The organism is Paractinoplanes deccanensis (assembly GCF_016862115.1).
GTDB lineage: Bacteria > Actinomycetota > Actinomycetes > Mycobacteriales > Micromonosporaceae > Actinoplanes > Actinoplanes deccanensis.
Genome location: NZ_BOMI01000061.1, coordinates 1 through 44024 on the forward strand (window position 1 = coordinate 1; position 44024 = coordinate 44024).

Genomic DNA, 44024 nt, shown 5'->3' on the forward strand with positions numbered 1-44024 from the left:
GGGCGTGGGCGTGGGCGTGGGCGTGGGCGTGGGCGTGGGCGTGGGCGTGGGCGTGGGCGTGGGCGTGGGCGTGGGCGTGGGCGTGGGCCGGGTCTGCGGCTAGTGCTTCGCCAAGCGCGGCAGAGCGGAATATTCCGTTCCGCTGTGACGCCGTCGTTCACCGTGGGGCCGATCTCGCATCCGACGAACGAGATCAACGGCGAGGCGATGGAGGAGGCGCTGCGCTTCTGGAACGAAGGGCCGGCCGCCACGATGGTGCTGCGCTGCGCTGCGCTGCGCTGCGCCGAGCAGGTGCGGGGCTCTTCGGCGGGCTCAAGATGATCGAGCCGGGCGTGGTGAGCCGCTCGAGGTGGCGGCCGGACGGGCAAGCGGAGCCGGTCCCGCACCTCGGCGGTGTGGCCCGTAAGCCCTGACTACTCTGGCGGGATGCGCGAGAACTGGCTGGCCGACGCGGTGCTCTACGAGGTCTACCCGCAATCGTTCGCCGACTCGGACGGGGACGGGATCGGGGACCTGCGCGGGGTGATCGGGCGGCTCGACCACATCGCGTCGCTCGGGGTGGACGCGATCTGGTTCAACCCGTGTTTCGCGTCGCCGTTCGTGGACGCGGGCTACGACGTGGCCGACTACCTGCGGATCGCGCCGCGCTACGGCACCAACGACGACATGGTCGAGCTCATCGAGGAGGCGCGGAAGAGGAACATCCGGGTGATCCTCGACCTCGTCGCGGGGCATACGTCGATCGAGCATCCGTGGTTCCAGCGCGAGCTGCACGCGGACGGCCCCGACCCGGCGGGCGACCGGTACATCTGGCGCACCGAGCCGCCGGCCGAGGGCTGGAGCGTGGACATTCCGGGCACGCCGGCCTGGGTGCCGTCGCCCGGTCCGCGCCCCGGCTGGTACCTGAAGAACTTCTACGACGAGCAGCCGGCCCTGAACTTCGGCTGGATCAAGAGGGGAGGGAAGGAACTCGAGGGCGTCGGTGGGGGCAGCGGCGTCGTGGGAAGTGCAGGCAGCGCGGAGGGAGACCCCGTCGACGGGCCCGGGCCGCTGCGCAATCGGCGGGCGTTGCGGGACGTCATCGACTTCTGGCTGGGCAAGGGGGTGGCCGGGTTCCGGGTGGACATGGCGTTCTCGCTCGTCAAGGACTACGGCATCGCGGACGGCGTCGAAGCGTCGGCCGGCATCTGGCGCGAGATCCGGGAGTGGATGGCCGGCGCCTATCCGGACGCGGTGCTGATCCCGGAGGGCACGGAACCCCGTACCGGCAAGGGCTTGGCCTTTGACGCTGATTTCGCGTTGGTGATCCATGGGGCGCATGCCAGCCTCTTCGACAATCACGCCGCCGGGATCCTGCCTTTTCAGGAGCCCGGCGAGCCGTTCTTCGACGCGGAGGGCAAGGGCAGCACGCGCCCCTTTCTCGCCGAGTGGAGCAGGATGAGGGAGGCCGATCCGGAGCGGCCGATCATCATGGGCACGGCCGACCACGACTTCGACCGGCTCTGTTGTGGTCCTCGCACGGCGCAGCAGCTGGGTGCCGCGTTCACGTTTCTGTTCACCTGGGGCAATGTGCCCTGCATCTACTACGGCGACGAGATCGGCATGCGCTATCTGCCGGGCATGCCCGATGTGGAGGGTGCCGTCTGCAATCCGCTTTACAACCGGGCCGGCTGCCGCACCCCGATGCAGTGGGACGACGGGCCGAACGCCGGGTTCTCCACCGCCGACCCGTCCAAGCTCTACCTGCCCATCGACCCTGAACCCGGGCGGCCCACCGTCGCCGCTCAGGAGAACGATCCCGGTTCCGTCCTCACGCTGGTGCGCGAGCTCTCCGCGCTGCGGCGCGCCACCCCGGCGCTGCGCTACCGCGCCACGGCCGAGGTGCTCAGCGAGGGCTATCCGTTCGCGTACGTGCGCGGCGGCACCCACCTGGTCGTGGTGAACCCGCGCCGGGAGGCCGCACCGTTCTCGTTGCCGCCCGCCACGCTGCTCTGGGGCCAGGGCGTCGAGGAACACGAGGTCCGGGGCTTCGGTTACGGGATCTTCGAGCTCGTCAGGTAGCGCTGAAGGGTCGAGTGCCGGAACTCGTAGACGGCGCCCGCCTTGCGCAGCACCCCGCGCCCGTACGCGTCCTCGAGGAACGTCACCAGCCGCAGCGGGAGCTGACGGCGCAGGGCCCGCGCGAGGCGGTAGCGCACGAAGGCGGGCCAGCGGGCCCACCCCGAGAAGTAGAGGTAGAGGAACGCCGTCACCAGCCCGATGACCGGGCCGAACACCAGCGCGGCCGGCGGGCCGAACGCGAGGCCGCTGAGCAGGGCGGCGACGGCGCCCGGTGCCACCGCCGCCCACAGGGTGACGCGGCGGTCGTCGCGCAGTGACGTGCGGGTGTCGGTGATCTCGTCGTCGCTCAGCGGCGTGCGGAAGCCGAGGATCGAGGCGAAGCACAGGCCGAGGCCGGCGCCGTAGACGACGCCGGCGGCCAGCGCCTGGGCGGGGGAGCCGACCGGCCGGCCGTTGATCAGCTGGACGAGAGGCAGGACGACCGGCGTCGCGACCGTCGCGATCGTCAGGGTCACCAGGACGGACAGCGGCCGGAAACCGAGCCGGGTGGGTCTCGGCGACGGGGTGAGCAAGGTGCCCTCGTCCGGCCGGTCCAGGAGCCACCAGGCGATGCCCGTCGCGTTGCGGTCGGTCAGGAGGCGGGCGAGATACCGCAGCCATCGCTCTGCCTGGGCCGCCGTGTAGGGACGCGGCCCGCGGTAGACCGCGGGCAGATAGCTGGCCAGCAGATGGGTGGTCAGGGCCGCGCCGTCCGGGAAGCGCAGCAGGTCGCCGGGGTCGGTCGTGGGCGATGTGTACGCCGTGCGCGCCAGAGAGGACATCAGCGGCGTCGACAGCGTGGTGGCCAGCGGGCCGTCCGGCTCGGCGGCCAGCCGCGAGAGCACGGGCTGCCAGCGCCGCTCGCCGTCGATCTGGCCGGCGGGCAGATAGCGGGCCACCTGGGCGGCCGCCACCGGGTCGAGCTCGACGACCGCCGCGGCCGCCAGCGGGGTGCCGCTGGTGCCGATCGTGTCGGCGTACTCCCGCGCTCGGCACGTCACGACGAGCGGCCGCTCGCCGATCGTCGCGGTGAGCCGCTCGACGGCGCGGACCCGCAGCGATGCCGGGATCTCGTCGAGGCCGTCCAGCACCGGGATCACGCTGCCGCGGTCCACGAGATCGCGCGCCTCGTCGCGCAGGAACGGGTACGCGGCCACGAGTCCTCGTACCAGCCAGGGGTCGAAGTCGTCGGACGGGCGCCAGCCGGCGAGCGGCAGCAGCACCGGGACCGGATCGCCGGCGCGCCGGTCGCGCGCGAGATCGCGCACCAGGCGTACGGCCAGGGAGGTCTTGCCCGCGCCCGGAGCGCCGATGATCACCAGCTGCCGGCGGGGAAGCCGCCGGAAGGCCGAGGCGATCGTCGCGGCGTCGCCGTGCAGCCTGAGCCGGGTGACCCGGCCCGCCGGCGACGGCACCACCTCGCCGGGCGCCGGCGCCACGGCTCGCTCGGTGCTGCGCCACCGGACGTCGAGCGGGCCGGAGGTGAACAGGCCGCGCGCCGTGCCTTCGCGGGTCCACTGCCGGTCGACGGCCTCGGCGAGCCGGTCGAGGGGGCCCGCCGGTGGGGAAGCCTGCTGGCGGGTCGCCACCACCAGGGAAGCGACGCTCACCGGCAGGCCGAGCAGGGCCGTCGTGCCGCCGACGATGCTGGCCACCTGGTCGCCGGTCTCCAACGGGGCGTCCGACCCGGCCACCAGCAGCGCCAGCGAGCCCAGGACGGTGAGGGCGAGGCCGCCGGCCGCGAACCACCCGGCATGGCGGCGCCACCATCTCAGCATCGGACCATCTTGCCCGACGGCGGCCCGTCAGTCGGCGCCCCTGCGGCGGTATTCCGCGACCACCAGGTCGGTCAGCTCCTCGAGGGACGTCTCGGTCGCACGTTTGTCGAACGTGATGCGGCCGTGCTGGAGCAGGTTGACGCGGTCGCAGACGTCGAGGACCTGGGCGTAGTTGTGCGCGATGATGATCACCGAGACGTTCCCGCGGCGCTTGAGGTCGCGGATCAGGTCGAGGATCATCGTGCCCTCCTTGGCGCCCATGGCGGCCAGCGGCTCGTCGAGCAGCAGCACCTTGGCGTCGGAGTAGACCGAGCGGGCGACGGCGATGGCCTGGCGCTGCCCGCCGGAGAGCTTGGCCACCTCGACCGTGACGTCGGGCAGGTTCACGCCCATGTCCTTCAGGTGCTCCTCGGCGCGGCGGCGCATGGCCCGGTTGCTCAACAGCGGCCAGCGCACGATCTCGCGGTTGAGGAACATGTTGTGATAGACCGACAGCTCGTTGACCAGCGCCAGGTCCTGGTACACCGTGTCGATGCCCAGGGAGCGGGCGTGATCGACGCTCTTGAGGGTGACCTCGGAGCCGTCGACGAGGATCGTGCCGGCGTCGGGGCGGTGGAAGCCGCAGAGAATCTTGATGAGGGTGGACTTGCCGGCGCCGTTGTCGCCGATCAGGCCGAGCACCTCGCCCCTGCCGACGTGCAGGTTGACGTCGGCGAGCGCGGTGAGGGCGCCGAACCGTTTGGCGATGCCGATGACTTCCAGCGGATGGGTGGTCATGTTCTCCCCGCTCGCCGCAGCCGGGACAGGTACTGGTTGGCGATCATCGAGACCAGGATGGCCAGGCCGAGGATCAGGTAGATCGTGTTCGCGCTGTAGCCGATCAGGTTGAAGCCGTTCTGCAGCTCGGCGAGCACCAGCGCGCCGAGCAGCGCCCCGACGATGGTGCCGGAGCCGCCGGCGAGGGCGGTGCCGCCGATGACCGCCGCCGAGATGGCGTAGAAGGTCAGGGTCGTGCCGCCGCCGATGTTCGGGTCGATCGTGTTGATCCGCGCGGCCTCCATGATGCCGACGAGCCCGCCGAGCGCGCTCGTGATCATGAAGTTTCCGATCTTGATGCGCGAGGCGCGGATGCCGGCCTCGGTCGCGCCCACCGGGTTGCCGCCGACCGAGATCGTGTGCAGGCCCCAGCGCATGCGGGTCAGCACGATGTGGAAGATCGCCACGATGATCAGCGCCCACGTGATCGACGCCCACGGGCCGGCCCCGATCCAGGTCTGGAACCGCCCGCGCATCTCTTCGGGGATCGGTACGGGGTACGCGTGCGACGTGATCAGCAGCAGCCCCTGCACCGCGAAGAACGTGCCGAGCGTGGTCACGAACGACGCCACGTGCAACTTCGTGACGATCAGCCCGTTCAGCAGGCCGATCGCCGCCGCGATCAGCAGCGCCAGCGGGAACGCCAGCAGCACCGGGACGCCGTAGAAGTCGATCGCGAAGTGCAGCAGGAACGGCGCGAACGCGGCCACGATGCCGACCGACAGGTCGATCTCGCCGCTGACCAGCAGCAGGACGATGCCCACCGCGACGATCGCGGTGGGCGCCGTCGCCTGCGCGATGTTGATGAGGTTCTCGCGCGTGAGGAAGACGGGGCTGGCCGCCCGGAAATAGACCATGAGGCCCAGGGCGACCAGCAGCACGCTCGCCTCCCGGCGGCGGAGGAAGCCGTCGGTGAAGGTTCGCAGCGCCTTACCCATGCGCGATCGGCCCGGATCGGGGCACCAGCACCTTGTCGGTCGTCGACCCCTCGTACCGCGACTTGGTGTTCTGGTAGGGCGCCACGTTGTCCTTCGTGACGAACAGCAGGCCGGTGTTGGTCTCGCTGGGCGCCATCAGCCCGCCGGAGATCTTGAAGAAGTACAGGTACAGCACCGGCAGGAAGCCCTGCAGGTACGGCTGCTGGTCGATCGTGTAGTCGAGGTTGCCCTCCTGGATGCCGGTGAGCGTCTCCGGGATGAGGTCGAAGCCGCCGGCGACCTTGAGGCTCTTCGAGCGCATCGTGTACTTCTTCACCACCTGGCCGACGGCCGAGGTCGAGCCCGCGTCGACGGCGAGCATGCCGCTCAGGTTCGCGTGCCCCACGGCGTACGCGTCGATGATCGAAAGGCCCCGCGTCACGTCGGCGTTGGTGGCGACCGCGGTGAACGTGACGGGTTTGCCGGAGTCCTTGAAGGCCTGCTGCGCCCCGTCGATGCGCGGCTGGATGTTGAGCGCGCCGGGCGTGGCGATGAAACCGGCGACCTCACCCGACTGGAGCGTCTCGAGCGCCCGCTGGCCGAGCGCATAACCCGATTCATAAAGACCCTGGCCGATGTACGCCAACCGGTTCGTTCCCGGGTCACCGCGCGCCCCGTCGGCGTTGTACGACACCACCGGAATGCCCGCGTCGAGCGCCTGATCGACCGGTTGCCGGAACGCGTCCTTGTCCACCACCGCGATCGCCAGGCCGTCCACCTTGGCGCTGACCGCGGTGTTCGTGGCGTTCACCATCTCGGCCACGATCGAGTTCTGCGACCCGGTCCACTGCGGCTTCTCGAGGCCGAGCAGCGTCGCCGCGTCCTCCATGCCGTACTGCGTGGGGGTGAAGAACGGATTGGTGGTGACGTGGTTGACGAAGCTGAACTTCCATTTCGGAGTCTCGGGGAAATTGCCGGCGGCGCCCGAGGCCGACGGGCCGCCGTCGTCGTCGCTGCACGCGCTCAGCAGCGCACCGGCGGCGAGCGACGCGCTGAACAGCCCGGAGCCCTTGAGCAGGCGGCGGCGCGTCGTCGCGGTGAGCTCGAGAGTCTCGACGGCCTCCTCGACCTTCGGATGGATCTTGGACATGTCTAGCCCTCCAGGGCCGTGCCCGGCAGCCGGGCACGGCCCGATGAGAAGTCAGCGACTGGCGCCGAATTGATAGATGGTTGTCGACTTCAAGGTCTGGCCGGGGCGCAGGACCGTCGACGGGAAATTCGGGTGGTTGGGCGAGTCCGGGAAGTGCTGCGTCTCCAGGGCGAGACCATCACCCTGGCGGTACGCGCGGCCGCTGGTGCCGTAGAGCGTGCCGTCGAGGAAGTTGCCGCCGTAGAACTGGATGCCCGGCTCGGTGGTCGAGATCGTCAGCGTGCGCCCGCTCGCCGAGTCGGTGACCTTGGCGGCGCGTTCGAGCTTGCGGTACGAGGTGTCGCGGCGGTCGAGCACCCAGTTGTGGTCGTAGCCGCGCCCGTACACGATCTGCTGGAAGTTGCTGCGGTTGCGCGCGCCGATCGCGGTGGGCTCGCGGAAGTCCATCGGCGTGCCGGCCACCGGGTCGAGCCGTCCGTTCGGGATCAGCGTGGCGTCCACCGGTGTGTAGCGCGACGCGTTCAGCTGGAGCTTGTGGTCGTCGATCGTGCCGGTGCCCTCGCCCCCGAGGTTCCAGTACGCATGGTTGGTCAGGTTGACGACCGTCGCCTTGTCCGTGGTGGCCTGGTAGTCGATCCGGATGCCCTTGTCCCGTGTGATCGTGTACGTCACCGTGGTGCGCAGCGTGCCGGGGTAGTTCTCCTCGCCGTCCGGGCTCACGTAGGTCAGCCGCAGGGCGGGGTCGCCGCCGTTCGTGACCGGCGTGGCGCTCCACACGCGCTTGTCGAAGCCGACGTCGCCGCCGTGCAGGCTGTTCGGATCGTTGTTGATCGCCAGCTGGTACGTGCGGCCGTCGAGGGTGAACCTGCCGTTCGCGATCCGGTTGCCGTACCGGCCGATCAGGGCGCCGAAGTACGCCGGGTTGCCCGAGGTCACGTACTCGTTCAGGGTCTTGAACCCGAGCGTGACGTTGGTCAGCCTGCCGTGCCGGTCCGGCGTCTCGACGGTCTGGAGGATCCCGCCGTACGTGAGAACGCGCACCCGGAAGTTGCCGTTGGTGATCGTGTAGCGGTCGACGGCCTTGCCCCCGACGCTGCCGAAGGGCTCCTTGGTGATCGTGGGCTTGCCGCCGGCCTGCGACGAGGAGGCCCCGGCCAGGCCGAGGCCGGCGCCGAGGAGCAGAGCGGCCCCGGCGCGGACGAGCATGGTGACGGTGGATGTCATGGTGCCTCGTTTCCTCATGGCGTGACGCCACGCCGCCACGGCGTGGCGGTGCGAAGCCTTTGCCGACGCCGAGGACGGCCGGCCGTCGGCCCAGACGGGACCGGCCCGGGGACCGAGCACGATCCGGAATACGAGTACGCTGCGGACCGTAAGCAGGTCGATAGATCGACACCAATCGTCCGATCGGCCGAATGGTTAACGTGCACATGGATCGTTTGACGGGGGCGGCCCTTCTCGGCGGGGTGCGGCAGCGGGCGTGGTCACTGCTGATCACGTCGGCCTTCGCCGTGCTCGGCGCCGCCGGAGCGGCCGGGACGATGTTCGCCGAGGCGTCCGACAACGCCGCCTTCCAAGCCGGGCGCGACGCGGTGCCCGCGACGGCGCGGCAGACCGACGCGGCCGTCGTGCGCATCTCGGCGCCGGTGGGCCGGCGCAGCGCCGACCATCAGGCCGTGCTCGACGCTCTGCGCCGGATTCCCCACCTGACCGATCCCGACCTGACCGGCGAGTCGATCGGGGCGGAGCTCATAGCGCCGACGTTCTGGGGTTCGACAGCCTCCTTCGGTGGCAAGCGCGAGCGCGGCCGCCTCTTCGCGGTCACGTCACCGGCGGAGGAGTTGCAGGGCACCGCCCGGGGGACCGGCGGCCTCTGGATCCCGCGGCCGATGGCCGAGGCACTCGGCGCGAAGGCGGGCGACACGATCACCGTCGCGATCACCGTGGGCACCGCCGGCCGCACGAGGAGCGCGACCGTGCCGGTGAACGGGGTCTACGAGGTGGACGCCGGCGGCCGGCTGCCGGCGGGCCCGGCCTGGACGCTGCGCGCCGGCGACACCCCACCCGACACCGAGTACCAGACCCTGCCGTCGTACCTGCTCGTTGGCGACGTCGCCACGGTGGAGAGGCTGGCGCTCCAGCTCGACGACGAGATCTTCTGGGCGGCCGAGGCGGCGCTCGTCCCCGGCGTGACGCTGGCCGAGGCGCAGCACACGGCCAACGAGATCGAGTACCTGCGCCGGGGGTACGCCGGCGGGCTCGAGTTCGGCCAGGACAGCCCGCGCAGCATGCGGTTCGCGAGCGGCATCAGCCAGATCACCACGAACGCGCGGGCCACCTCCGCCATCGTGGAGCAGCGCATCCGGCCCGTCGAGTGGGCGGCGATCGGCGTCGGGCTGGCCTCCGTGCTCGCGGTGGCGCTGCTGAGCGCCCGCCGCCGCGACCGCGAGATCCGCCACGCCGTCGCGGTCGGCATCGCCCCGATGCGGGTCGGCGCGCTGTGGCTGCTCGAACACCTGCTGCCCGCGGCGATCGGGGTGGCGCTCGGGTGGGTGGTCGCATGGCAGCTGGTGGTCCGGTTCGGGCCGCCCGGCGTGGTGTCGTCGTCGCCGCTCCCGGCGGGCTCCGCCGCCGCCGTCGCGGGACTGGCCGGCGTGGTGACGGTCGCGGGCGTCGGCGCGGCGGCGGCGGCCCGGCGGGTGCGGCCGGCGCCGCCGGTCACCGTACGGCGGAAGCTGCCCTGGACGACGATGCTGGTGCTGGTGGCGCTGACGGCCGCGGCCGGGCTGGCCGGCGCGGGCGGCCCGGCGGGTGGGGTGGACCTGCTGGTGCCGCTGCTCGTGCTCGTGGCGGCCGGCGCGGTCGCGGGCTGGCTGCCCGGCCTGCTCGCCCGGCTGCCGGTGTCGGCGCGTCCCGGCGTGCTGTGGCTCGCCCGGCGGCGCCTGGGCGAGGCCGGTGCCGAGCGCCGGCTCGCCGTCCTCACGATGACCGCCGGCCTGGGCATGCTGCTCTTCGCTCTCTCCGCCGTCCACTCGTCGCGGGTGTCCGCCGACGACCGGGTGGCGGTGGCGGCAGGGGCCGAGGCGGTCGCCACGTTCGGGGCCTCGTGGGAGATCGACCCGACCGCCGTCCTGGTGCCGCCCGAGCCGGAACCACCGCAGCCGCCGCCGCAGGGTCCCGTCCCGGGCGTGCACACCCCGCCGATGCCGCCGGGCAGCACCGTGGTGTGGCGCACCGACGTCGAGACGCCGTTCGACTCCAGCCAGAAGGACCTGCTGGTCGTCGACCCCGCGCGTTTCCGGGAGGTGGCCGCCTGGGGCAGCGGTCCCGACCTGGCGGCGGCCCGCGCGGCGCTGGCGACGCTCGCGTCCAAACCGGCCGACGAGAGCGGGCATCCCCGGGCGATCGCGGTGGGCGACCCGGCGACCGATCAGATCGACTCGGTGCGGATCAACCTCGGTTTCGCCGTCGCCGACCTGACGATCGCGGCGCGGGTGCCCGCGTTCCCCGGCATGCAGGGCAGGCCGATGTACGTCGTCGCGAACGACCCGCTGCTCGGCGGCCTCGGCGTGGACGACCCGCGCCTCAAGCCCCGGACCCGCCAGCCGAACTCGCTGTTCACCCAGGTGTTCCTGTACGCGACGAGCGCAGAGCACATCCAGCGGGTGACGGCGCCGGTCAACGCCCAGCCCGCGCGCATCGACGGCGCTCCCGCGTTACGCAAGGAGGCGGTGTACGTCGCCACGGCGCGAGCCCGCGGCTATCAGGTCGCGGTGGCCGGCTACCTGGCGTTGCTGGCCGTGCTGACGCTGTGCGTCTACGCGCAGCGGACGGCCACCATCCGCCGCCCGGCCGACCTGATGCTCGCCCGCGTCGGCCTCGGCGCCGGCCGGGTCAGCCGCGCCCGCGCGGTGGAGTTCGCGCTGCTGACGCTGGTCGCCCTGGGCGCCGCGGTGGCCGGCGTCGCCGGGCTGGCGGCGCTCGGCGGGCGGTTGCTCGACGACCAGCCCGGGCTGCTGCCGCGGTTCGCCTTCCAGATCCCGCCGGCGGCGGTCCTGATCACGGTCGGCGCGGCTGTGGTGGCTTGTGTCCTGGCCGTCCTGGTCAGTGGCGGCCGCTCGGCGCGCGCGGAGGAGGACGCCTACCGTGACGACTGAACCGTCCCCTGCCACCCCTGCCACCTCGGCCGCCCCCGCTGGCGTGTCGCTCTTGGAGGGCCGGGAGCTGCTGCAACTCTATGCGGCACCGACCGGGTCGACGCAGGCACTGCGCGGCGTCGACGTGACCGTGACCGGCGGCCGGATCAGCGCCATCACCGGCCCGTCCGGCAGCGGCAAGTCCACCCTGCTCGCCGTCCTCGCGCTGCGCGAGCGCCCCGCCGGCGGCGAGCTGCGGCACCGCGGCCGCCTCGTCTCCGGCCTGTCCCGCCGCGACCTGCACCGGTTGCGCCGCCGCGAGATCGGCTGGGTCGCCCAGCGCCCCACCCACAGCCTCTTCCCGCAGCTCGACGCCCGCGGCCAGATCGCCCAGATGGCCCGGCTGCGCGGCGTGCGCGCCGACGTGGACGCCGCCCTGGCCGAGGTCGCCCTCACCAGCCGCGCCACCGCGTCACCCGCGGTGATGTCCGGCGGCGAACAGCAACGCCTGGCCGTGGCCGCCGCCGGCGTGGGCCCACCCGCCCTCCTGATCGCCGACGAGCCCACCGCCGAGCTCGACGACGAGTCCGCCGGCCTGGTCCTGAGCCTGCTGCGCACCCGAGCCGCCCAGGGCGCCGCCGTCGTGATCGCCACCCACGACGCCAGGGCGATAGCCGCCGCCGACACGGTCCTGCGCCTGCGCCACGGCGTCCTCTCCGGCGAACAGGGCGCCGGCGAGGACCACACCGCCACGATCGACGGCCTGGGCCGCCTCCAGCTGCCCGAGGAGGCCCTGCCCCTGTTCCCCACCGGCCGCGTGGTCGTCACCCTGGTCGACGGGCACGTGGAGCTGCACCCCTTCGGAGGGCCCTGACATGGCACTGGTGGAGGTGCACGACGTCAGCCACACCCGAGCCGGCACGCGAGTGCTGGACGACGTCACCCTGACCCTGGACCAGGCGACAACGGCCGTCCTGGCCGGCCGCTCGGGCTCGGGCAAGTCGACCCTGTGCCACCTGATAGCCGGCGTGATGACCCCTTCGAGTGGCCGAGTGCTGGTGGCCGGCCGCCCCGCACACCCGGCCCCCGACTGGGCCGTCGTCTCGCTGCTGCCGCAGCGGTTGGCGCTCGACCCCACCCTGACGGTGGCGGAGAACATCGAGCTGCCGGCCCGCCTGCGCAACGCCGTCCCCGGCCCCCGTGTGCGGGAGCGCTCGGGTTCGTCCACGGTGGCCGACGCTGAGGTGCCGGGCCGCTCGGGTCCGTCCGCCGTCGCCGAGCTTGACCTGCGGGAGTGCCTGGGCCTGGCCGCCATCGCCGACCGCCCCGCCCGGGACACGTCCCTGGGCGAGCAGCAGCGCACCGCCCTGGCCCGCGCCCTGATCCTGAGCCCAGCCGTGGCGGTGCTCGACGAGCCCACCGCCCACCAGGACGACGAACATGTCCACCTCGTGCTGGACGCCCTGACCGCGGCCACCACCGCAGGCACCCTGGTCCTGGTGGCCACCCACGACCAGCGCGTGATCGACATAGCCGACACCGTGATCCGCCTCCACTCAGGACGCCTGGAGTCCGCCTGAAGCACCCGGTGCTCCAATGCCCGCGACAACCACCTTCCTTCCACATGCCGAAGCCGCCGAAGCGCCATTCTCGGGGCGAGTTCCAGCAACCAGCGATGCCATTCACTTCACCCTTTCCGCGGCGCTGAAAGGCACTTTCGCCGCAGCCGAATGGCCGGGTAATGCGGTAATTCTGGGGTGGCGCGGCGATGCGGTGCGCGGTGGCCGGCCGCTCGGTGTAGACGTCCCGGAGAAGCTGGGCGTGGAGCGCCTGTGGCAATCACTTGTCGTACAGCGATCTTCGCAGCTCCGTCACCCGCGCCGGCTTGGTGATCTGGACCGGCTTGCCGATGTTGCGGAAGCTCGTCGTCGTGCTGACGCCCGTGTTCTTCGCGGTGTCGAAGACCGTTCTGATCGTCGCGACGTCGCCCCTGGCGTCGGTGGTGAGCGTGTAGCTCACCCACAGGCCGCCGCGCTCGAAGCGGAAGTACGGCGCACCCACGGGCACGTAGGTGAGCAGGCCGGCGGTGACTTCGAGGCGGGCCTCACCCTCGTATTTGCCCGGGCCGAGACGGCGCGCCGAGTGCAGGGCGGCCATCAAGCGTGCCACGCCACCGCTGTCCTTCGGGTCGGCCAAGTAGTAGTCGCTGGTCGGCTTCAAGCGGGTCAGGTCGGCGTGTACCCAGCGGCCCGAGCCGGTGCAGTTCTCGTACGTGTCGTCGCCGATCACGATCAGCTTGCACGTTCCCGCTTCCTCGCCGCCGGAGATGACGACCGTGCGGCTGTCCTTGCCGGCCGGGGAGTCGTGGGTGCCGGAGGCGTGGTACTTCTGGCCGTACCAATAGTCGCCGGTCACCGTGTAGCTGTAGGTCGAGGTCGTGAGACGCTGCAGGGCCGCCTTCACCGCGTCCGTGGGCGGCAGTTCGGTCGGCGAAGGCGCGGCGACCGCCGGGGAGGATGCCGGCGCGGCGGCCGGGACTTCCTGGCCGCCGCATCCAGTGAGAAGAAGCATGCCGAGGAACGCCGCAGCGCTCAGACGTCGATGATCATGGAAGGACACGCGGACACAGTAGATGATCAGAAGCGGGCGCGGTTCGCCTCGGCCCAGGCCCGGTAGGTGCCGGGCTTGCGGCCCAGCACGCGCTCGGCGTCGTCCGTGACGACGGCATTGCCGCCGCGGCGTACCAGGTGGGCGCCGGCCAGGGCCACGTCGGCTATCTCGGGCGGGAAGTGCTCGCGGCGCGGTTCCACGTCGACCGTCGTGAGTTGCCGTCCCAGCGCCTCGCCCAGCTGGGCCACCTGGTCCGGAACCGTCAGCAACTCCGGGCCGGTCAGCGTGTACGTGCGCCCGTGGTGGCCCGCCGTCGTCAGGGCTTCGGCGGCCACCTCGGCGATGTCGGCCGGGTCCACGATGCCCTGCGCGCCGTCGCCGAAGATGTTCGTTATCGGGCGGCCCGCGCGGATGTCCTCGGCCCACACCAGCGAGTTGGTGGCGAAGGTCGTCGGGCGCAGGATCGTCCACTCCAGACCGCTCGTGCGTACCGCCTCCTCGCCGGGCTGGTGCCACGCGCCGAGCTCTTCCGCGGCGGCCGGACGCGACGGCGTACCGATGGCGGAAAGCTTGACGACGCGCCGGATGCCGGCGTCGATCGCCGCGCGCAGCGTCGTCAGGTCGTGCTCGGGAATGGCCGGGCCGGCGGGGGAGAGCAGATACAGCGCGTCCGCCGGCCCGATCGACGTGGTGACGGTCAGGCCGGGGCGTGGCGTGACGCGGCGCGGGTCGCGGGTGACCGCGGTGACCGGGAGGCCGCGGGCGAGCAGGGTGTCGACGAGCGCGGAGCCGGTGGTGCCGGTGGCGCCGGTAACCAGAATCATGCGGACGAGACTGGCCGGGGCCGAGCGCGGGCGTCTTGGAGATTTCGGCACTGCCGCGCGCGGGCGGGCCTCGCTAGGGTCGGATCGTGCAGACCGTCGTCCAGGAGCCCGAGGTCGCCACCGCGGTCGTCCTTCGCGTGACGGGCGAGGGCGAGAGGGACCTCATCGTGACCGGGCCGCGCACCCGGGGCCGCTACCACCCGGCCCGGCCGTCGACCGTGTGTGTGCGGGTGCCGCTGCTGCCCGGTCAGGCGCGGGCCGTGCTCGGGGTGTCCGCCTCCGACCTGGTCGACCGTGCCGTACGGCTGACCGATCTTTGGGGTGAGGCCGGGCGACGGCTCACCGGGGACGTGGCGGCGGCGGGTGATCCGGGGGCGGTGCTGGCGGCCGCGCTGGCCGGGCCCGGCGGCGACCCGGCCCTGACCGTCGCGATGCGGGCGCTCGCCGAGTCGGCGCCGATCGACGAGGCGGCCGGCCGGGCGGGGGTGAGCGAGCGCTATCTGCGGACCCTGTTCGCCCGCGAGGTCGGGTTGTCGCCGAAGCACTTCGCGCGGATCAGCCGGGTGCGGCGAGTGCTGGCCATGGCCGGCCGGGAACGGTGGGCGACCGTCGCCGCGCGGGCCGGCTACTTCGACCAGGCCCACATGATCGGCGACTTCCGGCGGCTGATGGGAGTCACGCCCGGCGCGTACCTGTCCGGCCGCCTGCCGCCCGTGACTCCCTGCCTCAGTCTCCGGGGCCCGGCGGGGTGATGATCGGCGGGAAGCCGGGGAGCGTGGGCCTCGGGCCGGGCTGCCCGGCGCCCTTGCCGTTGCTCACCTCGATCACCACGATGCCGCCCTTGACCGTGCGGCCGCTCGGGCTCGTGCCGGCCGCGGTGCCGGGCGGGCACGACGAGTCGGTGTCGCGGCCGATGTAGACCCGGAAGCCCAGGTCTTCGATGCGGTCGCGGGCCGAGTCGAGCGGGTCGCAGGTCACGTCCGGGATGCGCCGCTGGTCGCCGTACGCGATCTTGCGGCTCTCGGGGCGTTTGAACTGCACGGACGGCTTGCCCTCCATGTAGTCGCCCAACGTGCGATAGACGGCGGGGTTGACCTGGGCGTGCCTGAGCCTGTCGCGGTGGTTCTGGTAGTCGGGGTTGACCAGGTAGCCGGCCACCACCAGCGACGTGGTGCCGGCGATCAGCGAGGCCGTGCGGTCGCGGTCGGTCGTGCCGGTCTTGCCGAAGACCGGGTGGCCGACCACGTCGCGCGTCTGCGGGGCCGTCGCGCCGTTGCAGCTGCCCAGCCGGGCCGAGTCGCCCACCGGGCAGCGGGTCGCGTCGAGCGCCGCCCGCGCCACGTCCGCGCTGGTCGCGCGGTTGCACTGCGGCTTGCCGATGTCGAGCTTCTGGCCGTCCTTGGTGACGATCTGCTCGATCGGCGTCGGCTCGCAGTGCATGCCGTCGCCGGCGAGGGTCGCGTACGCGTTCGCCATGTCGAGCGGTGTCGTCGCCGAGACGCCCAGCGTGAACGCGCCCCACTGGTGGCTGTAACCCGGCGAGGCCAGCTTCGCGTCGCTCGGCGCGCGGAACTTGATGCCGAACCGCTTGGCGACGTCGACCACCTTGTCGGCGCCGACCTGCTCCTCCAGCGGCACGAAGTAGGTGTTGATGGACTTGCCGAAGGCGGTCCACATGTTGAAGACGCCCTCACCGCCGCCGCCCGAGTTGCCCGGGCACCAGAAGTGGGTGCCCTCGCAGGCCGAGTCGTTGCGCGAGCTGATGATGTAGCCCGACTTGTACCGTTTCTCGGTCTTGATGGGGTACGCGAGCGGGAAGCCCTTCTCGAGCGCGGCCACCATCGTGAACATCTTCATGACCGAGCCGGCCTGATATCCGGTGATGTCGCCGCCCCCGGTGAGCAGCGGGTTCGTCGTGTTCGGATAGGTGCCGCGGATGCCGCGCTTGCGCTTGGACGGGTCGGAGTTCATGGAGTTCTTCGACTCGTCGAGCTTGTAGCGGCGGTTCGCGGCGAGCAGGCGCACCTTGCCGGTGCCCGGCTGTACGGCCGCGAGCAGCAGCGCGTTCTCGTCCCGCTCCGAGATCAGCTCGGCGATGCGCAGGCGCGCCTGCCGCTGCGCCTTGACGTCGATCGTCGTGGTGATGCGGTAGCCGCCGCTCTTGAGGCGGCGCTCCCGGTCGTACGCCGTCGCGCCGAACTCCTCACGCTCCATCCACCACCGGTAGAAGAAGTCGCAGAAGAAACCCCACTCGTTGCGCGCCACCGACACACAGCCGTTGCCGAGCGGCCTGACCGTGCGCGGGATCGCCTCCTTGATCGCCTTGTCGGCCTGCGCCTGGGTGATCGCGCCCATCTCGACCATGCCGGGGATCACGTACGCGTCGCGCCGCTGCTTGATCGCCTTGTAGCCCTCGGGATTCGTCGGATCGTACGCGGAAGGGGCCTTGACGACCGCGGCGAGCAGCGCGGCCTGGCCGATCGTGAGGTCCTTGGGCCGCTTGTTGAAGTAGACCTGGCTGGCCGCGAAGATCCCGTACGTCTGCTTGCCGAACGGCGCGATGTTCAGGTAGCGCTCGAGGATCTCGTCCTTGGTCAGCTCCTTCTCGACCTGCATCGCGTACTTCATCTCGGTGACCTTGCGCTTCGGCGTGTCCTCGGTGGCGTCGACGACCTCCTGCGGGCTGGTCGCCGAGTAGGCGAGCGACATCCGCACCCATTGCATCGTGATCGTCGAGGCGCCCTGCTTGGACTTGCCGTTGTTGTTGTTCACCAGCGCGCGGGCCACGCCCTTGAGATCGACGCCGTTGTGGTTGTAGAACTCGCGGTCCTCGGCGGCCACCATGGCGTCGCGCATGAATTTCGAGATGTCGCGGAGCCGTACGTCGCTGCGGAACTCGTCGTAGAACTGCGCGAGCACGGTCTTGTTGTCGGACGCGTAGGCACGGGTGATCTGGGGTGAGCTGAACGCCTTGAGCTCGCTGGGCAGGCTCGCGAAGGTCTCGCCGCCCGCCTTGGCGGCCAGCCCCGACATGGCCACGACCGGGAAGGCGGCCGCCGCGACGACGACCCCGGCGAGCAGACCGCAGAGCAGGAACGCGAACCCGTTGAAGAAAATATTGTGATCGCGCCGCCGCATCCAGGAACTCACAGAACCACCACCCGTGACTAGGCGTCGAGCCGCGTCAATCAAACCTCATTTTGTCAAGCTGCGCTTCCCCCGAAAAGGAGCAATTCGGCCCGCGTACGGATGCGCGAGCGCCTCCCGGAAAGTCGGGCACTCCGCGTGGCTCGGCGCCGTGCAGGCAGCGGTGTGCTCCAGGGCGTCGCGCAGGGCGGTCAGCTCGCCGATGGTCCGGGTGAGCTCGCCGGCCTTGGCGGCGAGCATGCCCCGGTCGAGCCCCGGCGCATCGTCCGGATCGGACGGAATGAGGCGCGCGATCTCGTCGAGCGAGAACCCGGCGGAGCGCCCCAGCGTGATCAGCGCCAGCCGTTGCAGCACGCCGGAATCGAACTGGCGCCGCAGCCCGCGCCGCCCGGTGGGGCTGATCAGGCCCTTCTCCTCGTAGTAACGCAGCGCGGAGACGGACACGCCGGAACGGCGGGCCACCTCGCCGATGTCCAGATCTGCCATCGCGGGTCCTCCTCGGCCGGCCTCCTTGACCTCAAGGGGGCTTGAGGTGGAACGGTGGCACCGATGACGCCGGAGGGCAAGGACGGGAGAGAATCGTGGATCGTGCGCAGGAGCAGGTGGCCCGCTGGAACGGGCCGAGCGGCCGCGCCTGGGTCGACTCGCAGGCCACGCTGGACGCGCTGTTCAAACAGCTGGAGAACGCTCTCGTCGAAACGGTCCCGCCGGGCCGGGTGCTCGACGTCGGCTGCGGCACCGGAGGCACGACGGCGGCGGTGGCCGAACGCCTCGGCCCGCATGGCAGCGCGGTCGGCGTGGACATCTCGGCCCCGATGATCGAGGCGGCCCGCAACCGGGGCGTTGCCCGGACGAGCTTCATCGAGGCCGACGCGCAGGAGTACGCGTTCGAGCCCGCCTCGTTCGACACGGTGATCTCGCGCTTCGGCGTCATGTTCTTCGCGGACCCCGTGCGAGCGTTCACCAACCTGCGCCGCGCGACAAAGGCCGGGGGAGGGGCCCGCCTGATCGTCTGGCGCGCCCTGGAGGACAACCCGTTCATGACGACGGCCGAACGAGCAGCCGCCCCGCTGCTGCCCGAGTTGCCGCCCCGGGTGGCCGACGCACCGGGCCAGTTCGCCTTGGCCGACCCGGACCGCGTCCGCGGCATCCTGACCGACGCCGGCTGGACGAAGGTGAGTCTCGACCCGCTGGACGCCGACTGCACGATGCCCGAATCCGAACTGATCGGCTACTTCACCCGGCTGGGCCCGGTCAGCCAGCTCCTCCCGGCGATCCCCGAGCCGAGACGTTCCGAGATCGTCAGAACCGTCCGGGCCGCCTTCGAACCCTTCGTGCACGGTTCCGAGGTCCGCTTCACCGCGGCTTGCTGGCTGATCACCGCCGAGGCGCGATAGCGCCGCGCCGCACCTCACCCGCGGCCCGGAGCTGTCGCTTCCGCAGGACTCGGAACGGAATCTTGAAGTGCTGTGCCTTGGTGGCTCATCCGCGGCTATCCCGCGGAATGGAATGTTCCGTTCCCTCCGGGCGCTCCGTGAGCCGGTCGTGTCAGCGGAACGGATTGTTCCGTTCCGTCGTCAACGCGAGGAGGCCGTAATTGCCGGTGACGGGGTCGGGCGCGCCGTGGCCGTGGCTGCTGGTGGCGGGGCCGACGCGCTTACGGCTGTGGCTGCCGAGGCGAGCCCCACTCGCTCCGGCCGTGGCTGCCGGACGCGCTTCAGCTCTGCCGCTCGCGGAGTCGCGACGGTAGCCTTGCAAACGTTCCCGCAAATTTCGAGGACGGCGGCTGTCGATGGATGTCCTGCTGCTTCACCCGGATGACGATGTCGCCGTGACGCTGCGGGCGACGGCTGAGGTGCCGCAGGGGCACAAGGTCGCGGTGCGCGACATCGGCGCCGGGGCGGAGGTGCGCAAGTACGGGCAGGTCATCGGGCGCGCCACGCGGGCGATCCGGCCGGACGAGCACGTGCACACCCACAACCTGGCGTACGAGGCGGTCGAGCACGCGTACGAGTTCGGGACCGCCCGGGTGAGCATCCCGGCCGCGGCCGAGACGCGGACGTTCGAGGGCTATCACCGGGCCGACGGGCGGGTCGGCACGCGGAACTACGTCGGCGTTCTCACCTCCGTGAACTGCTCGGCCTCGACCGCTCGCATGATCGCCGACCAGTTCCGCGGGGCGGTGATGGACGCCTACGCGAACGTCGACGGGGTCGTGGCGCTCACCCACGACTCGGGCTGCGGGCTGGTGCCGGCCAGCGAGGGCGGCCGGATCCTCCAGCGCACGCTGCGCGGCTACGCGGCCCACCCGAACGTCGGCGCGCTGCTCGTGGTGGGGCTCGGCTGCGAGATGATCGCGGCGGACAGCCTGCTGCCCGGGTCGGAGGACACCCTGGTCGAGCGCCTGATCATCCAGGAGCAGGGCGGCATTCGCGCGACCGTGCGGGCGGGCGTCACCGCCGTACGGCATCTGATCGAGGAACTCGACCAGCGCAAGCGGCGGACGGCCCCGGCCTCGAAGCTGATCCTCGGCCTCAACTGCGGTGGCTCCGACGGCTATTCGGGCATCACCGCCAACCCGGCGCTCGGGTACGCCTCCGACCTGCTCGTCGCCCAGGGCGCCACGACGGTTCTCGCCGAGACGCCGGAGGTCTTCGGCGCCGAGCATCTGCTCACCCGCCGCGCGGTCAGCCCCGAGGTGGGCCGGCGCCTGATCGACCGGATCGGCTGGTGGCACGACTACATGCGGGCCGGCGGGGGCACCCTCGACAACAACCCGTCGCCCGGCAACAAGCAGGGCGGTCTCACCACGATCCTGGAGAAGTCGCTCGGCGCCGTCGCGAAAGGAGGCACGGCCGAGCTCAGCGCCGTCTACGAGTACGCCGAACAGGTCACCGCGCGCGGCTTCACCTTCATGGACACGCCCGGCTACGACCCCGTCTCGGTGACCGGCCTGGTCGCCGGCGGCGCGACGGTCGTCTGCTTCACCACCGGGCGCGGCTCCGTGCTCGGCACCAAGCCCGTCCCGACGATCAAGATCGCCACCAACACCGAGATGTACGAGCGCATGCGCGAGGACATGGATCTCGACGCCGGGGCGATCGCGTCGGGAGCGGCCACCGTGGAAGGGATCGGTGAGCGGATCTTCGAGCTGGTCCTCGACGTCGCGTCCGGCCGCGCGACCGTCAGCGAGGAGCTCGACCTCGGCCGCGACGAATTTGTCCCGTGGCAGTTGGGAGCCGTCACCTGAGAGCCACCCGTGAGCCGCCGGCTGTCCGTGAGCTGCCGGCCGCCGTCAGCTCGAGGAGTGCGGCCCGGCAGAGGACTGCGGCCCGGCAGAGGACTGCGGCCCGGCAGCGGAGTGCGGCCCGGCAGAGGAGAGCGGCCCGGTAGAGGCGCGCACCACCAGCCCGGTAGGCAGGGTCACCTCGGGATCGCGGATCTCCGCGGGCGGCCGCCCCGGCGCGCCGATGCGGCGCAGCAGCAGCTCCAGCGCGACCTCGCCGGCGCGGTCCTTCGGCACGGCGACCGTGGTCAGCGGCGGATGGCTCATCGCCGCCAGGCTGATGTCGTCGTAGCCGGCCACGCTCATCCGCTCCGGCACGGCCACGCCCCGGGTCGCGAGCCGGTGCAGCAGGCCGATCGCCACCAGGTCGTTGTAGGCGAGCACCGCCGTCACCGGCTCGGCCAGCACGAGGTCGCCCGCCGCCACGCCGCCGTCGAAGGTGGGCGCCACCGCGCCGATGCGCAGCACGTCCGCGGGCAGGCCGGCGAGGCGCTGCCGGGAGGCCCACGAGTCGTCCGGCCCGGCGAGGAACGCGACGCGCCGGTGGCCGAGAGCCGTCAGGTGGCCGATCGCCTGCCGGGCGCCGCCGGCGATGTCGGCGGCCACCGAGAGCAGGCCCGGCACCCGGCGGTGCACCAGCACCGTGGAGCTCGGGTCGGCCACCTCCAGGAGCTCCGCGTCGGTCGTGCGCGGCGAGCAGAGCAGCAGCCCGTCGGTGGTGCGCCCGAGCGAGGCGATCGCCTCCAGCTCGGCGGCAGGGTCCTCGTCGGTGTCGGTGATGAAGACGCCGCAGTCCGCGGCCCGCGCCCGCGCGGTCACGCCCTTGGCCACGTCGGCGAAGAACGGGTTGCGCAGGTCCGGAACGATCAGGCCGAGGTTGCCGGTGCGGCCGGTGATGAGGCCGCGCGCCGTGCGGTTGGGGCGGTAGCCGAGCCGTTCGGCCGCTGCCATGACGGTCTCGCGGGTGGCCGGGCTGACGCTGCCGCCGGTGAGGGCACGCGAGACCGTCGAGACCGACACCCCGGCTGCCTCGGCGACATCGTGGACGGTCGTACGCACGCGCCGAGCATAGAGGGACCGGCTCAGCTCGCCGAGGTGCTGCGCGGCGAGGTCACCCGCTTCGTGTCGTCGGCGCGCGGCTCGTACGGGTGCGGCACGGTGACCAGGAACGCGGCGCCGCGCGGCCGGTTGGGCTGGTACGAGACGTCCAGGCCGCCGGCCTGGGCGAGCTGGCGCACCAGGTAGAGCCCGAGCCCCGTACCGCTGGTCGTGGTGGCGACGCCGCTCTCGGCGCGGGCGAAGCGGTCGAACAGGTGCTCCACGAACGCCTCCGGCACACCCTCGCCCTCGTCGGCGACCTTGATCTCGACGTGCCGGCGCCGGTTGGTGACGGTCACCGTGACCGGCGGCTCGCCGTACTTGGTCGCGTTGGCCAGCAGATTGCCCAGGATGAGCTGGAGGTGCTTCGGATCGGCGAACCCGTAGATCTCGTCGGGCGCCACCACGGCCACCTGCTCGCCGGCGGCCGCGGCGCGCACCAGGTGCGCCAGGTCGACCCGGACCGGGCGGGCCGCCAGCGCGCCGGCGTCCACCTGAGCGAGGGTGAGGATGTCGGTGACCAGCTCGCTGGCGCTGTGGCCGGCCGCGGTCATCCGCCGTACGTCATGGAGCTTGTCCTCGGCCGGCGACTCGTCCCAGTCGTCGAGCAGCAGCTCACCCAGGCCGATGATCCGGCTCAGCGGCTGGCGCACGTCGTGGCTGAGCATCGCCATCACGTCGCCGAGGTGCGCGTTCACCCGTTGCAGCTGCTCGGCGCGCTCGGCCAGCTCCGCCTCGTCGGCGCGCCGGGCCTCCTCCATCGCGCGGCGCTCGGTCGTGTCGACGATCTGCATGGCGAAGTACTGCGGATGGCCCTCGTTGTCGCGCAGCAGCGCGGCGGTGACCGAGGCGTCGATGGTGCGGCCGTCCGCGTGCACGTACCGCTTCTCCACGTCGAACCCGTCGATGCGGCCGGCCAGGCAGTCGCGGATGAGCCCGGCCGCGCGCCCCCGGTCGTCCGGATGGGTGATCTCGTCGGTGCGGCGGCCGATCAGGTCCTGCTCGTCGCGGCCGAAGAGCTGGCAGGCGGCCGGGTTGACGCGCACGTACCGGCCCTCGGTGTCGGTCAGCGTCATGCCGATCCGGGAACCGTCGAAGACCTTGCGGAAGCGGTCCTCGCTGAGCCGCAGGTCCTGGCGGCTGCGCCGGGCCCGGCCCGCGGCGGCCACCACCAGCAGGCCCACGACGGCCGCGCCGACCAGCGCCGCTCGGCCGGCGATCTCGTTGCCCGCCAGCGACGCGAAGAGCACCTCCTCGCGCACCGCCGCCGACAGCCGCCACGGCGTGCCCTCGATCGGGGTGGAGGAGTAGCGCCACCACTTCCCGCCGGCCTCGTAGCGGCCGCTCTCGTGCTGCCGCAGCGCCGCCGCGAGCGGCTCGTTCTCGCCGGCCAGCGTCGGCACCTCGCCGTTGAGCTGGCGATTGGCGGCGACGAGGCTGCCGTTGCCGTCGACGAGCTGCACCTGGGCGTCCTGATACGTCAGGGTGCTGGACAGGTACGACGAGAGCGGGCTGTCCCGGATCTCCACGGCGCCGGAGAAGACACGCCGCCCGGACGTGGTCTGGTACGGCACGGCGAACGCGACCACCGGCACCCCGCGCACGGCCGACCGCACCACCGGCGACACCGCCGGGCGGTTCTCGTTGAGCGCCGTCCACAGGTGGCCGTACCGGCCGGACAGGTCCTTGCCGATGACCGTCGGGTCGTGCGGCGCCGTCTGGATCGCCCGGCCCTTGGCGTCGAGCAGGACGGCGGCCGGATAGCCGAAGCCGGCGACCGCCCTGGCGAAGTCGCGCTGATCCACTGTCGCATCGCTGAGCGACGCGCGCGCCTGCACCCGTTCCCGGTCGATCAGATCGGCGGTGTACGTGGTGACGAAGTCGCCGATGAGCCCGACGCGCAGGGTGAAGCGCTGCGCCATCGACTGACGGCTGTCGTACTGCTGCCAGAACAGCACCGTGGTCCCCACCGCCACCAGCACCAGCCAGATCAGCAGCGGGATCAGCGCGGGCCTGATCCTGCGTGCGAACCTCACGCTGTCTGATCGGCCGATTCGCCGGCTTGCTGAGCGCCTATTTGCGGTGCACCGCGAGCACCGCGATGTCGTCGGTGGGCTGGTCGGGACCGACGCTGGTCATCACCTCGGAGCAGACGATCTCGGGGGCGGCGGGCCGGACCACCTCGATGAGCGCCTCGATGCCGGCGTCGATGATCCGGTCACGGCGCTCGATCAGCCCGTCCGTGTAGCACAGCACGAGCGCCTTCGGCGGCAGCTCGATCGAGGTGCAGCGGCGCTCCCGCACGCCGGCGACGCCCAGCGGCGCGTCCACGGGCATGTCCACCAGCCCGGTGGCGCGGCCCGGCACGGCGATGACCGGCCGCAGATGCCCCGCGGAGGACAGCCGGATCGTCGCCTGGCCGGGCGCGATCGTCGCGTACAGGGCGGTGGTGAGGCTGCCCGCCTCGAAGTGCCGGACCTTGCGGTCCAGCAGGGTGAGGACCTCGGCGGGATCGTCGCTCATCAGCGTGTACGCCCGCAGGGCCGACCGCACGCGCCCCATCACCACCGCGGAGGCCAGCCCGTGGCCGGAGACGTCGCCGATGACCAGCCCCAGGCTCCCCGAGGGCAGGCGGAACACGTCGTACCAGTCGCCGCCCAGCCCGAACTCGTGGCCGGGCACGTAGCGGGCCGCGAGCGAGAGGCCGGGCAGCTCGGGCAGGACTGGGGGCAGCAGGCTGCGCTGGAGGGCGAGCGCCGCGGCCTGGTCGAGCTTGCGGGCCCGGATCTGCCCGGCGGCGCCGGCCCGGTCGGCCGCCACCTCGAGCAGCCGCACGTCGTCCGGGGTGAACTGCCGGGGCGTGCACGTGCCCACGTGCAACACTCCGATGATCTCGCCGGCGGCCAGCATCGGCACGCCGAGCAGTGATCGGACGCCTTTCTCGATGAGCACCGGGCTGACCACGTCGTCCGCCGTCACGTCCTGAAGCACCAGGGGCCGGCGCCCCTGGGCGACCCGCCCGGCGAACCCCCGGCCCATCGGCACCCGGATGCCCTGGCGAATCTCCTGCTCCAGCCCCTTGGCGGCGGTGGCCACGAGCTGCTGAGCATGCGAGTCGAGCAACATGATGGCCGCGGTGTCGGCCTCGAGCAGATCACGCACCCGGTCGAGCAACTCGTCGAGCAGATCGGAGACGTCGAGCCGTGACAGGGCGGCGTCGGTGACCGCTTCCAGGCGGCGCAGCCGCTCGTCGTCACGCATCGCCCCCACGGGCCAACCCTAGTGGCAGGCACCCCCGGAAGCGGAGCCGGGAAGTGTGAACCGCGCCCAGACGTGTTTCCCGCCCACCGCCGGATACCACCCGACGTCCTGCGCCAGATTCTCCGCCAGCCGCAGCCCCAGCCCACCCGTGCGCCGCGGCCGCCGCACATCCACCGAGGGCCGCCCGTCCGGGTCCCGGTCCGCCACGTCGACGATGACGGACCCGTCGTCGCGCATCAGCTTCACCACGGCCTGCGACCGAGCGTGCCGCAGCGCGTTCGACGCCAGCTCGGTCGCCACGACCAGCACGGTCTCGTCCCCCGGCACGACGGCGACCCGCCGCAGCTCGGCCCGCAGAACCCGCAACTCCACCGGTTCCCCGACCGTCCACCGGCCGACCTCCTCGGCCACCACCGGCTCACTGATCCGCCACCCCGTCATGCACAGGTAGTGCCCATTCGCAGGGCGGACGAAGCGCTTCACCCCCTGCTCGCACTGGTCACGGCCGTCACATCACCCGTACGGGTGGCCGCCCGGCCGCCGCGTGGCTTCAGAGAGCCGGCGGCTCCGGTGGCCGGGGATTGGTCAAGCCGAACACCTCCTGGACCTGCCCGGCCTCGACGGCGAACTGCCGTTCCATGCCGGTGCGGCGCACGCCGTCCAGCCAGCTCATGGCCTCCGAGTCGGTGAGGCCGGCCATCACGAGCGCGTCGAGAAGGAGTTGGTACTCCTCCGGGAGACGACTGTCGAAAACGAGGGGATCGTCGGAGCCCACCGTGATCGCGAGGGGCGGCAGGTCCGCTCTCGGACGAGGCGGGCGCAGTCGCCACAGCGGGTGACGCACCAGATCGCCGAGGTCCCCGATCAGCAGGTTCGAGGTGGGGTTGATCTCGATGGCGAGTGATCGGCCGGCTACCTCCGCGCGGACTCCCTCCTGCAGCCGGGCGGCGGCCTCCACCTCCTCAGCCGCCTCGACCCAGATGGCGGTGCGTCCACGGCGGAAGAGCTGACTGTCTTGCAGATAGCGCACGAGGCGGCCTTGCCCGTCAGCGCGGGGTGCCGGTGCGCTGCTGTTCGGAAACCCCGCTGCGCGCAGTTTGTCCTCGTCGGCGAGGTCCGCCTGAAGATGCAGGACGTCCAGCGGCCCCAGGGTTTCGGCGAACCACCGATGAGTGAGGTCCTTGACCTGACGTTCGATGTAAGCCAGCCGGGCAGCATCGCATCCGCTGCCACGCCGGGTCCACCATCCCCATTCCCACGCCAGATCGAGCACGCGGTCCTCTACCGGCATGGCGATCCGCCCGGCTTTGGCAGCCCACACCGCGGGGTCGACGCCGAGCGCGACCGCATGCCCGAGACGATCCCCCTCCCCGAGGTCCAGCAGCTGAACCGCGTCATCGATGTTCCGCAGGCCCGTGAGCAGGTGGGTGAAGTCCTCGCCCACATGAACGGTCGTCTGCAGCGGCGGAGGCTCGGCCTCGCCGCGATAGCGGAGATAACGGCTCCCGTCCCCGGCCGCCTGCCGGACGTGCCGCACCAGAGGGCGCAGCACCCATGTCGGCACGGCGAGCTCGTCCGAGCAGATGTCCAGGGCGCGGACCACGAACTGGGTCCGTGGCCAGCGTTGCAGGACCTTGGCGAGGCTCATGGCCGTAGCCTGCTGGCCGGTGAAGAACCGTCCGTACCGGCGGCCCGTCGGGTTGCCCGCCGGATCGGCTTCGCCGCCCGCTCCCAGGGCTGCCGGACGTCCCTTCTCGGCGCCTCCGCCGCGATACTTGACGAAGTGGAACACCAGAGCGAGTTTCGGCTCCGGGTCACGGGCGGCGCGTTCGGTGACCGCCTTGATCCAGGAGCGGATCTCGTCGACGTCCCTTTCCGGGCTGGTGCGCATCTCCAGTGACGCCAGCCCCAGATCCGTGCCGGAAGTGTCCCGAGCCGCAGCGACCATGAGCCGTGGGTCCACGGATCCGCGGACGGCCGACATGCGTGAGTAGAACCTGATGAACCACGCGAGCCCGGGGGTGAGGGGCCGCTGGGTCAGATGACGGTAGAACTGCGTTCGGACTCGTACCGTCTGCCAGAAGAGACGTGCCGCCAGGTCGTCCGGCTGTCCGCCGCGTGCGCGGAGGTCGAGATAGCGGCACATCTCGCCGACGAACCGTTGTTCCGCGGTCCCGCCGGACCCGCGAGGCAGCCAGGACTCGACCGGATCGAGGTCGTGCACGGCGGCGAGATCCAGTGGCCGGCTTCGGGCAGGCGGACCGGAAAGCGCCGACAGAGCCGCGCGCAGCGGTGCGATCGCGGCCTCGGCGAAGACGCCCGAAGCCAGTTCCTGCAGCGCCGTGAGGATGAGCGAGAACGTCGTCGCGCCGGCGGCCCGCATGATCCTGCCCCGGAATCTTTCCCCGTGAAGGTAGTCCGCGAGGGACCCCCGCTCCCCGCAGGCACGAAAGCCGCTCAGCACCGTCCGGCCCAGGGCGGCCCGCACCAGACGTCCCATGAGGTCCTGGCCCTCGGACGCCACCGCTCCCGGAGCGCGGAGATCCCGTATCTCCGCCGCCGGGTCGGCGACCCGTGCCATGGTCATCGCCCACACGGCCGGGAAGCTGAGCGAAGCCCCGACGTGCAGGTGTGTCTCGGCGAATCCGGCACGCAGGAGGTGGCGGACGGAGGGACTGAAGAAGTCGAGGTGGGGCAGCCAGTCGGCCGTTCCCACCACGGCGAGGAGCAGGTCGGTCGGCAGGGCCAGGCTGCGCCATCGCCAGGACTGCCGGTGGTGCCCGTTGCCCGGGCTGATCGAGTAGGGACTGGTCGGCGGCGCCGGGCGGTGCAGCCGGACGCCGCCCCCCGACGCGGTCAGGAGCTCGTTGGTGGTCGCGCGCAACTGGTCCTGCAGCGACAACACCCCGTTGCCGCCGCCGCCGAACCAGCAGAGATCGCGCATGGCGATCAGCTCGTCGAGGGAGATGCCGGGCGCCGATGACAGCAGGTCGGACTCGGCGGACCGCCACAAGGACGCCGTGGGGGCCGACATGCTCGGATCGAGATGCGTCACCGGGTTCGTGAAGGCCGCCTCGGAGGCCAGCGGATAGGCGATGAGTTCCGAGAGCAGGTGGTCGAAAGGCAGTTGCGAGGCCCGGTGAAGGGCCATCAGGAATCGCGTCCTCGTGGATAGGGGCGAACAGTCCACTCGCGCAGGCTTTCCTGGCGGTGCTCCGGGTGGAGGGCTATGTTGTCCTCCCGCCGTTGCTGGATGGCCGACAGCAGCTGAACGGGAACGAGGTGGGGGTGTGCGTCATGCAGGCCCATCTCCGGCGTACACAGCCAACCGACAGCGACCAACCATTCGTCCACAAGAGGTGTGGGCGGCAGATCGTGCAGCATCTCGCCGAGCGGCTCCCAACCGGAAGGGACTCGAGGAAGCCGGTTGGGGGTGACTCGTTCCTCGAACACCGCCTCCTGCAGCAGTGCTGTCATCGCGGCGACCCACGCTCCGTGCTCCGGCGCCGGAAATTTCCGCCAGGTCCGCTCGGCCGCCGCGAGGACCTGTGCAGCCCGCTGGTAGCCCCACAACGTGGTGTGGGTGAGCATCGGCCAGTCGATGCGAACGGTCTGACGAGGGTCGTCGCCGAGGGCGCTGCCCGGGCCCGCGTTCGCGGCGATTTCGGTTTGCCGCAGCGACGGCACGCTGAAGTGAACGCCGCGATCGAAGACGGATTGCGGGCCCGCGCCGATCAGGTCGATGCCGGCCATGACCAGGGCGGAACTTTCCCTATCCATCGGCCGTTCGCTCTGGTCGAGCACCCGCCAGTCCCGGATCGTGGCCGATCGGGTGGACATTCGATCTACGCGCCTGGATGAGGACCAGGACAGATCGGGAATGACGATCGGCGAACCGGTATGGGAAGGATCCCTCATCGCCGGGTTGCGGAGTCGCTGCTGCACCACTGAGCGAAGGCCGTTGCCGGCTTGCCCGCGGCCCTCCTTCGCGGCCTGGTGAAGGTCGACAAGTTCGCGAACAGTGACCCTCAGGAAGCTCGGCCAGCCTCCGATCTGCGGTTTGTCCGCATCAAGACGCGGCAGGAGCAGCTCCGGGCCGCGCAGGGTGACCGTGGGCTCCGTCGACAGCCCGAGCTCGTCGCGTGCCACGACCACTTCACCGAGCACCGCGCGCAGGGGAGGAGCATCCGGGTCGCCCAGGGGCCGGAAATTGAGCGCTTCCTCCGGTTCGACGCGGCTGAGCTGCACACGCTGCTGGAGCGGTAGGTGCTTGCGCATCGCGTTCTCGGCGAGCGACACCGTCTGCCAGATCTCCGGCTCGGTGAGAGAGGTGGGGCTCGCCAGGCCGGCGAGATCGCTGCGGTACTTCAGCTCCAGGATCATCTGGACCAGGTCCTGATCCGCGATCAGCAGCACGCAAAGGTGCGGCGACTGAGCGGCCCGGAGCAGCTCGAGCATCGGAACGCAGGCCGACGGGTTCAGGTCGAGGTCGTCAACGGGCAGCACGAACAGCGGTGCCGTGTAGTTGGTCATCGCGGCCAGCAGGTCGCTGACCCTGGCGAGGACGCGGACGAAGCGTTCGTTGAAGCCGACCCGTTCCCGTTCGGCGCGATGCACCTCTGCGGCAAAGGTGTCCGGGTCGAGGCTGCTCGCCCGCCGCGAGAGGTCGCTGTCGAAGGTCAGCGCGACCGTGGTCTGCAACCGGCGCAGCTCGTCCATCGCCGAGTGGAAGTCGTAGCTCGGGCTGAGCAGGCCGGGCGTCGCTCCGGACGGCGGCGATCCGATGAGCTCGGACACCACTGCCTCGACGCGGGCCAGCACACTGCCGAGGAGGCTGGTGGAGGCGGGAAGCGGCTCCATGTCGACCGTGTCGAGCCAGATCAATCGCCGGCGCAGTTCGGTCAGGCGGCCGGCGGTCTCCGCCGGCATGTCCACGGAGATCTGCGATGCCGGCGGCTCGGTCAGCGCTCGTGCCAGCGACAGCATCAGGGTGGTCTTGCCGGTGCCGCGCTGGCCGCTGACCAGGACGGTGCGGCTGGTCCTGTTCAACTCCAGGAACGGGCGCACGCGTCCCGGATGTACCCCGCCGAGTTCGCTCGTCGCCCCGGTGGCACCCGTGCCCTGGGCCGCCGCGGCGAGGATGTCGACGACGCGCCGGAAACCCTCCTGCTGCCGGCTGTCCAACTCGGTGTAGAGCGCGGGGCGAGCCTCCGGGCGAAGGGAGGGACGCTGTGGTTCCATGCGGATGGCTACCTTCGGTATCGGCGCTGATACGACCACGCACCGTATCAGGGGCCCACGTGATCAGGCCCTCGGCGGCTCAGGTGCGGCGCAGGACGGACACGACCTTGCCGAGGATGACGGCGCGGTCGCCGTCGATGGTGTCGTAGGCCGGGTTGCGGGGCTCGAGGATCACATGGCCGGCGCGGCGGCGGTAGACCTTGACGGTGGCCTCGTCGTCGATCATGGCGGCCACGATGTCGCCGTTGTAGGCCTCCTGCTGGTGTTTGACGATGACCAGGTCGCCGTCGCAGATGGCGGCGTCGATCATGGAGTCGCCGCGGACGCGGAGGCCGAAGAGGGTGCCGCGGCCGACCAGGTCGCGGGGGAGCGGGATCACCTCGTCGGAGTTCTGCTCGGCGAGGATCGGGGTGCCGGCGGCGATGTCGCCGAGGACCGGCACGCCCACCGTCGTCGTCTCGGTGCGCTGGTGCGGGGCGGGCCGCAGGAACATGCGGACGTCGACCGGGCGGGTGGCTCGGCCGCGGCGCAGGAAGCCGTACTCCTCCAGGACGCGCAGGTGGCGGCTGACCGTCGAGGTGGAGGCCAGGCCGATCGCGTCGGCGATCTCGCGGGTCGACGGGGAGTAGCCGTGCCGCAGCGCCCACTTCTGGATCACGGAGAGGATCTGGCGTTGCCGCTCGTTCAATGTCGACGTGTCGAGGCCCTCATCCGCTAGCACCCCGTGATCTTGCCTTATCGCCGTCGCCGCCGCGAGGCGGCTCGCCGGGACGGTGCGGGTAGCGGCGCAGCAGCCACGCCTGCCGGGCGAGCGTGCCGGAACAAGAGCACGGTAGCGCCGCCGGGCAACCGCTACCGGTTAGCCGGTAGCGCGGGAGTCGGGCTGGCCTCGATGCGCGGATCCGCCGGTTTGCCGAGGATGTTGACATGATGCTGGTCAAAACGGGCGGGCCCGAGCTGCGGGGCCGTCAGCGGGAGCAGCGCGAGCTCGATCGTCTGCTGCGGGAGGTGCGCGACGGGCACAGCCGGGCGCTGGTGCTGCGCGGCGAGGCCGGCGCGGGCAAGACGGCGCTGCTGCACCACCTGGCCGGGTCGGCCGACGGCGTGCGGGTGCTGCGCGCGTCCGGCGTGGAATGCGAGTCGGAGATCGCCTGCTCGGCCCTCCAGCAGCTGTGCGCGCCGCTGCTCGGCGACCTCGACCGGCTGCCGGAGCCGCAGCGGGCGGCGCTGAGCGTGGCCTTCGGGCAGCGCGCGGGGGAGACGCCCGAGCTGCTCGTGCTCGGCATGGCGACGCTCGGGCTGCTGGCCGGGGCCGCCCGCCGGCAGCCCGTGGTGTGCCTGGTCGACGATGTGCAGTGGCTCGACCGGCTGTCGGGCCTGATCCTGGCGTTCGTCGCGCGCCGGCTGGAGAGCGAGGCGCTCGGTCTGGTCTTCGCCGCCCGCGACCCGTCCGGCGAGCCGATCCTTACCGACCTGCCCGAGCTGCGCGTCGAGGGGCTGCCGGAGCCGGACGCCCGGGCGCTGCTCGACTCGGTGCTGACCGGGCCGGTCGACTCCCGCGTACGGGACCGGATCCTCGCCGAGACGCGGGGCAACCCGCTCGCTCTGCTGGAGCTGACGCGCGGTCTGTCCCCGGCCGAGCTGGCGTTCGGCTTCGGCGGATGCGGCACGGCGCCGCTGGAGAGCCGCGTCGAGCAGGGCTTCCGGCGGCGCATCGCCGCGCTGCCCGCCGAGACGCGGAAAGTGCTGATCACCGCGGCCGTGGAGCCGGTCGGCGACGTGCTGCTGCTGCGGCGCGCGCTGGAGCGGATGGGCGCCGGGCCGGATGCGGCCGCGCCCGCCGAGATCGACGGTCTGATCGAGATCGGTACGGCGGTACGGTTCGCGCATCCGCTCGTGCGCTCGGCCGCCTGGCGCTCCGCCGACCTGTCCGAGCTGCGCGAGGCGCACCGGGTGCTCGCCGAGGTCACCGACGCGGAGCGCGACCCGGACCGCCGGGCCTGGCACCGCGCGCACGCCACCGCCGGGCCCGACCAGGAGGTGGCCGCCGAGCTGGAACGGTCCGCCGGGCGGGCCCTCGCGCGCGGCGGCCGCTCGGCCGCCGCGGCCTTCCTGGAGCGCGCCGCCGAGCTGACCAGCGACCAGCGGCGCCGGGGCGCGCTGCTCGTGGCCGCCGCCGGCACCCGCGCGCACGCGGGGTCGTACGCCCTCGTCCCCGACCTGCTGGCCGCCGCGGAGATCGGCCCGCTGAGCGACCTCGAACGGGCCCAGGCCGAACGCCTGCGCGCCCAGGTCTCCTTCGCCGTCACGCACGGCCGCGAGGCGGGACCGGCGCTGCTCGCCGCGGCCGGCCGGCTGCGGAGCCTCGACCCCGTGGCGGCGCGCGACACCTACCTGTCGGCGGTCGGCGCCGCCCTCTACGCCGGCCGCCTCGGCGGCGACGACCTGCGCCGCACGGCCGAGCAGGCGAGAGACGCGGTCATCGGGGAGTCGTTTCGCGACCTGCTGCTCGCCGGCCTGGTCGGCTGGGCCCTCGACGGGCGGGACGCGGCCCTGCCGCTGCTCGGCCGGGCGCTCGACGCGATGACCGAGCCGGAGGACATCGCCCTGGTCTGGCTGGCCTCCCCGGTCGCGCACGAGCTGCACCGCATGGCCGACGCCGACCGGATGAGCGAGCGGGCGGTCGCGTTCGCCCGCGACACCGGCTCGCTCTCGCTGCTGCCGACGGCCCTCGCGCTGAGATCCAGGAGCCTGCTGTACGCGGGGCGCCTCGCCGACGCCGCCCGGCTGCTCGACGAGGCCGACGCGGTCGTCCGGCTCACCGGCGGATCGGTGATGCAGCCGACCGGCCTGGTGCTCGCCGCCTACCGGGGCCGCGAGCAGGAAGCCCTCGACCTCATCGAGGCGAGCCTGCGCGACGCCGCCGCGTGGGACGACGGCCGCCGGCACACGATCGCCGCACACGCCAAGGCGGTGCTCCACAACGGACTCGGCAACCACCGGGCCGCGCTGGAGGCCGCCCGCGACAGCGCCGCGCACCCCGACCTCGGGCTGCGCCAGTGGGGCCTGCTCGAGCTGGTCGAGGCGGCCACGTACGCGGGTGAGCCCGCGACGGCGGCCGGCGCCCGCGAATCGCTGACCCGCTGGACGCACGGCCTCGGCACACCGTGGGCGCGGGGCCTGCGCGCGCTCGCCGACGCGCTGGCCGGGCCGCGCGAGCGGGCGGAGGAACGCTTCCGGGACGCGGTCGAGGACCTGTCGGCGTCCTCGACGGCGCTGGAGGGCCACCGGGCCCACCTGCTCTTCGGCGAGTGGCTGCGCCGGGCCGGGCGCCGCTCCGAGGCCCGGGTGCACCTGCGGACGGCGTACGAGGCGTTCCGGGCGATGGGCGCCGAGGGCTTCGCCGAGCGGGCCTGCCGGGAGCTCGCGGCGACGGGCGGCGGGGCGACAATCTCGCGGCGGGTGGCCGATCCGCGTACCGGCGAAAGCCTGACCCCGCAGGAGGGCACGATCGCCGGACTGGCCGTGCAGGGCCGCACCAACGTCGAGATCGCCGGGTCGCTGTTCCTCAGCCCGCGCACTGTCGAATGGCACCTGCGCAAGATCTACACCAAGCTCGGCATCGCGTCGCGCAGGGAGCTGACCGCGGCGCTCGGCTGAGGGCATCGCCAGATGTCGATCGAGGCGTTACGTTGGCAGCATCCGGGAGCCGGGAGCGGACCGAAGGAGGACCAGGCGATGACACTGCGCGACACGCCGCCGTTCCGAGCCGATCATGTCGGGAGTCTTCTGCGGCCGCCGAAGCTGCTCGAGGCCAGGGAACGGCGGGCCGTCGGGGAGCTGGGGGCCGAGGAGTTGCGGGCCGTCGAGGACGAGGCGATCCGGGACGTCGTCCGGATGCAGCGGGATGTCGGCCTGCGGTCGGCCACCGACGGGGAGTTCCGGCGTACGTCGTGGCACATGGACTTCATCTATCGGCTGGGCGGGGTGCGGCCCACCGACGAGAAGATCCAGGTGCATTTCCGCAACGCCGAGGGTGAGCTCGACTTCGAGTCGGCCGCGCTCGCCATCGACGCGCCCGTGCGGCTGAACGAGACGATCTTCGGAGACGACTTCACGTTCCTGCGCGACACGGTCGGCGAGGGCGTCACGGCCAAGCTGACGATCCCCTCGCCGAGCATGGTGCACTACCGGGGCGGGCGGGCGGCGATCGATCCGGCCGTCTATCCCGACGAGGAGCGGTTCTGGGCCGACCTGTCCGCCGCGTACAAGGAGCAGGTGAAGCGGGTCGCCGAGCTGGGGTGCCGCTACCTGCAGCTCGACGACACGAGCTTCGCCTATCTGAACGATCCGGCGCAGCGCCGGCTGCTCACCGAGCGCGGGGACGACGCCGAGCACCAGCATCTGCGCTACATCCGGCAGATCAACGCGGCGCTCGCGGGGCGGCCGGACGGGCTGGCCGTCACCACCCACATGTGCCGGGGCAACTTCCGGTCGTCGTGGGCGGCCGAGGGCGGGTACGACTTCGTCGCCGAGGCGCTGTTCAGCGAGCTCGCCGTCGACGGGTTCTTCCTGGAGTACGACGACGAGCGCTCGGGCACCTTCGCGCCGCTGCGGTTCGTACCGCCGGGCAAGATGGTGGTGCTGGGGCTGGTCACCACCAAGCGGGGCGCGCTCGAGTCGAAGGACACGCTCAAGCGCCGCATCGACGAGGCCGCTCGCTACGTACCGCTGGAGCAGTTGTGCCTGTCGCCGCAGTGCGGGTTCTCCTCGACCGTCGAGGGCAACGCTCTGACGTACGAGGAAGAGGTCGCCAAGCTCCGGCTCATCGTCGAGACCGCTGACGAGGTCTGGGGCTGACGGTCAGCGCCGTGTCAGCGCCGTGTGGGCGTCGTGTCAGCGCCGGGCGCGACGCTCGGGGGCATGAGCGATTTCGTTGTGCGTGCGGAGGGACTCCGCAAGCGATTCGGTAAGACACAGGCGCTCGACGGGGTGGACCTCGCGATGCGCCGCGGCACGGTGCTCGGCGTGCTGGGGCCCAACGGCGCCGGCAAGACGACCGCCGTGCGGGTGCTGGCCACCCTGCTGCGCCCGGACTCCGGCCATGCGGAGGTGGCCGGCATCGACGTGCTGCGCGAGCCGCAGCGGGTCCGCCGGCGTATCGGCCTGACCGGGCAGTACGCGAGCGTGGACGAGGACCTGACCGGCACCCAGAACCTGGTGCTGATCGGGCAGCTGCTGGACCTGCCCGGCAAGGAGGCGAAGCGCCGCGCGGCCGAGCTGCTCGAATGGTTCGACCTCGCCGAGGCCGCCGGCCGGATGGCCAAGACCTATTCCGGTGGCATGCGGCGCCGCCTCGACCTGGCGGCGAGCCTGGTCGGCCACCCCGAGGTGATCTTCCTGGACGAGCCGACCACCGGCCTCGACCCGGCCAAGCGCGAGGACATGTGGGGCGTCGTGCGCAACCAGGTCACCCAGGGCGCCAGCGTGCTGCTGACCACGCAGTACCTGGAGGAGGCGGATGCGCTCGCCGACGAGATCGTGGTGATCAACAAGGGGCGGGTGATCGCGCACGACACCCCGGACGGGCTCAAGCGGCTCGTCGGCGGCCTGACCCTGCGCGTGCGCCCGGCCGACCCGCAGCGGGTGCCGGACGCGCTGCGCGTGCTCGACAAGGTCGCCGCGCCGGGCACGTCCGCCGCGCCGGACTCCTCCGCGGGCGCCCGCCCCGGTGCGGTGTCCGTGCCGGTCACCGACGACACGGCTCTGGACGAGGCGGTGCCCGCCCTGCGCCACGAAGGCATCGAGGTCGTGGACCTGGGCCTGCACCTACCCAGCCTCGACGAGGTGTTCCACGCCCTGACCACCCAGAACGAAGAAGCGCAGAAGGAAGAACTGGTATGACCACGCTCACCGCTCCCGCCCCCGTCCTCGACAAGCCCCGCGGCGGTTCGATCGCCGCCCTCGCCCGGCACAGCGTCGCGCTCGCGCGCCGAAGTTTGATCAAGACGATGCGGACGCCGGAGGCGCTGCTCGACGTCACGCTCCAGCCGGTGATCTTCCTGCTGCTGTTCACCTACCTGTTCGGCGGCGCCATCTCCGGCGGCAACCGCGGCGAGTACCTGCAGTTCCTGCTGCCCGGCATGCTGGCGCAGTCGCTGGCGATGGGCGGCATCGCGCTCGGCCAGAACCTCAACGCCGACATCGAGAAGGGCGTCTTCGACCGGTTCCGCTCGCTGCCGGTGGCCCGCTCGGCGCCGCTGGTCGGTGCGGTCGCCGCCGACGTCGTCCGCTACCTGACCGTCTGCGTGGTCATGCTCGCCTTCGGCATGCTGATGGGCTTCCGGGTCGAGACGGGCTTTGTGCCGGCGGTTGCCGCGGTCGCGCTCAGCATCGCGTTCGGGCTGTGCTTCTGCTGGATCTCGGTCTGGGTCGGCATGCTGGTCCGCACGCCGGGCGCCGTGCAGGGCCTGATGTTCCTGCTGGTCTTCCCGCTGTCGTTCGGCAGCAACGTGTTCGTCGCGACGGACACGCTGCCCGGCTGGCTCCAGGCCTTCGTGCACGTCAACCCGATCACCCCGCTGGTCTCCACCATCCGCGGCCTGCTCCTCGGCGGCCCGGTCGCGAGCCACCTGCTGGTCACGCTGGCCTGGATGGCCGGGCTGCTGGTGGTCTTCGTCCCGCTGGCGCTGCGCGGCTACGCCCGCCGCGCCTGAGGCACTGGTTGTGAGCGGGGCCCGGGGAGAGCCCCGCTCACCCGCGCCGCCACCCGGCCGCCGTAGAGGTATCGGCCGTCGTCGAGGAAGGTCAGGGTGGAATGCGAGCCGTCGACGGGTTCCGCGGTGATGTAGGTGGAACCGCTCAGATGGACGTAGGCGTCCGTCGCCGGGTTCTCGTCGAGCGCCGCGGCGATGCCCCGCGCCTGCGAGGTCACGTCGAAGCCGCTGTCCGTGGCGACGACGTCGTAGACCGCGAGCGGGAACTCGTACCGGCCCGCGTACCGCTGCGGGCCGGGCCGCGGCGGCGTGACCGGCGGGGTCGGCCGGGCCGGCACGGTGCGGCCGGTGACCTCCGCGACGATCGCGTCGAGCAGGTCGTCGAAGAGGCCGGTGGAGGACGCGCTGTTGGCGCCGACGGCGATGACGAGATCGTGCCCCGGAACGACGCGCCACAGCGTCGCCTGGCCGATCGTGTCGCCGTCGTGACCGTAGGCGGGCGTGCCGTCCCAGTCGAACAGGACCGGGCCGAGCCCGCGCTGCCGGGCGCCGCGCTCGGCCACCCCCGGCAGGGTGAGCTGCGGCGACGTCATGGCGGTCACGGCGTCCGCCGACAGCAGCCGGGTCCCGTCCGATGCGGTCCCGCCGGCGAGGAACATCCGGCCGAGGCGGACCAGGTCACGCGGCGCCACGGCCGGGGCGCCACCGGCCGGCCCGATCGAGCGGGGAAACTGCCACCGCGGGACGACCTCGCCCCGTACGTGCCCGGCCGCGGCCCGGAAGAGGATCGCCTCCTCGGCGAACAGCGCGGTGTGCCGCATGCCCAGCGGCTCGACCAGCCGCTCACGCGTCACCGTTTCCCAGGTCGCGCCGCGCAGCCGCGCGACCAGCGCGCCGAGGACGCTGTATCCCGAGTTGCAGTAGGAGAAGTGAGTGCCCGGCGGGAAGACCTGGCCCGCCTTGTCGTGCAGGATCGCCAGGTACCGGTCGAGCGCGTCGTCGCCGCGCCCGGTGTCCTCGAAGACGTCCCCGTCGAAGCCGCCGGTGTGCAGCAGCAACTGCCGCACCGTCACGGTCTCGGCCGCCCGCGCGGAAGCGACCGCGAAATCCGGCAGGTAGCGGCGCACCGGCTGGTCCAGCTCGATCAGCCCGTCGTCGGCCAGCTGCATCACCAGCGCCGCCGTCCAGACCTTGCCGGCCGACCCGATCTGGAAGAGGCTCGCCGGGGTGGTCTCCACGCCGGTGTCGCGGTTGAGCACGCCGGTGGCCGCCTCGGCGAGGTCGTCGCCGACGCCGACCGCCACGGCCGCGCCGGGGACCTCGTGCTTGGCGGCCGCTTCCGTCAGCCAGGCGGACAGATCGGGCAACAACGGCACAACGCCTCCCGGGGAAGATCGATGTCCGTACCCTATCGGCGGCCCGTCATGGCTGGGGGAGGCCCGGCCGGCCCAGCAGGGCGGGGTCGACGCGCGTCAGGGCCGCCTTCCCGTCGAGCTCGAAGCCTTTGCTGTACGCCTCCGCGAACGCTTCGCCGCCGATCGCCTTGCGGGCGCGGGCGCTCAGCTCGCGGATCTGCGGGTCGGTGCGGTCGTGGGCGCCGCGCAGCCGGGCCGCCGCGCCGAGCAGCACGGCCGCGTCCCGCTCGCGCCCGTACAGCTCCGCCAGGCGGGCCCCGGTCACGGCCACCATCGACATCACCGGCATGTCCTGCGTCTCCAGCGCCGCCTCGTACGCCTCGGCCAGCGCCCGCGCGGCGCCGGCCGGGTCGCCACGCTCGATGTGGATGGACGCCCGCACGCCGCCGGCCAGGGCCCGGCCGTGGTCCCCGCCGAACGCGATCCGCTCGTCCGCCTCGCTCGCGGCCTGCTCGATCAGCGACTCCGCCCGGTCCAGGTCGCCGAGCCGCACCCACAGGCCCGCCTCGATCGCGTTGACCAGCATGAGGAACTCCGGCGAGACCGCACGCAGCGCCCGCTCCCGCACCTCCTCGATCATCGCGATCGCCAGGTCGGTGTCGCCGCGCCGCATGTTCAGGTCGATCCAGCGCAGGTCGATGAAGATCTCGTCGGTGAGGCTGAGCGACCCGAACTCGCGGGCCAGCGAGCGGGCCCGCCGCAGGTCGGCCAGCGCGCCGTCGAGGTCCCCGTCGTACTGCCGCACCATCGCCCGGGTGGGCAGCACGGTGGCCAGACCCCAGCGGTCACCCACCTGCCCGAAGATCTCCAGCGCGCTCTCGACGTCCGCGCGCACCTGGTCGAGGTTGCCCTCGTTCTCGGCGAACTGGGCCCGGAACACGTGGGCCAGCGCCGCGAGCCACACGTCCGGGCCGTCGATGGTCTGCTGGAGCAGTGCCATCGACGCCCGCGTCTCGCGCAGGAAGGCGAGCATCATCGCGGTGAGCGGACCGGCCAGGCCCGGCAGCTCCGGATAGGCGACCAGGCGCTCGGTGAGCGTCACCAGCTCCTTCGGGCGCGACTCGACGGTCTGCTCGAAGGTGACGTGCTCGCTGCTGGCCCGGTTGAGCAGCAGGATGGCCGCGGCGGTGTCCCGCTCGACGTCGGGGCCGCCCGGGTGCGGCACCGCCAGCGCCTCGCCGAGCCAGTAGACGGCGTCCGTGTGCCGGCCGAACATCTGCCAGTACCAGGTCAGGTCCAGCGCGAGGGCGACCGCGCCGTCCCCGTCGCCGGTGTCGCAGAGGTGGCGCAGGGCGGCGAGCGCGTTGTCGTACTCGGCGCGGATGACCCGCATGGCGGTGAGCTGGCCGGGTCCGCGCAGCTCGGGATCGTGCCGGGCGACCAGCCGGGCCAGGTAGCGGGCGGCGAGGTCGCGGGCGTCGCCGAGGCCGCCCTGCTCGATGCCGTACTCGCGCAGGGTTTCCAGCATGCGGTAGCGGCCGCCCTCCGGCGCCAGCTGGAGCAGCGACTTGTCGACCAGGGCGGCGAGCAGGTCGGGGATCTCGTCCGGGGGCACCGAGGTGCCGGCGCAGACCGCGGTGGCCGAGGCCGCCGTCACGCCGCCGGGCAGGATCGAGACCCGCCGGGCCACCGTACGCTCGTGCTCGCTCAGCAGGTCCCAGCTCCACGCGATGACCGCCCGCAGGGTGCGGTGGCGCGGGAAGGCCGTGCGGCTGCCGGTGGTGAGCAGCCGGAACCGGTCGGACAGCCCGGCGGCGAGCTCGGCCAGTGTCATCGTGCGCAGCCGGGCCGCGGCCAGCTCCAGCGCCAGCGGCATGCCGTCGAGGCGCCGCACCACCTCGAGGATCCCGCCCAGGGTCTCGTCGTCGACATCAAAGCCTGGCTGTACGGCGGCAGCGCGCTCGGTGAACAGGCGCACCGCGGCCGTCCGGCGCGCCTCGTCCACGTCCGCCTCGGGTCCGGGCAGCGCCAGCGGCCCGAGCGGCGCCAGCGCCTCCCCGTCGATCGCCAGCGCCTCGCGGCTCGTGGCCAGCACCCGCAGCCCCGCCGAGCGGCGCAGCAGCCCGGCGAGCAGGTGGGCGACCGCGTCCACGAGGTGTTCGCAGTTGTCGACGACGAGCAGCAGCTCGCGGCCGGTGAGCTGGTCGGCGAGCACGTCCAGCTCGTCGCCCTCGACGCGCAGCCGGGCGTCGAACAGCGCCGAGCCGCGCAGCCCGATCGAGGCGACCACGGCCGCGCCGACCTTTGCCGGCTCGGTCACCGACGAGAGGTCGACCAGCCAGGCCCCGTCGCGGTATTCGTGGCGGTGGCGCCGGGCCGCCTCCAGCGCGAGCCGCGTCTTGCCCGCACCGCCCGGGCCGACCACGGTGACCAGCCGCCCGGTGGCGAGCAGCGTGTCGACGCGCTGAAGGTCGTCGTCGCGCCCGACGAAGCTGGTCAGCGGCGCGGGCAGGTTGCCCTTCACCTCCACCCGCGTCTCCGGCGCCGAGCGCAGCAGGCGCAGGTGCTCCTCGCGCAGCGCCGCGCCCGGATCGGCGCCGAGCCGGTCGGCGAGCGCCTCGCGGATCCGCTCGTAGACGGCGAGCGCCTCGGCCTGCCGGCCCTGCGCGGCCAGCGCCTCCATGAGCAGCGCGGCGGCCCGCTCGTGCACCGGATCGCCGGCGAGCAGCGCGGTCAGCCGGGCCGCCGCGGCCTCCGCCCGGCCCGTTCTCAGCTCGGCCTCGGCGAGCCCCGCGACCGCCTCCACCGAGGCGAGCGCCAGCCGGGTCGCCACCGCCGGCGCGACCGAGGCGATCAGCGCGGGCTCGGCGCCGGCCCGGTCACCCCACAGCTCCACGGCCTCGCCGAGCAGCGCCGCCGCGGCGTGCGGGTCGCCCGCGCGCAGCTTGTCGCGCCCGTCCGAGGCCAGCCGCTCGAAGCGCAGCGCGTCGACGTCCTCGGCGCTCACCGCGAGCCGGTAGCCGCCCTCGGCCTGCGGCAGCGACCCGGCCCCGCCGAGCAGCCGGCGCAGCCGCGACACGAGGGCCTGGAGGGCGTTCACCGGATCGGCCGGCTGCTCCTCGGGCCAGAGCGCCCCGGCCAGCGCGTCGACCGGCACCGGCCGCCCACCGGCGAGCGCCAGCCGCACGAGCAGCCCCCGCAGCCGAGCGCCGGGCACGGGTACGGCGGTGCCGTCGGCGGCCACCTCGAAGCCGCCGAGCAGCGTCACGCGCAGATCCACACCGTCGATCCTCTCGCGCGCGGCGCCGCACGCCCAAACCGCCCCGGGGTCGCGCCGCTCAGGCGCCGGCGCCCCCGTCGACCGGGACGATCGCCCCGGTGACCACCGAGGCGCGGTCGCTGAGCAGCCACGCGGCCACCTCGGCGACCTCCCGCGGCTCGGCCATGCGGCCCAGCGGGGTGGTGGCGTGGATGCGCGCGACGACGCCGGGGGTCGCCGCCTCCCACGTGTCGATCATCTCGGTCGCGGTGCCGCCCGGGGTGATGCCGTTGACCCGGATGCCGTCGCGGGCCCACGTGACGGCGGCGGTCTCGGTGATGCTGTTGAGCGCCCGCTTCATCGCGCCGTAGGCGGGCAGCGCGGGATTGGCGCGGCGGCTGCCGATGCTGGACGTGTTGACGATGGCGCCGCCGCCGGTGCGCCGCATGAGCTCGGCCTCCGCGTTCATGGCGGTCCAGTGGCCGCGGAAGTTCACCGCGAACTGGTTGTCGATGTCCTCGTCGCTGGTCGTGTCGAGCGGCCCCGGCCGCTGGATGGCCGCGCCGTTGTTGAACGCCCCGTCCAGCCGCCCGTGCAGCTCGCCGGCGCGGTCCACGGCGGCGCGGACGCTCGCCCGGTCGGCCAGGTCGAGCGCGACGGCGTCCGCGACGCCGCCCTTGTCGCGGATCTCCTCGACGATCCGGTCCAGCGCCTCCGTGCCCCGGGACGCGAGCACCACGGCGGCGCCCTCCTCGGCGAAGAGCCGCGCCGCGGCCGCCCCGATGCCCCGGCTCGCGCCGGTGATGAATACGACCTTGCCGGTCAGCATGTCTGTCATGCCGCAAGCCTCGCCGCGGCCCGCGCCCGTAGGCAGGCACAGGCTGTACCCCTTTACGGGCCCCGCTAGCATTCGCCGCATGCTCAGCGGCTGGCACGGCTGGTTCGGCACGATCACCGGAGTGGTCGTCGTCACGGTGGCCGCGTTGCCGCTCGCCGCGCTCGCGGCCTGGGCCCTGGCGCGCCGTCGCGGGCAGTGGCGGACGGCCCTCGCCGAGGTGGGCATCGTCTACGGGACCGTGCCGTGGGTGTGGATGATCCTGTTGCCCAACGGCGGCGCCGGGCACGACCACGCGCGCGTGAACCTCGTACCGCTGCGCGATCTGACCACGATCCTGGCGGGCTCTCCGGTGACGGCGACGGTGCAGATCGCCGGGAACCTGCTGGTCTTCGCGGCCCTCGGGTTCTTCGGGCCGATGCGGTACGCCGTGCTGGCGTCCGTGCCGCGCGTGCTGGCCCTCGGGGCGGCCGGATCGATCGTGGTGGAGCTTCTTCAGTACGCGCTGCGCCTCGACCGCGTGTCCTCGGTGGACGACGTGCTGCTCAACGCCGCGGGCGCCGCCCTGGCCGCGCTGCTGTCCCGCCGGTGGTGGGCGGGACGTCCTCCGCCGGGCAGCGCACACTTGATCCATGGACAAGCAGGAGCTCGGAGCCTTCCTTCGCAGCCGGCGTGAACGGCTCCGCCCGCAGGACGCCGGCCTGCCCTCGGGACCGCGGCGCCGCACCCCCGGGCTGCGCCGCGAAGAGGTGGCGGTGCTCGCCCACATCTCGACGGAGTACTACGTCCGCCTCGAACAGGGCCGTGCGCCCCGCCCGTCGGCCGAGGTGCTCGCCGGCATCGCGGCCGCGCTGCGCCTCACCGATGCCGAGTCCGACCACCTGCACGTCCTGGCGGGCACCGCGCCGGCCCGCACCGGCCTGCACCGCCGCGACGTACGCCCGAGCATCCTCACCCTGCTCGAACGGCTCCCGCAGACCGCGGGCTTCGTCACCTCCGCCGCCTTCGAGGTGCTCGCCTGGAACGACCTGGCCGCCGCGCTCATGGAGGACTTCGCCGAGCGGCCGCCGCGGGAGCGCAACCTCGCCCGCCGAGCGTTCCTCGACCCCGATCCTTTGCTGTACGGGGTCTCCGACGCCACCGAGTTCCGCCACCACGTGGTCAAGCAGCTCCGCGCGACGCTGGCCCGCTACCCCACCGACCCCGAGGTGTCCGGCCTCGTCGACGACCTGCGCGGCGGCAGCGCCGACTTCGCCCGCCTCTGGGAGCGGCACGACGTCCAGGGCGCCGCGATGCTCACCAAGACCTTCCGCCACCCCACGGTCGGCGACATCACCGTCGACTGCGACGTGCTCGCCCTGACCGACCGCGACCAGCACCTCGTGCTCTACACCGCGCCGCCCGGGTCACCCAGCACCGAGGCCCTGGCGCTGCTGAGCGTCCTCGGCACGGAGTCCTTCTCCGCCCCGCACTTCGGCAGTCCCTAGGCGTTCAG

Annotated in this window: 33 protein-coding genes; 14 read left to right on the forward strand and 19 right to left on the reverse strand. The window is 72.5% G+C overall.

Features of this window, described 5'->3' with window-relative positions; translation table 11 throughout:
• The first annotated feature begins 144 nt into the window (after positions 1-144).
• Together Ade02nite_RS49280 and Ade02nite_RS15860 are read left to right on the forward strand one after the other, a co-directional pair.
• Positions 145-321, forward strand: a complete 177-nt coding sequence (locus tag Ade02nite_RS49280; protein WP_239168785.1) for a hypothetical protein — start codon at positions 145-147, stop codon at positions 319-321.
• A gap of 105 nt (positions 322-426) precedes the next feature.
• Positions 427-2061, forward strand: coding sequence for an alpha-amylase family glycosyl hydrolase (locus Ade02nite_RS15860; protein WP_203762980.1), 1635 nt, complete (start codon positions 427-429; stop codon positions 2059-2061).
• Here Ade02nite_RS15860 and Ade02nite_RS15865 read toward each other — a convergent pair.
• Genes Ade02nite_RS15865 through Ade02nite_RS15885 form a run of 5 tightly spaced genes read right to left on the reverse strand, consistent with a single transcriptional unit; the run spans position 2034 to position 7985 of the window.
• A complete protein-coding gene (locus Ade02nite_RS15865; protein ID WP_203762983.1) occupies positions 2034-3878 on the reverse strand; it encodes an NACHT domain-containing protein in 1845 nt (614 codons plus the stop codon). The genes Ade02nite_RS15860 and Ade02nite_RS15865 overlap by 28 nt on opposite strands.
• A 27-nt stretch (positions 3879-3905) precedes the next feature.
• Positions 3906-4655: an ATP-binding cassette domain-containing protein gene (locus Ade02nite_RS15870; protein ID WP_239168787.1), complete on the reverse strand. Its 750-nt coding sequence runs from the start codon at positions 4653-4655 to the stop codon at positions 3906-3908.
• Positions 4652-5632 carry an ABC transporter permease gene (locus Ade02nite_RS15875; protein ID WP_203762985.1) on the reverse strand — a complete coding sequence of 327 codons (981 nt, stop codon included), beginning with the start codon at positions 5630-5632 and terminating at the stop codon, positions 4652-4654. Before Ade02nite_RS15875 ends, Ade02nite_RS15870 begins: the two co-directional genes overlap by 4 nt.
• Positions 5625-6761, reverse strand: a complete 1137-nt coding sequence (locus Ade02nite_RS15880) for a sugar ABC transporter substrate-binding protein (RefSeq protein WP_203762988.1) — start codon at positions 6759-6761, stop codon at positions 5625-5627. The genes Ade02nite_RS15875 and Ade02nite_RS15880 overlap by 8 nt, the downstream gene beginning before the upstream one ends.
• 51 nt (positions 6762-6812) lie before the next feature.
• On the reverse strand, positions 6813-7985 hold the full coding sequence (locus Ade02nite_RS15885; RefSeq protein ID WP_239168788.1) for an aldose epimerase family protein: 1173 nt from the start codon (positions 7983-7985) through the stop codon (positions 6813-6815).
• 206 nt (positions 7986-8191) lie between these two features.
• Between Ade02nite_RS15885 and Ade02nite_RS15890 the strand changes: the two genes are divergently transcribed.
• From Ade02nite_RS15890 to Ade02nite_RS15900, 3 genes are read left to right on the forward strand one after another with little or no spacing between them, the layout of a single operon-like run.
• Positions 8192-10918, forward strand: a complete 2727-nt coding sequence (locus Ade02nite_RS15890; protein ID WP_203762995.1) for an ABC transporter permease family protein — start codon at positions 8192-8194, stop codon at positions 10916-10918.
• Complete coding sequence (locus tag Ade02nite_RS15895; RefSeq protein ID WP_203762997.1) at positions 10908-11771, forward strand: ABC transporter ATP-binding protein; 864 nt, start codon at positions 10908-10910, stop codon at positions 11769-11771. The genes Ade02nite_RS15890 and Ade02nite_RS15895 overlap by 11 nt, the downstream gene beginning before the upstream one ends.
• A gap of 1 nt (position 11772) precedes the next feature.
• A complete protein-coding gene (locus tag Ade02nite_RS15900) occupies positions 11773-12477 on the forward strand; it encodes an ATP-binding cassette domain-containing protein (protein ID WP_203763000.1) in 705 nt (234 codons plus the stop codon).
• Between the two features lie 259 nt (positions 12478-12736).
• On the opposite strand, the gene Ade02nite_RS15905 is transcribed toward Ade02nite_RS15900, so the two are convergent.
• Together Ade02nite_RS15905 and Ade02nite_RS15910 are read right to left on the reverse strand one after the other, a co-directional pair.
• Positions 12737-13468, reverse strand: coding sequence for a hypothetical protein (locus tag Ade02nite_RS15905; protein WP_203763002.1), 732 nt, complete (start codon positions 13466-13468; stop codon positions 12737-12739).
• A 65-nt stretch (positions 13469-13533) separates the two neighbouring features.
• Positions 13534-14331 (reverse strand): NAD(P)H-binding protein, encoded by a 798-nt coding sequence (locus tag Ade02nite_RS15910; protein WP_203763004.1) that lies wholly within the window; start codon positions 14329-14331, stop codon positions 13534-13536.
• 86 nt (positions 14332-14417) lie between these two features.
• Here Ade02nite_RS15910 and Ade02nite_RS15915 point away from each other — a divergent pair, with 86 nt between their 5' ends.
• Positions 14418-15083: a helix-turn-helix transcriptional regulator gene (locus Ade02nite_RS15915; protein ID WP_203763006.1), complete on the forward strand. Its 666-nt coding sequence runs from the start codon at positions 14418-14420 to the stop codon at positions 15081-15083.
• On the opposite strand, the gene Ade02nite_RS15920 is transcribed toward Ade02nite_RS15915, so the two are convergent.
• Both Ade02nite_RS15920 and Ade02nite_RS15925 read right to left on the reverse strand, forming a co-directional pair.
• On the reverse strand, positions 15058-17469 hold the full coding sequence (locus Ade02nite_RS15920) for a transglycosylase domain-containing protein (protein WP_203763055.1): 2412 nt from the start codon (positions 17467-17469) through the stop codon (positions 15058-15060). The two genes, Ade02nite_RS15915 and Ade02nite_RS15920, sit on opposite strands and share 26 nt — an antisense overlap.
• 57 nt (positions 17470-17526) lie before the next feature.
• A complete protein-coding gene (locus Ade02nite_RS15925) occupies positions 17527-17964 on the reverse strand; it encodes a helix-turn-helix domain-containing protein (protein ID WP_203763009.1) in 438 nt (145 codons plus the stop codon).
• A gap of 95 nt (positions 17965-18059) precedes the next feature.
• Here Ade02nite_RS15925 and Ade02nite_RS15930 point away from each other — a divergent pair, with 95 nt between their 5' ends.
• Together Ade02nite_RS15930 and Ade02nite_RS15935 are read left to right on the forward strand one after the other, a co-directional pair.
• Positions 18060-18875, forward strand: coding sequence for a class I SAM-dependent methyltransferase (locus Ade02nite_RS15930; protein ID WP_203763012.1), 816 nt, complete (start codon positions 18060-18062; stop codon positions 18873-18875).
• Between the two features lie 395 nt (positions 18876-19270).
• Positions 19271-20728 (forward strand): UxaA family hydrolase, encoded by a 1458-nt coding sequence (locus Ade02nite_RS15935; RefSeq protein ID WP_203763015.1) that lies wholly within the window; start codon positions 19271-19273, stop codon positions 20726-20728.
• A gap of 45 nt (positions 20729-20773) precedes the next feature.
• Here Ade02nite_RS15935 and Ade02nite_RS15940 read toward each other — a convergent pair whose 3' ends face one another.
• The 7 genes from Ade02nite_RS15940 to lexA all read right to left on the reverse strand — a co-directional run bounded on the left by Ade02nite_RS15940 (position 20774) and on the right by lexA (position 31085).
• On the reverse strand, positions 20774-21823 hold the full coding sequence (locus Ade02nite_RS15940; RefSeq protein WP_203763017.1) for a LacI family DNA-binding transcriptional regulator: 1050 nt from the start codon (positions 21821-21823) through the stop codon (positions 20774-20776).
• A gap of 23 nt (positions 21824-21846) precedes the next feature.
• Entirely contained in the window at positions 21847-23898 is a 2052-nt protein-coding gene (locus Ade02nite_RS15945) for a sensor histidine kinase (protein ID WP_203763020.1), read from the reverse strand.
• Between the two features lie 37 nt (positions 23899-23935).
• Entirely contained in the window at positions 23936-25123 is a 1188-nt protein-coding gene (locus Ade02nite_RS15950; RefSeq protein WP_203763058.1) for a PP2C family protein-serine/threonine phosphatase, read from the reverse strand.
• Between the two features lie 18 nt (positions 25124-25141).
• Positions 25142-25564 (reverse strand): ATP-binding protein, encoded by a 423-nt coding sequence (locus Ade02nite_RS15955; RefSeq protein ID WP_203763023.1) that lies wholly within the window; start codon positions 25562-25564, stop codon positions 25142-25144.
• Positions 25565-25673: 109 nt separating this feature from the next.
• A complete protein-coding gene (locus Ade02nite_RS15960; protein WP_203763026.1) occupies positions 25674-28274 on the reverse strand; it encodes an amidohydrolase family protein in 2601 nt (866 codons plus the stop codon).
• Positions 28274-30364, reverse strand: a complete 2091-nt coding sequence (locus Ade02nite_RS15965) for a P-loop NTPase family protein (protein WP_203763029.1) — start codon at positions 30362-30364, stop codon at positions 28274-28276. Before Ade02nite_RS15965 ends, Ade02nite_RS15960 begins: the two co-directional genes overlap by 1 nt.
• Before the next feature lie 79 nt (positions 30365-30443).
• Positions 30444-31085 carry a transcriptional repressor LexA gene (gene lexA / locus Ade02nite_RS15970; RefSeq protein ID WP_203763032.1) on the reverse strand — a complete coding sequence of 214 codons (642 nt, stop codon included), beginning with the start codon at positions 31083-31085 and terminating at the stop codon, positions 30444-30446.
• 206 nt (positions 31086-31291) lie between these two features.
• Between lexA and Ade02nite_RS15975 the strand changes: the two genes are divergently transcribed.
• The 4 genes from Ade02nite_RS15975 (at position 31292) to Ade02nite_RS15990 (ending at position 37080) form a co-directional block, all read left to right on the forward strand.
• Entirely contained in the window at positions 31292-34024 is a 2733-nt protein-coding gene (locus Ade02nite_RS15975; protein WP_239168790.1) for a helix-turn-helix transcriptional regulator, read from the forward strand.
• A gap of 78 nt (positions 34025-34102) precedes the next feature.
• Positions 34103-35224, forward strand: coding sequence for a 5-methyltetrahydropteroyltriglutamate--homocysteine S-methyltransferase (locus Ade02nite_RS15980; protein ID WP_203763035.1), 1122 nt, complete (start codon positions 34103-34105; stop codon positions 35222-35224).
• A gap of 63 nt (positions 35225-35287) precedes the next feature.
• Positions 35288-36268 carry an ATP-binding cassette domain-containing protein gene (locus Ade02nite_RS15985; protein WP_203763037.1) on the forward strand — a complete coding sequence of 327 codons (981 nt, stop codon included), beginning with the start codon at positions 35288-35290 and terminating at the stop codon, positions 36266-36268.
• Entirely contained in the window at positions 36265-37080 is an 816-nt protein-coding gene (locus tag Ade02nite_RS15990) for an ABC transporter permease (protein WP_203763040.1), read from the forward strand. The genes Ade02nite_RS15985 and Ade02nite_RS15990 overlap by 4 nt, the downstream gene beginning before the upstream one ends.
• Here the strand turns inward: Ade02nite_RS15990 and Ade02nite_RS15995 are convergent.
• Genes Ade02nite_RS15995 through Ade02nite_RS16005 form a run of 3 tightly spaced genes read right to left on the reverse strand, consistent with a single transcriptional unit; the run spans position 37062 to position 42532 of the window.
• Complete coding sequence (locus Ade02nite_RS15995) at positions 37062-38456, reverse strand: serine hydrolase domain-containing protein (RefSeq protein WP_239168791.1); 1395 nt, start codon at positions 38454-38456, stop codon at positions 37062-37064. The genes Ade02nite_RS15990 and Ade02nite_RS15995 overlap by 19 nt on opposite strands.
• Before the next feature lie 46 nt (positions 38457-38502).
• Positions 38503-41715, reverse strand: a complete 3213-nt coding sequence (locus tag Ade02nite_RS16000) for an ATP-binding protein (RefSeq protein WP_239168792.1) — start codon at positions 41713-41715, stop codon at positions 38503-38505.
• A 58-nt stretch (positions 41716-41773) separates the two neighbouring features.
• Complete coding sequence (locus Ade02nite_RS16005) at positions 41774-42532, reverse strand: SDR family NAD(P)-dependent oxidoreductase (protein WP_203763043.1); 759 nt, start codon at positions 42530-42532, stop codon at positions 41774-41776.
• Positions 42533-42611: 79 nt separating this feature from the next.
• Between Ade02nite_RS16005 and Ade02nite_RS16010 the strand changes: the two genes are divergently transcribed.
• Positions 42612-43205: a VanZ family protein gene (locus Ade02nite_RS16010; protein WP_203763046.1), complete on the forward strand. Its 594-nt coding sequence runs from the start codon at positions 42612-42614 to the stop codon at positions 43203-43205.
• Positions 43162-44016: a helix-turn-helix transcriptional regulator gene (locus Ade02nite_RS16015; RefSeq protein ID WP_203763049.1), complete on the forward strand. Its 855-nt coding sequence runs from the start codon at positions 43162-43164 to the stop codon at positions 44014-44016. The genes Ade02nite_RS16010 and Ade02nite_RS16015 overlap by 44 nt, the downstream gene beginning before the upstream one ends.
• Positions 44017-44024 lie beyond the last annotated feature (8 nt).

Coding starts and splice junctions, on each gene's coding strand:
- Ade02nite_RS15860 (WP_203762980.1), top strand. CDS start 427: ATGCGCGAGAACTGGCTGGCCGACGCGGTGCTCTACGAGGTCTACCCG.
- Ade02nite_RS15865 (WP_203762983.1), bottom strand. CDS start 3,878: ATGCTGAGATGGTGGCGCCGCCATGCCGGGTGGTTCGCGGCCGGCGGC.
- Ade02nite_RS15870 (WP_239168787.1), bottom strand. CDS start 4,655: ATGACCACCCATCCGCTGGAAGTCATCGGCATCGCCAAACGGTTCGGC.
- Ade02nite_RS15875 (WP_203762985.1), bottom strand. CDS start 5,632: ATGGGTAAGGCGCTGCGAACCTTCACCGACGGCTTCCTCCGCCGCCGG.
- Ade02nite_RS15880 (WP_203762988.1), bottom strand. CDS start 6,761: ATGTCCAAGATCCATCCGAAGGTCGAGGAGGCCGTCGAGACTCTCGAG.
- Ade02nite_RS15885 (WP_239168788.1), bottom strand. CDS start 7,985: ATGACATCCACCGTCACCATGCTCGTCCGCGCCGGGGCCGCTCTGCTC.
- Ade02nite_RS15890 (WP_203762995.1), top strand. CDS start 8,192: ATGGATCGTTTGACGGGGGCGGCCCTTCTCGGCGGGGTGCGGCAGCGG.
- Ade02nite_RS15900 (WP_203763000.1), top strand. CDS start 11,773: ATGGCACTGGTGGAGGTGCACGACGTCAGCCACACCCGAGCCGGCACG.
- Ade02nite_RS15905 (WP_203763002.1), bottom strand. CDS start 13,468: ATGCTTCTTCTCACTGGATGCGGCGGCCAGGAAGTCCCGGCCGCCGCG.
- Ade02nite_RS15910 (WP_203763004.1), bottom strand. CDS start 14,331: ATGATTCTGGTTACCGGCGCCACCGGCACCACCGGCTCCGCGCTCGTC.
- Ade02nite_RS15920 (WP_203763055.1), bottom strand. CDS start 17,469: ATGCGGCGGCGCGATCACAATATTTTCTTCAACGGGTTCGCGTTCCTG.
- Ade02nite_RS15925 (WP_203763009.1), bottom strand. CDS start 17,964: ATGGCAGATCTGGACATCGGCGAGGTGGCCCGCCGTTCCGGCGTGTCC.
- Ade02nite_RS15935 (WP_203763015.1), top strand. CDS start 19,271: ATGGATGTCCTGCTGCTTCACCCGGATGACGATGTCGCCGTGACGCTG.
- Ade02nite_RS15950 (WP_203763058.1), bottom strand. CDS start 25,123: ATGCGTGACGACGAGCGGCTGCGCCGCCTGGAAGCGGTCACCGACGCC.
- Ade02nite_RS15955 (WP_203763023.1), bottom strand. CDS start 25,564: ATGACGGGGTGGCGGATCAGTGAGCCGGTGGTGGCCGAGGAGGTCGGC.
- Ade02nite_RS15960 (WP_203763026.1), bottom strand. CDS start 28,274: ATGGCCCTTCACCGGGCCTCGCAACTGCCTTTCGACCACCTGCTCTCG.
- Ade02nite_RS15965 (WP_203763029.1), bottom strand. CDS start 30,364: ATGGAACCACAGCGTCCCTCCCTTCGCCCGGAGGCTCGCCCCGCGCTC.
- Ade02nite_RS15975 (WP_239168790.1), top strand. CDS start 31,292: ATGATGCTGGTCAAAACGGGCGGGCCCGAGCTGCGGGGCCGTCAGCGG.
- Ade02nite_RS15980 (WP_203763035.1), top strand. CDS start 34,103: ATGACACTGCGCGACACGCCGCCGTTCCGAGCCGATCATGTCGGGAGT.
- Ade02nite_RS15985 (WP_203763037.1), top strand. CDS start 35,288: ATGAGCGATTTCGTTGTGCGTGCGGAGGGACTCCGCAAGCGATTCGGT.
- Ade02nite_RS15990 (WP_203763040.1), top strand. CDS start 36,265: ATGACCACGCTCACCGCTCCCGCCCCCGTCCTCGACAAGCCCCGCGGC.
- Ade02nite_RS16005 (WP_203763043.1), bottom strand. CDS start 42,532: ATGACAGACATGCTGACCGGCAAGGTCGTATTCATCACCGGCGCGAGC.
- Ade02nite_RS16010 (WP_203763046.1), top strand. CDS start 42,612: ATGCTCAGCGGCTGGCACGGCTGGTTCGGCACGATCACCGGAGTGGTC.
- Ade02nite_RS16015 (WP_203763049.1), top strand. CDS start 43,162: ATGGACAAGCAGGAGCTCGGAGCCTTCCTTCGCAGCCGGCGTGAACGG.